Below are 45,431 nucleotides of genomic sequence, written 5' to 3'. Positions count from 1 at the left end.
TGGCCACCGCCGTCGCCGAGGGGCGGCTCGCCCCCGGAGACAAGATCGCCTTCGTGGGGCTGGCGGGCGGGGTCAGCCTCGGCGGGCCCCGATGGCCTCGATGATGCGGGGGCGCAGTTCCGCGGCGCGGATGACGGCGTCCACGGAGCCGACCTCGACGGCGCGGCGGATGTCGTGCACGCGGTCGAACTCCGAGGCGACCTCGCCGAGCTTCTCGGCGCGGACCGACGAGCGGAGCTCGTCGAGTTCGGCGATCAGCGCGGCGCGGTCGGCGCCGGAGGCCGCCGCGAGGCGGGCCTCCAGGTCCCGGACGCGCGGGTCGGCCGCGGTGCGGGCGTTGACGTCGCCGGCGAAGACCACCGCGGCGGCGGGGGCGCCGCCGAGCACCGAGGCGAACGAGCCCTCCAGGGCGAGCACCGTCATGTTCGGGTTCAGCGCCTTGGAGAACACCACGAACGCGCCGCCGTGGTACCGCGAGATGACGCAGAACACGATGGGGCCGCGGAAGTTCACGATCGCGCGGCCGATCTCGGCGCCGTACTCCAGCTGCAGGCTGCGCATCGACTCCGGCGAGCCGTCGAAGCCCGACAGGTTCGCCAGCACCACCAGCGGCCGGTTGCCGCTGGCCGCGTTGATCGCGCGCGCCGCCTTCTTCGACGAGCGCGGGAACAGGGTGCCCGCGGTGTAGGTGTCCGGGCCGTCGGTGGGCGGGAAGCCGCGCCGCGGCACCGAGCGGGACTCGATGCCGAGCAGGCACACCGGGATGCCGTCCAGGTGCACGTCCTGCACGACCGCGGTCTCCGCGTCGGCCATGCCCGCCCAGCGCTCCAGCACCGGGTGGTCCTGGTCGGCCAGGGCCCGCATCACGGTCCGGATGTCGAACGGCTTCTTGCGGTCCGGGTTGGCCTCGGCGGAGAAGATCTCGCCGACGGTGGCGAAGTCGCTGCCCTCCACGGTGTGCGGGAAGTCCGAGACGTCGCGGTCGGCGGGGTCGGTGGTCGTCGCCCGTCGCGGCCCGTCCTCGCCCGGAGCCACGTAGGAGTGGGCGTAGTGCGACATCAGGATGTCCCGCGCGGCGGTCAGGTCGGGCGCCCAGTACTGCGCCTGCCCGTTGGGGCCCATCACCCGGTCGTAGCCGCCGATGCCGAAGTTGTCCTCGGCCGACACGCCGCCGGAGAAGTCCAGCGACTGCTTGCCGGTGAGCACCATCGCCGAGTCCGGCGTCATCACCAGGATGCCCTTGGTGTGCATGAGCATCGTCGCCTCGGCGTTCCAGTACGGCTGCGCGCCGACGTTGATGCCCGCGACCACGATGTTGATCTCGCCGCCGTCCTGGGTGAACTCGACGATCCGCTTGAGCGCCGCGGCCACCCAGTCCATGTTCTCGGTGCCCGACTCCATGGAGATCCGGGCGCCGGAGGACAACGCGTACCACTCCAGCGGCACCCGCATCCGCTCGGCCAGGTCCAGCGCCGCGATCACGCGGCGGCACTCCGGCTCCGACAGCGCGCCGAGCGACTTCGTCGGGTCGCCGAGCAACACCACCCGGGTGACGCCCTGCGGGTGCAGCGTGGTCGGCGTGGAGACCACGCCCGCGACGATCGCCGCGGTGTTCCCGCCCCTCGGACGGTCGACCGGCACCAGCGCGTGGTCGGAGTCCAGGTCGTACTCGGTGAAGTCGCCGAGCAGGCCGGTCAGCTCGTACGGGTAGACGGTGTTGCGGCCGGCGGCGCGCAGCACCTTCAGCCGGTAGGCGTCGAGGGGCTCGACCGGCTCGGTCGGCGGCTCGCCGAAGGTCACCTCGACGCCGCCGGCGGCGCCGAAGGAGATCCGCATGGAGATCTTCTCGAGCTCACCGGTCTGCGGGTCGCGCTCCCGCGCGATGAACAGGATCTCCTCGACGCCGGCGCCCGCGGCCCTCGGCAGGATCCGCTCGGCGAGCATCCCCAGCTCGTCGCGGGTCAGGTCGCTCGGCGGCCAGACGTAGACCACGACCCGGTTGGTGCTGAAGCGCGTCTTGGACGGCCGCCGCGACTGGGCGCGGCGGATCGAGTCGAGGCAGGCGGCGACGGAGTACTCGGCGGTCGGCAGCGACAGCAGCCTGCCGTCCTGCTCGCGCAGCGCGGTCAGGTCCCGCACCTGCGCGAACGCGATGAGGCGGTCGTCGGAGGGGTTCTCCCGCGCCACGCCCCGGAAGAGGTAGACCTCCTCGTCCAGCGACGGCAGCCGGGTGAGGTCGAAGCCGCGCAGCCGCTCCAGCTGCATGCGCTGCGCGATGTGCGGGTGCAGGCCGCGGATCAGCCGCTCCTCGGCCATGCCGGCGGTCGAGGGACGGAACGTGAAGTGGTGGTGCATCACGGCGCCGTGGCTGCCCGCGACGGTGGTGGTGAGCCTGCGGACCTGCCCGGGCAGCGGGTGCGCGCTGACGACCTCCTGCAGCGCGGCCGCCATCGCGTCGAAGTCCTCGGGCTGGTTCTCCCAGGCGAGGTAGACGTCGGCGTCGATGGAGTTCTCGCCGCCCGCCAGTTCCGCGAGGCCGCGCAGCGCGCCGCCCAGCGTCTCGAAGCGCACCGCGGCGGAGACCAGGTGCGAGCCCTCGCGTTCGGCGATCGTGAACGAGCAGCCCTCGGCCTCGCGGGTGCGGACGCCGGTGAGGCCCTTGTTGCCGTAGTACCGCCGGGTCAGCACCTCCAGCATGACGGAGTCGCCGGGCCTGCCGGAGTCGTCGCGGACGATGCGCTGCCCGAGCAGCCGTACCAGCGGCTCGGTGCTGCGCACCATCTCGTCGATGCGCTCGGCCCGGTCGGACGCGTCGGGGTTGGCGTCCAGGTGGCGCAGGTGCCTGCGGACGTCGGCGTAGACGCGGGCGCGGTTGCGGCGCAGCAGCGGCTGGCCGAACCAGGTGAACATCACGCCGCGCGCCAGGTCGGCGATCGCGGGGAAGCGGACCTGGGTGGCGGTCACCAGCCGCTCCAGCGCGAGGCCCGCGGGCTCGCGCAGCAGCGCGTCCGGCGCGGGCTCCTGCAGCCACGCGCGCAGCAGCGCCGTGACGACCGCGGCGTCGGCGGCCGCGCGCTGCTGGGCGAGGAAGATCCGGAAGACCGCGGCCTCGAGCTCGGGGGAGCGCTCCAGCTCGGTGACGGAGTAGTGCCCGAGCGCCTTGGAGAGCTTGGCCTGGAACGCCTCCGGAAGCCCGGCCCGCTCGACGTCGAGGCTCTGCAGGTAGGTGTGGAAGTACTCGCGGGCGCTGTGCAGGTGGCCGTCGCCGCCGTCCTCGCCCGTCTGCCGGTTGCGGCTCAGCTCGGCGAGGTCGGCGAACACCTCGACGAGTTCGAGCTCTCCGGCCAGCGTCCGGTGGCCGTCCTCGGCGGCCGCACCGCGCGTGGCGAGGTAGCCGTCGAGGACCCGGCGCTCGTCGTGCGGGTCGACGTCGAAGCCCAGCAGCAGGCTGTGCAGGTCCTCCAGGCCGCGCTCGGCGCGCTCCCGCGCCGGGATCGTCCCGGACTCGACGGGAAGGTCCAGCTCGACCGTCGCGACGGCGGCGGCCGGGCCGGCCTCGGCCTCGTCGGCGATCGGCTCCAGCCGCAGCAGCGGCGCCCCGGTCTCCACCTGGCTGCCCACGGACACGGCGCATTCCTTCAGCCGCGCCTTGAACGGCGCCCGCAGCACCGTCTCCATCTTCATGCTCTCCAGCACCAGCACCGGCGCGCCCGCCTCGACCTCGGCGCCGACCTCCAGCGGGGTGGCGACGACCAGAGCGGGCGCGGGGGAGCGGACGACGCCGCCCTCGTCGCGGCTGACCCGGTGCGTCACGCCGTCCACCTCGACCAGGTGGACCGGCCCGTGCGTGCCGGTGAGCAGGCGGTACCGGGTGCCGTTGACGACGATCCGCCCGGTGTGCTGGTCGAAGCGCTCGAGCTCGACGTCGGCGGTGCGGACGTCGTCGCCCGCCTCGACGCCGACGCGGAACCGGTGCGGGCCGACCCGCGCGACGCGCACGCGGTAGCCGGCGCCGCGCAGCTTGAGGTCCAGCGGCCGCCCGCTCTCGTGCTGCACCTGGGGGCGCCCGCCGAACGCCGTCGACAGCAGCCGCTGCCGCTCGACGCGCTCCTCCTCCTCGTACGCCTCGATGGCGGCGGCCGCCAGCGCGACGGCGGAGTGCCGGTGGGAGACGAGCCGGCCCTCGTCGCGGACGCGGTCGATCCAGCCGGTGTCGGCGCTGGCGTCGATCACCTCGGGCTGGTCGAGCAGGTCGAGCACGAAGCTCTTGTTCGTGGTGCCGCCCTCGATGACCACGGTGGTCTCGGTCATCGCGCGGCGCAGCCTGCCGAGCGCCTCCTCGCGGTCGCGGCCGTAGGCGATGATCTTCGCGATCATCGAGTCGAAGTCGGCGGGGATGGTGTCGCCCTCGCCGACGCCGGTGTCCACGCGGATGCCGGGCCCGGCGGGCAGGTCCAGCCGCGCGATGCGGCCGGGGGAGGGCGCGAAGTCGCGGTCGGGGTCCTCGGCGTTCAGCCGGGCCTCGACGGCGTGGCCGCGCTCCACCGGCGGCTCGCCCTCGAGCCTGCCGCCGGACGCCACGTGCAGCTGCGCCTTGACCAGGTCGAAACCGGTGGTGGACTCGGTGATCGGGTGTTCGACCTGCAGACGGGTGTTGACCTCGAGGAACGCGAACAGCCGATCGCCCGGGTGGTAGAGGAACTCGACGGTCGCCGCGCCGCGGTAGCCGACCGCGACGGCCAGCCGCTCGGCGGACGCCTTGAGCTCGGCGGTCTGCTCGGCGCTGAGCACCGGCGACGCCGACTCCTCGATGACCTTCTGGTTGCGCCGCTGCACCGAGCAGTCGCGGACGCCGAGCGCCCACGCGGTGGCGCCGTCGGCGATCACCTGGACCTCGACGTGCCGGGCGCCGGTGACCAGGCGCTCCAGGAACACCACGCCGCTGCCGAACGCCCGCGCGGCCTCCTGGCTGGTGCGCTCGTAGGCGTCGGCGAGGTCGGCCTCGTTCGTGACCACGCGGATGCCGCGCCCGCCGCCGCCCGCGGTCGCCTTCAGCATCAGCGGGTAGCCGACCTCGGCCGCCGAGGCCAGGGCGGCCTCCAGGGTCTCGACCGCGCCCCGGCTCCACGGCGCGACCGGCACGCCGACCTCCTCGGCGATCAGCTTGGCGCCGATCTTGTCGCCGAGCTTGCGCATGGCGTCCGGGCTCGGCCCGACGAAGGCGACCCCGATCTCCTCGCACAGCTCCGCGAACGCCGGGTCCTCGGCGACGAAGCCCCAGCCGACCCAGGCGGCGTCGGCCCCGGTCTCCTTCAGCGCGCGCTCCAGGACCTTCAGGTCGAGGTACGGGCGCGCGGAGGCCGGCCCGAGGTCGTAGGAGAGGTCGGCTTCGCGGACGAAAGCGGCCGAACGGTCGACGTCGGTGTACAGGGCGACGGTCTCGATCCGTGTCCCGGTCTCCGCGGCAATGTCCCGTGCGGCATGGATGAGCCGCATGGCGGCCTCACCACGGTTGACAATGGCGATGCGACTGAACACCCGACCAAGCCCTTCTGCAGACAACGAGGTACGCGCCGCGGCACGGAGATCGCCCGGCAGTGTTCACCTTCCCCCCTACCGGCCGGTCGCGCCATGCCGGAGACAGCGCACCCTGTGGGGCTCCAGTTGTAGAAACCATCCAAAGCCGACGGCCGCCAGGGCCCGATCGTGAGACGCGAAAACGGACTAACGGTGCACTTTTCTCCACCTGGTCGAAACGGGGCCGCCGTTCAGGAGGCGTAGGTCAGGAAGCCGCGGACGGCGTCCGTGAAGGCCTCCGGCTCGTCGGACAGCACGCTGTGCCCGCTGTGCTCGAAGATCCGCAGGTCCGCGCCGGGGATGCCGCGCGCGATCTCGGCGGAGAACTCCGGAGCGCAGATCCAGTCGTGGCGGCCGCCGATCACCAGCGTCGGCGCGGTGATCCGGTGCAGGTCGCCGGTGACGTCATAGGTGCGCAGGAAGCCCCCGAATCCCTCGTTGAGGGCGTCGGGGTTGAGGATGCGGCGCCGCTCGCGGCTCTTCTCCAGGTCGAAGGTGCGCGAGTACAGGGGGCCGAGCACCTCGAAGTACTCGCGGAGCTGGTCCTCGCTCTCGAAGGCGCCCGACCACAGCGGTTCGGCCGCGGCCCGCTGTTCGGGGGTGCCCCGCTCGGCGAGGATCTCCCGCGCCCGGGGGAGGAAGCGGTGGCTGGGCGTCGTCGCCACGGCGATCAGGTGGGACAGGTGTCGGCCGTAGCGGGCCGCGTAGGAGAGGGCGACCATGCCGCCGTAGGAGACGCCCAGCAGCCCGATCTCGTCCAGGCCCAGGTGCAGGCGCATCGCCTCCAGATCCTCGACGTTGTTCTCGAGCGTGTAGGTCTCTTGAGGGCCACGGGCGGACCGCCCGCTGCCCCGGTGGTCCAGGTAGACGATCTGCGCCTTGTCCGCGAGCGCCGAGAGCACCGGCTTGAAGGCGCTGTGCTCGCTTCCCGGCCCGCCGTGCAGCGCGAACAGGACGGGCTGGTCGCGCATCTCGCCCTTGTAGTGGACGAGGCCTGGGCCCTCGACGTCGAAGTACAGGCTGGTGCCGCGGACTTTCGCGTACATCCCGGTATCCCTTCGCGTTCTGATGGTCATCAGTTGTCTACCGCACGATCGCCCGGGACCGGGGCTCGTGAGGGCGGGAGCCGCTGGGGTACGGTCCGTGACCGGGCCGGGCTCCGTCCGCGCACCGCCGACGAGGGAGGCACGGCCGCATGGCGAACAGCGTCACACCGAGCGACTGGGGGGGGCTCGCCTCCCGCGGGGTGGCGACCAACGGGGTCGAGCTGCACGTCGTCGAGCACGGTGAAGGCCCGCTCGTCGTGCTGTGCCACGGCTTTCCGGAGCTGGGGTTCTCCTGGCGGCACCAGGTGTTCGCGCTGGCCGAGGCCGGCTACCGGACGCTGACGCCCGACCTGCGGGGATACGGCGCGAGTTCCCGTCCCGGGGACGCCGGCGCCTACGACGTCCTGACGCTCTGCGCCGACCTGGCGGGCCTGCTGGACGAGGCGGGCGCCGCGGACGCGATCTTCGTGGGGCACGACTGGGGCGCCTCGCTCGTCTGGCAGATGGCCCTGCTGCATCCCGAGCGCGTCCGCGCGGTGGCCGGACTGAGCGTGCCGGCCTCCCCGCGGGCTCCGGCGCCCCCGATCTCGATCCTGCGCAGGCGGCTGGGCGACGACTTCTACATGTGCTGGTTCCAGGAGCCGGACGTCGCCGACGCCGTCCTGGCCCGGGACGTTCGCCGCACCCTGCTGGCCGACGCCATCGACGCCTCCTCATGGAGCGAGAGCCCCGCCGGACCGCTTCCGGCACGTCCCTGGCAGAGCGAGGAGGACCTGGCGGTCTTCGTCGAGGCGTTCGAGAGGACGGGCTTCACGGGAGGCCTGAACTACTACCGCAACATCGACCGCAACTGGTCGCTCACCGGGCATCTGGCGGGCCGCTCCATCGACCGGCCGTCCCTGTTCGTCACCGGATCCGAGGATCCGGTGGCCGGGTTCATGACCGCGGGCAGGCTGGAGTCCGTGCTGACCGACCTGCGCGGCGTCGTCGTCCTGGACGGCGCGGGCCACTGGATCCAGCAGGAGCGCCCCGACGACGTCACCGCGGCCCTCCTGCGGTTCTTCGCCACCCTGGACTAGCGGGACGCCGGGGTGACCGGGCGGACAGGGAGCCGTCTTCTGTGCATGCGCATGCATGAAAGGGTGTGCGTTAAAGTCGGGTGCGGGTCGGTGCCCGGCCCGGCGGTCCACGCCGGCGCGTGACGGGGCTTCCTGAAGAAAGGCCGGGCCATGGCGGAACAGCCGATCCCGCGGAAGCGGGCGCAGGGGCGGCTCCCCTCGAAGGGCGGGCCCGTCACCAGTTACGACGTCGCGCGGCTGGCGGGCGTCACCCAGCCGACGGTCTCCCGGGCCATGCGCGGCGACCGCGTCGCCGAGATCACCCGGCTGCGCGTGCTGGCCGCGGCCGAGCAGCTCGGCTACGTGCCCAGCGACGCCGGCCGCAGCCTCGCCACCCGCCGCACCAACCGCATCGGCGTGGTCGTGGCCGACCTGCGCAACCACTTCTACCTCGAGGTGCTCACCGCCTTCGAACGGCGGCTGGCCGAGGCCGGGTTCCAGGTGACGCTGTTCCGCCAGACCGACGACGAGGACGCCCTCCTCTCGCAGCTGTCGGCCGGGGGCGTCGACGGCGTCGCGCTGACCTCGCTCACGCTCGACTCCCGCCTTCCCCGGGCCCTGCGCGAACGCCGCCTCCCCGGCGTGCTGCTGAACCGCGAGACCGGCCGGCTCGACGTCGACGTCTGCGTCTCCGACAACGTCGCCGGATCCCGCCTGGTGGCGGAGCGGCTGCTGGAGCTCGGGCACCGGAAGGTGGGAGCCGTCTTCGGCCCCGCCGACACCAGCACCGGCCGCGACCGGGCGCTGGGCTTCCGCGAGGCGCTGGCGGAGGCGGGGGTGGCCCTGCACCCGGCCGCTTGTAGAGAGGTCGAGTACACGCATGCCTCAGGCCATGACGCGCTGCTGGGGATAGTCGACTCGCCGCACCGGCCCACCGCGGTCTTCTGCGCCAACGACGTGCTGGCCATCGGGGCCGTCAACGCGGCGAAGAGCCGCGGGATCTCCCTGCCCGAGGACCTGACGATCATCGGATACGACGACATGGAGATGTCGGCGTGGGAGGTGTTCGACCTGACCACCGTCCGGCAGGGCACGGAGACCATGGCCGCCACCGCGGCCGAACTCCTCCTGCGCCGGGTGGAGGACCCCGATGCCGAGGTGCGCCGGGTGGTCGTGCGGCCCGAACTGGTGATCCGCTCCACGGACGGCCCCCCGCGGCCGTGACCTGACAGGCCCCGGCCGCGGGCGGCGCCCCCGACGCGTCCTCCGCCCGGCCCCTGGTGTCCTCGTCAGGGTGCCGCCGGACGTCAGGCGATCATTCCGGCCGACAGGTCGATGTCGGCGCCGCACATCCCGGGGATCTGCAGCATCGCGACGAGCCCGGCTCCCACCTCGTCCTCCTCGACCAGCCGCTCCAGCGCGGCGCGGGAGACGAAGGCGCGTTCGGCGTCCTCGACGGTGCCGCCCGTCGCCTGAGCCTCCAGGCGGAAGTTCCGTGCCATGCGCTCGCCCCGCACCGGGCCGGGAGAGAGCGAGTTGACCCGGACGCCGCGCGGGCCGGCCTCGAAGGCCAGGGTGCGGGTCAGGCCGAGGACCGCCATCTTGCTGGCGGCGTAAGGGGTGCGGCGGATGAGCGGCCGCTTGCCGGTGACCGAGGCGAGGTTGACGACGTCGCCGTCGCCCCGCTCGTACATCGGGGGGAGGAACGCCCGGCACATGAGGTAGATGCTGCGGACGTTGGAGGAGAACACCGCGTCCCAGTCCTCGGGCTCGATGTCGGTGATCGGGGCGACGGGGCCGCCGACGCCCGCGTTGTTGACCAGGATCGAGACCGTCTCGCCGGCGAGTTCGTCGCGGAGGGCGGAGACCGACTCGGGGTCGGCCACGTCGCACACGGCCGTCCGGATCTCCAGGCCCAGCCCGCCGAACTCCTTCGCCACCGAGGCGAGTTTGGCGGTGTCGCGCCCGACCGCGATGACGCGGCATCCGGCCAGTCCCAGGTGGCGGGCCATGGCGCGGCCCAGGCCGCTGCCGCCTCCGGTGACCAGCGCGGTCCGTCCGGCCAGCGCCGGAACCGCGTTCACAGCGCCTCGCCCGAGGGGAGTTCGACGCCGATCTCGCGCAGCCACGCCGGGGTGCCGTCGAGGCGGGCGGCGCGGATGTCGCCGGAGCGGGCGTGCCCTTCGAACAGCTCGACGCGGGAGGCTCGGCCGCAGACCCGGCCGAGCTCCGCGCTCGTCCGAGGGTTCAGGACCTCCTGGTAGGTGACCGTCTTCAGGTACTTGCCGACCCACAGGCCGCCCGTGTAGTTCGCGGCGCCCCGGGTGGGCAGGACGTGGTTCGTGCCGATCACCTTGTCGCCGTAGGACACGCAGGTGCCCGCGCCGAGGAAGAGCGCGCCGTAGTTGCGCATCTCGGTGAGCGCGTCCCTCGGCTCGGCCGTCAGGACCTGGACGTGCTCGGAGGCGAAGGAGTCGGCGATCCGCCACGCCTCGGCGAGGTCCGCCGCGACGATCACCTGGCCGTGGTCGCGCCAGGCCGGTCCGGCCAGGTCGCGGGTGGGCATGCCCGGCAGGATGCGGTCGACCAGGTCGATCACCTCGCGGCCGAGCGCCTCGGAGGTGGTGACCAGGATCGCGGGGGAGTCCGGCCCGTGCTCGGCCTGGCTCAGCAGGTCCACCGCCACGGTCACCGGGTCGGCCGTCTCGTCCGCGACGATGAGGATCTCCGTCGGGCCGGCGATCAGGTCGATGCCGACGGCGCCGAACAGCTGGCGCTTGGCCTCGGCGACGTAGGCGTTGCCCGGCCCGGCGATCAGGTCGACCCGCGGAATCGTCTCGGTGCCCAGCGCCAGCGCGGCGACCGCCTGGATGCCGCCCAGCAGGTGGATCTCGTCCGCCCCGGCCAGTGCCATCGCCGCGACCGTCTCGCGGGGGACCTCGCCGCGGATCGGCGGCGTACAGGCCGCGACGCGCTCCACGCCCGCGACCTTCGCCGTCACGATCGTCATGTGGGCCGACGCCACGAGCGGGTAGCGCCCGCCCGGCACGTACGCGCCCGCCGCGCCGACCGGTATGTTCCGGTGCCCGAGGATCACCCCGGGCAGCGTCTCGACCTCCACGTCGGTGATCGCCGCGCGCTGGGCCTCGGCGAAACCGCGCACCTGGGCCTGCACGAACCGGATGTCCTCGATCACCTGCGGATCGACGCCCGCGACGATCTCCTCGACCCGTTCGGCCGACAGCCGGAACGACTCGGGAGACCACCCGTCGAACTTCTCCGAGTACCGGCGGACCGCCTCGTCGCCGTTCGCCCGGATGTCGGCGAGGACCTCGGCCACCGCGTCCCGCACCCGCGTGTCGGTCTCCGCGACACCCGCCGGGGCGCGAGACGCCCCCTTCAACTCGATCGGCATGCGGTTCCCTTCGACTTCTTCCACGGCGGCTTCCCGCGGGCGGCTTCTCCCACGGTGCCCGCAGCATGTTCTGCATGCGCATGCAAAGTCAAGTGGCCGCAGGTCTCCTCGGCACCGCGATGGGGCTGTCGGCCTCGTGCCGCCCGCTCACTTCAGCTGATCTACAATGTAAAGGCGGCGGGCTTCAAGTGCGGGACGCGGCAGGACGCCGAGTTCGCCTCCGCCAGGCCGGCGCACCGTATGCAGGTGATGAAACGAGAGCGAGAGGCCCCCGTGTGAGTACGCCGTCTCCGAGGCGCCGCTGCCCGAGTACGTGAAAGGCGCCGGTCAGCCCCGGTCGACGGCGAGGGAGGCCTGCTCCAGCAGGGTCTGCACCGGCTGGTCCCGGGGAAGGTCGACGCCGAGGGACCGGGCGTGGCCTTCCAGGAGGTACCAGACCGAGTCGCTCAGGGAGCTCACGAGCACGGAGGCCGGGGGACGGTCCTCGCCGAGGACCAGCCAGCGGCGGACGGCACTGAAGACCGCGCCCACGAGGCCGAAGGCCAGCGGGTCGATCATCGCGCGCTCGTCGTCGCTCAGAGGGGCGCCGAGCGTGTCGAGGGCGGTGACGACCACGCTCATGACCTGCTCGGAGATGCGTTCCAGACCGCGCTGCAGGGGGCCGGCCGTGCGGGTGGCGGGATCGGACTCGGCGAGGCGGTGCAGGGAGGGGTGGGCGAGCGCCCAGTTCACGTAGCGGGAGACGACCCGCTCGATGATGTCGGGGATGGTGCCGTCGAGGGCGACCGCGGGCAGCAGCTCGTCGGACAGGCCGTCGACGACCGCAGTCCGCACCGCCCGGTCGAGGTCGGCGCGGTCGGCGAAGTGCCGGTAGATCACGCTGCGGGTCAGCCCGGCCCGGTCGGCGATCCGCTGGAGGTGGACGTGGGCTCCGGGCTCGTTCTCCTCGATCACGGCGATGGCGGCGTCGACGATGTGCTGCTGCCGTTCGTGGTTGTGCCGGTCCCAGCGGGCCTGGCGTCCGTCGGGCCGCTCCACCGCGCGATCCGGCACCGACATCGTGTTGACTCCGTCCTCGACTCCTCAGCGTGTGCTGCCGCCAGCGTAGCGGCCCGCACGCCGGTCGCGGGCGGCCACCCGTTCGAGCTCGGCGATGTCGACGATCTTCCGGCGGGGCCGTCCGGCGGACGCGCCGCGCCGCCGCTCCTCCTCGTCGACGGCCCGCCACCCCGCCAGGTCGACCACGGGCACGCCGCGCGAGCGGAGCAGGTCCTCGAGCGGCCGCGGGTCGCGCGGGCCGCGGCCGAGCAGGCCCGCGTCGAGGTCGTCGAGGAGGCTCCCGACCGTCTCCCGGGCGCAGGTCTTGTTGCTGCCGATGAAGCCGGTGGGGCCGCGCTTGGCCCAGCCCGCGACGTACACGCCCGGGCGGACCCTGCCGCCGGCGTTGCGCACCGTCCCGGTGTCCGGGTCGTGGGGCAGGTCGCGGACGGGGACGCCGCGGTAGCCGACCGAGCGCAGGACCATTCCCGCGTCGAGTCGCTCGACCCGGTCGGTGAGCCGGGCGCGGAGGACGCCGTGCTCGTCGGGGACCAGCTCGGTGCGGGCCACCCGGAGCCCGGTCACCCGCTCGGGGCCGAGCACCTCGACGGGCGCCGCGCCGAAGCGCAGGACCATCGTGCGCAGCGCCGGATCCACCGGGCGGCGGGCCAGTTCCGCCAGTGCCGAGAGCCGCGGGTCGTCGCCCGCGAGGTCCTCCGGCGTCGCCTCGACCAGTACGTTGACGACGTCCCGGAGAGCCGCGAGCCCCACGAGCTCGGGGAGGGTGAACGCCGCCTGCGCCGGGCCCCGGCGGCCGAGGACCACCACCTCGCGGACCCGGCTCGCCGCCAGCGCCGCCAGGGCGTGGTCGGCGATGTCGGTCGAGGCCAGCCGGGCGGGATCGGCGGTGAGGATCCGCGCGACGTCGAGGGCGACGTTGCCGTTGCCGACCACGACCACCCGCTCGTGGTCCAGGCGCACGTCCAGGTTCCGGTGGTCGGGGTGGCCGTTGTACCAGCCGACCAGCTCGGTGGCCGAGAGGGAGCCCGGGAGGTCCTCCCCGGGGACGTCGAGCGGACGGTCGGCGGAGGCGCCGACGGCGTACACCACCGCGTGGTGGTGGCGCGTCAGCTCCTGGAGGGTCACGTCCTCGCCGACCTCCACCCCCAGCCGGTAGCGGAAGCCGGGCTGGTCCTCGACGGCCCGGAACAGCTGCTCGGCGCGCTTGGTGTCCTGGTGGTCCGGCGCGACCCCGGCGCGGAGCAGGCCGTACGGCGTGGGGAGCCGGTCGTAGACGTCGACGCTCACCTCGGGGTGCTTGAGGAGTTCGTCGGCGACGTACAGCCCGGCCGGGCCCGCCCCGACCACCGCGACGCGCACCGGGGCGGGGTCGAGGAGGCGGCGCTGCCGGGGCACCAGGGCCAGCGGCGTGCGGTCGGCGTGCGGGTTGCTCCGGTAGTAGGCGGCGTTGATCTCGAGGAAGGGCAGCTCGTGGGGCTGCAGCTTCGTGTGCGGGACGATCGCGCCCACGGGGCAGGCGGTGACGCAGGCGCCGCAGTCGACGCACGCGGCGGGGTCGACGTGCAGCATCTCCGCCTCGGCGAACCCGGGGTCGCCCGGAGCCGGATGGATGCAGTTGACGGGGCAGGCGACGACGCAGGAGGCGTCGTTGCAGCACGACCGCGTCACGACGTACGGCATGTGGTGACTCTTTCGTTCAGGACGCGGCCGAGGCCGGCTCGCTGCGGAACCGGGACGGGCGGCCGTCGATGCGGCACATCCGCCACAGCACCCGGGAGGCCGGATTCATCAGGTCCAGGGACTCGGCGAGCATCCGGACGTCGGCGAAGAAGTCGCGCAGGGTCTTGCGGGACTCGGGGTCGCGCCACCAGACCTCGCGCGCCACCGACCGGGGGATGCCCATCCCGCGGCGGGCCTCGCGCCCGGGAACCATGATCACGTCGCACAGCCATCGCATGATCAGCGGGAAGAGCAGGGAGAGCAGGGCCCGCCGCACCCGGTTGAGCCGCGGCACGTGGTGCTGGAGGAACCGGTGCGCGAAGCCGATGTGGCGCGCCTCCTCCGCGACGTGGATCTGCATGATCCGCTGCAGCAGCGGGTGCGCCTGCGCTCCGGAGCGCAGAACGGCCTTCTGCAGGTGGTCGATGGGCTCCTCGCCGGCCAGGACGCCGATGAAGAACGCGGCGGGCACCCACGCGGCGGCCAGCGGGATGAACGGGAAGGCCAGGCGGAAGAGGCGCGGCGCGCCGGGCACGTCGACGCCCGAGCGGTTCACGAACTCCTGGAACATCTGCGTGTGGTGGCACTCCTCGGTCGCCTCGTGCGTGGAGTACCGGAACTCGGGGTCGCCGTTGCGCAGCCGGAACGCGTGCTGCATCAGACCGGCGATCAGGACCTGCTCGAACTGCAGGCCCACCTTGTTGATGTTGGCCTGCCGGTAGAGCCCGATCCGGACCTGCTCCTCCTTCGGGAGCGCGAGGTACCAGGGGTGCCGACCGAGCACGTCCTCCCGCGGGAGGATCCACCGCTCGTCGTCGGCGCGCACCGCGTACGCGGGGTCGTCCCACGGGATGTCGAGGAACGCGTCGAAGTGCCGGTGCACGGACGCCTCCGACAGGGTCTTCAGCGTCTCGTGGTAGTCCGTGCGGCGGCCGTCCGGGCGCGGCCCGGCCGGCTCCGTCCCGACCATGGTGGTCGTGACCTGCTTCGTGGCGCTCATCTCGTCACCCTCCTCGCCTCGGGTCCGTCCCCCCGAGATTAGTGCGACATCGCGTCGCAAGTAAAGGGTTAGTGCGACGCGATGTCGCACGAACTGTCACGGCCTTCGCGCGACCTCCCCGATCGTGAAGATCGTTGCGGAATGGACTCGCGTTAAAGGAGGACTTGTGGCTGTAACACGGGGTCGTCAGGATTTGCGCGACAAGCGGTTAATCGGAGGGAGAAGCGATGAGACGGGGCGGATCGGTCACCGCGGCGGTGCTGACGGCGGCTCTGGCGTTCGCGCCTGCGGTGCAGGCGGGGGAGAGGTTCACGCCGGGGGCGGCGGGGGGCGGGGACCCGTACTTCCCGGAGAACGGGAACGGGGGATACGACGTCCAGGACTACGACCTGGCGTTCGAGTTCGAGCCCTCGAGCGGGGCGATCGTCGCGACCGCGCGGATCCGGGCCAGGGCGACGCAGAACCTGTCGTCGTTCAACCTCGACTTCCTCGGGCCGCTGGAGATCGACGACGTCAAGGTGAACGGGCCGGCGTCCTGGAAGAGGGAAGGGGCGCAGGAGCTGGTCGTCACCCCGCGCAAGGGTCTCAAGCGGGGCGCGACGTTCGTGGCGACGGTGAAGTACCACGGCGTCCCGCAGCGCATCGACGACGATGCTCTCGGCACGTCCGGCTGGATGGCCACGGACGACGGCGCGGTCGCCCTCAACCAGCCGTTCGGCGCCGCCACCTATTACCCCGTCAACGACACGCCCCGGGACAAGGCCACCTACAGCGTCACGGTGACGGCGCCGTCCGGCCTCACGGCTCTGTCGAACGGCGAGAAGGTGAAGGAGACCTCGCGCGGCGGCCGCACCACCGTCACATGGAGGATGAGGCACCCGATGGCCAGTGAACTGGCCATGCTCGCGATCGGCAAGTTCAACGTGACGAAGGGCAGGACCCCCTCGGGCATCCCGTCGATCACCGCGATCGACACGGCGCTCGACACCGCGCCGGACCAGTCGGCCACGTTCTTCGCCACGACGAACACGGTGACCGACTGGATGCAGAAGACCTGGGGCCGCTACCCGTTCACCTCCACCGGCGGCATCGTCGACCGCATCGGCGTCGGCTACGCCCTGGAGACCCAGGGCCGCTCGGTCTACGACGTGAGCCAGCCGGGCCGCCAGCCGAACACCGGCACGATCGCGCACGAGCTGGCCCACCAGTGGTTCGGCGACAGCGTCACGCCGTCCCTCTGGAAGGACATCTGGCTCAACGAGGGCTGGGCGACCTACAACGACTGGCTGTACGCCGAGGCCACCGGCGGCCGCACCGCCCAGGCCGCGTTCGACGCCGCCTACGCCCGCGCCGAGACCAACCCGGCCTGGCAGACCGTCATGGGCGACCCCGGCCGCGACGGCATCTACGACTGGTCGTCCTACACGCGCGGCGCGATGACCCTCCACGTCCTGCGCACCACGATCGGCGACGAGAAGTTCTACAAGCTCGGCCGCACCTGGTCCGCGAAGTACAAGGACGCCAACGTCACGACGGCCGACTTCCGGGCCCTCGCCGAGAAGGTCTCGGGCCGCGACCTCGGCGCCCTGTTCACCGCCTGGGTCTACACCCCGGGCAAGCCCTCCCTGTGACCTGCGGGAGCGGGACGTCCCGGGACGTCCCGCTCCCGCAGGTCACCCGGATACGCCGGTCCCGTCGAGCTCGCGGATCGCCACGGTGGTCTCGACGCCGTCGTCGTGCAGCAGCTGGCGCATACGGGAGATGTCGGCGTAGGCGGCGTCAAGAGGGTGCGTGAGCAGGCGTGAGAGCGCGGTGCCGTACTTGGCCATCGAACTCCTGCCCGGAATGAATATCGACAGCTCGTCCCGGGCCTCGAAGGTCTGCACCTCGACGTCATCGGGCAGGGCCGCGAGGGCCCTCTCGTCCGCCGTGACGGGGACCTTCACCAGCCAGTGCGGCCCCTCGGCGGTGAGGCTCCGCCTCTTCTGGTCCGGAGTCTCACCGGCCCAGGCCCGCCAAGGGGTTCCCGACACGACGGCTCCGCACGACTCCACGATCCCGACCAGGTCCTGAACGGCGGCGGTGACGGAGGAGTCGTCTTCGTCCCAGCCGTGCCCGGCCGACGTGCCGGGCACCGGCTTCGACACCACGATCGTCTCGGGCGCGTGACGCAGGCGGACCTCCGGCCGCGAGCCGAGGAGCGCGTGCGCGTCGCTGATCGCCTCGTCCTGGGCACGCCGCCGACGCCGTACTTCCGCCTCATGCCGCCGCAGCAGAGCCGGCGCCGCGTCCGGCTCGTCCAGAGCGCGCCGGACGAGTTCGACGCTCATTCCCGTGCCGCGCAGGACGGTGACGAGCGTGGCCTGTTCGACCTGGTCGAAGGTGTAGGAGCGGTAGCCGGTCCGCTCGTCCACCTCGGCCGGGACGAGCAGCCCCTCGGAGTGGTAGAACCGCAGCGTCTGCGGCGTCAGCCGGCACATCTCGCTGAACTCGCTGATGGACAACATGGCACCAGGTTCGCCCCTCCTGTAACCATAAGGTCAAGCGCCGGAGACACATTCCGGCGGCACGGCGGTGCCGGCGCGGAACCGGATCGCCGGTTTCTTCGCCGAGAGCGCGTAAACGGGCGTGGGGCGGGCAGCGATCCGGGTGGAGGATCCACGGAGGGGGAGACGTGAGCGGAGCGGAACCGAGCAGGATCATCGAGCTGTCCTCGCAGGAATGCCTTGACCTGCTCGGAAAGGAGGGCGTCGGCAGGGTCGCCTTCACCGACTCCTCCGGGCCCGCCGTGGTCCCCGTCAACTACACCCTCGAGGACGGCACCGTGGTCTTCCGGATGGCCTCCGGAAACTGGCTGGACCAGGCGCTCACCACGTCCATCGTCGGGGCCGACGTCCGCATCGCCTTCCAGGCGGACCATATCGAGCCCGGCACGCGAACCGGCTGGAGCGTCCTCATCCGGGGCGCCGCCCACCACTTCACCCCCGACGCTTCGGAGAATCCGCCCGTCACTCCCTGGGCGGGCGGCGACCGCCGCTCCTACATCCGCCTCCTTCCCCGCGAGATCACCGGAGTCCGCCTGATCGGTTGACCGGGCGGACTCCGGCGGCGTTCGGCGCGTCGCGGAACAGCCGGGGAGTCCGCCTTCGCGGAGCGGAAGCCCGCCGTCCGGCAGGGTGCGCCGCCCGCGGGGGTCAGAGGTCCAGGGGGTGCTCCCGGTTCACGGAGGTGAAGTCCGGGCGGCGCTTCTCGCGGTGGGAGGCGAGCCCTTCGGCGACCTCGTGGCCGCCGAATCCGAGGAACTCCAGACCGAGGGAGGTCTCGAAGATGGGGGAGGCGACGCGGTACCAGTGGTTGAGGGAGCGTTTGGTCCAGCTGATGGCGGCGGCGGGCCCGGCGGCGAGTGAGGTGGCGACGCGCAGGGCCTCGTCCTGGACCTCGTCGTCCTCGACGCATTTGGAGACGAGGCCGATGCGCTCGGCCTCCTCGCCGGTGAGGGTCTCGCAGGTGAGGAGGTAGTACTTGGCCTTGGCCATGCCGCACAGGAGGGGCCAGCAGATGGCGGCGTGGTCTCCGGCGGCGACGCCGAGGCGGGTGTGGCCGTCGACGATCTTGGCGGAGCGGGCGGCGATGGAGATGTCGGCGAGGGTGCCGATGACGAGGCCCGCGCCGACCGCGGGGCCGTGCAGGGCGGAGACGACGGGTTTGGAGCAGTTGATGACGCCGTAGACCATGTCGCGGGCCTCGCGCATCACCCGGGTGCGGGCCGTGTAGTCCGCCGCGAGCTGTTCGATGAGGTCGAAGGTGCCGCCGGCGGAGAACGCCTTGCCCGCTCCGCGTACCAGCACGGCGCGGGTGGTCTCGTCGCGGTCGATCACGTGCCAGACGTCGGCGAGTTCCCGGTGCATCCGGGGGTCGACGGCGTTGAGGTTGGGGGCGTCGAACGTGATCCGCAGGACGCCGTCGGCGGGACGGTCGAACTTCAGGGCGGTGAACGCCGCGTAGGGGTCGGTCATGGGGCTCCTTCTTCATGGCGGATAGGGGTAAGTGAATCCTTGCTCATGGTGCGTCCCCCGGATGTCCCCGGGCCGTGATGCCAGATCATTCTCTTCATTGAGAAGAACGTTCTTGTGTGCTGGAGTGGTCGGGCCGCAGCCGATCGAGGAGTCGCAGATGAGCCCGACCTTCCACCTCTTCCTCCCGCAGATGCGCATGTCGCACGAGACCATCGTGGAGCGCGCGCTCGTCGCCGAGTCCGCGGGATTCGAGGGCATGGCGTTCATGGACCACCTCGCGCCCCCGCTCGCCTACGAGCACGAGATGTGGGAGGCGATGTCGATCGCCTCCTGGGTCCTCGCCCGGACCACCGTGCTCCAGGTCGGGCACCTCGTCCTGTGCGACGCGTTCCGGCACCCCGCGATGCTCGCCCGTCAGGCCGTGTCGCTCGACCACGCGTCCGGCGGCCGGTTCGAGGTCGGCATCGGCTGGGGCAGCGTGCCCGCGGAACTGAGCACGTTCGGGGTGGGCTCCACGGAGCCGCGCGAGCGCGTCGGGCGGCTGGCCGAGTCGCTCGAGATCATGCGCGGCCTGTGGACCGGTGAGGCGTTCGACTACCACGGCGAGCACTTCACCCTGCGGGGCGCGCTGCAGCGCCCGGTCCCGACCCGCCGCATCCCCGTCACCGTCGGCGGCGTCGGCGAACGCACGCTCGCCCTCGTCCGGGCCCACGCGGACTGGTGGAACGTCCCGATCCACGCCCTGGACAGGATCGGCGAGCTCCGTGACCGGGCGGGAGGGGCGCGCGTGTCGATGCAGTCGATGATCGCCCTGGTCTCCTCCGAACGGGAGCGGGAGGAGGCGACGGCACTGGTCCGGCGCCGCTACGGCGGCGCGAGGTTCCTCGAGAACATCGTCGTGGGCACCGCGCCCGAGCTCACCGAGCACTTCATCCGGCTGCGGGCCGAGGGCGTCGAGCGCTTTTACACCTGGTTCACCGACTTCGCCCGGGTCGAGACGCTGCACCGTTTCGCCGAGGTGATCGAGGACGTCGCCGCGGCAGGGGAAAAATAACTGACAGGTCAGGCATAAACTGCGACACTGCGGAGTTTGGGCTTTTTCAGGGTTCGGCGCAGGTCGTGCCGTCACCGACCAGCCCGCCGAACAGAGAAAGGCCCGCACCGCAGTGGAATCCATTTCCGATACCGTCAAGCCCGCTCCTTCGCCCCCGGAGGACGAGCAGGCGATGCCGCGCCACGTCAAGATCGCCATCGGGCTGCCGATCCTCGCCGCGTTCGTGATGATCCTCAACGAGACCGTCATGAGCGTGGCGCTGCCCCGGCTCATGACCGAGTTCTCCGTCGGGGCCGCGACGGCGCAGTGGCTGACCACCGGGTACCTGCTGACGATGGCCGTGATCATCCCGACCACCGGCCTGATCCTCCAGCGGTTCACCACCCGGTCGGTGTTCGTCGCGGCGACGTCCCTGTTCGCCGCGGGCACGCTGCTGGCGGGGCTGGCGCCGCACTTCGGCGTGCTGCTGGCCGCCCGGGTGATCCAGGCGTCGGGGACGGCGATGACGCTGCCGCTGCTGATGACCACGATCCTCACGCTCGTCCCGGCCGCGCGCCGCGGCGGCACGATGGGGTTCGTCGCGATCGTGATCTCGGTCGCACCGGCCGTCGGACCCACCTTCTCCGGACTGATCCTGTCCTCACTGAGCTGGCGCTGGCTGTTCCTGGCCGTCCTCCCGATCGCCGTCCTGACGGTCGCCGTCGGGATCGCGCTGGTCAAGAACGCGGGCACCCCCAAGCCCGTACGCTTCGACCTGCCGTCCTTCGCGCTGTCCGCCATCGGCTTCGGCGGCCTGGTCTACGGCCTGAGCAGCATCGGCGAGGCCGTCGGCGGCCACGCACCCGTCCCGCCCGCCGTCCCGCTCGCGGTCGGGGCGGCAGCGCTCGCGCTGTTCACCGTCAGGCAGATCCGCCTGCAGCGCGGTGACGCGGCGCTGCTCGACCTGCGGCCCTTTCGGACGCGCGCGTTCGCCGTCGGCATCGTCCTGCTGCTGGTCTCCATGGGCGCCCTGTTCGGCGCGCTGATCCTGCTGCCGATCTACCTGCAGAACGTCCGCGACCTGACCACCCTGGAGACCGGCCTCCTGCTGCTGCCCGGCGGTCTGGCCATGGGACTGGTCTCGCCGCTGGTCGGGCGCCTGTCCGACCGGTTCGGGCCGCGCCCCCTCGTCATCCCCGGCACCTTCGCCCTGGCCCTCTCCCTGGCGCTGATGAGCCTGCTCGACCAGACGTCCCCCGTCTGGTTCGTGGTCCTGGCCCACGTGCTGACGAGCCTGGGCATCGGCTTCGCCATGACCCCGCTGATGACCTCGGCCCTGGGGTCCCTGGACGAGTCGCTGTACTCGCACGGCAGCGCCATCCTCAACACGCTTCAGCAGCTCGGCGGAGCCGCCGGCACCGCCCTCTTCGTGGCGATCATGACGATGGGCGCCGACACCGCGGTGAAGGGCGGCATGACTCCCGTCTCGGCCCAGGCCGCGGGCATCCACGACGCGTTCCTCTGGGGGGCCGGTCTCGGCCTGGCCGCCGCCTTCCTGTCCTTCGCGGTCCGGCGCCAGGAGAGCGGATCCGCCGAAGGCGGTCTCGTCCCGCACTGACCCCGGTGCCGCCCGGTCTTCCCACGTGGGACGGCCTCTTCCCATTAATGACACTAGGTGCCACCATATGGCCCAGTCGTTTCGCCGAGAAGAGGATTCCATGGGACGTTTGACGGGCAAAGTCGCCTTCATCACCGGTGCCGCACGGGGCCAGGGCCGGGCGGAGGCCGTCCGGCTCGCCGCCGAGGGCGCGGACATCATCGCGGTCGACATCGTCGAGTCGGCCAGCCGGTACGTCAGGTACGAGCCCGCCACGCAGGCCGAGCTGGACGAGACCGTCAAGCTCGTGGAGGAGCAGGGCCGGCGGATCGTGGCCCGCAAGGCCGACGTGCGCGACCTGGGCGCGCTCGAGGCGGCGGTGCAGGAGGGCGTCGCGGCGTTCGGCCGGCTGGACGTCGTGGTGGCCAACGCGGGGATCGTGAACTACGGCCGCACCTGGGAGCTGACCGAAGAGCAGTGGCAGGACGTGATCGACGTCAACCTCACCGGAGTGTGGAAGACGGTCAAGGCCACCGTGCCGACGCTCATCGAGCAGGGGCAGGGCGGTTCGGTCATCCTCATCAGCTCGGTCGCGGGCCTGAAGGGGCTGCCCTTCCTCGCCCACTACGCCGGCTCCAAGCACGGCGTCGTCGGCCTGGCCAAGGTCCTCGCCAATGAGCTGGGCGAGCACGACATCCGGGTCAACACGATCCACCCGCACGGCGTGAGGTCGGGCATGGTCGACACCTCGATGACGGAGTACATCGAGAAGTCCCCGCTCCTCGGCCCCGTCTTCATGCCGACGCTGCCCTACCAGATGGTCGAGCCGGAGGACATCGCCAACATGGTCGCCTTCCTGGCCTCCGACGAGAGCAAGTACATCACCGGCGCCCAGCTGCCCGTGGACCTCGGCGCGCTCAACCGCTGACACCGGACACGAGGACGTTACTTCCGCGCCCTTCCTTTCGGCACTCGATGCATTTAGTATTCCCGACATCCGCCGGTGTGAAGCACCTCTCACCGGCGGCAGCCCCCGATGAGAAGGAGACCCCCATGGGTGAGACCCACGCCCTCCCCGTTTCCGGCGACCAGGCCGAGGACGCCGTCGTCGAGTCGCTGATCGAAGAGGTCTCGATCGACGGCATGTGCGGCGTCTACTAAGCGATGTCGACTCTCGACCTGGACCGCGCCTGGGACCTGCACCCGCAGGTCTCGGTGCGGCCCGAGCCCTTCGGGGCGCTGCTGTACCACTTCGGCACCCGCAAGCTGTCGTTCCTCAAGGACCGGATGCTGCTGGAGGTCGTGAGCTCCCTGCGCGACGCGCCCTCGGCCAGGGAGGCCTGCGCGGCCGCCGGAGTCCCCGACGCGGACCTGCCCCGCTACAACGCCGCGCTGGCCGCGCTCGTCCAGTCGTCCATGGTCGTCGAAAGGACCGCCCCATGACCATCGCGCCCGACCGGCCCCCCGCCACGGGGACCAGGCTGGTCGACCTGTTCGAGCACGGCCTGAACTCCCCGATCTGCCTGACCTGGGAACTCACCTACGCCTGCAACCTGGCGTGCGAGCACTGCCTGTCCAGCTCGGGGCGGCGCGACCCGCGCGAGCTGAGCACCGACGAGTGCAAGGCCGTCATCGACGAGCTGCAGCGGATGCAGGTCTTCTACGTCAACATCGGCGGCGGCGAGCCGACGGTCCGCCCGGACTTCTGGGAGCTGCTGGACTACGCCACCAGCCACGACGTGGGCGTGAAGTTCTCCACCAACGGCGTGCGCATCAACCCCGAGGCCGCCCGGCGCCTGGCCGCCAACGACTACGTCGACGTCCAGATCTCCCTGGACGGCGCCACCCCCGAGGTCAACGACGCGGTCCGGGGCCCCGGCTCCTACGCCACCGCCGTCCGCGCCATGCAGAACCTGCACGACGCCGGGATGAAGAACTTCAAGCTGTCGGTGGTGTGCACCCGCCACAACATCCCGCAGATGGACGAGTTCAAGGCCATCGCCGATCGCTACGGCGCCCAGCTGCGCCTGACCCGGCTGCGCCCCTCCGGCCGCGGCGCCGACGTCTGGGACGAGCTGCACCCGCTGCCGGGCCAGCAGCGCGAGCTGTACGACTGGCTGATCGCCAACGGGGACCAGGTCCTGACCGGCGACTCCTTCTTCCACCTGTCGGCCTACGGGCAGGCCCTCCCGGGCCTGAACCTGTGCGGAGCCGGGCGCGTCGTGTGCCTCATCGACCCCGTCGGCGACGTCTACGCCTGCCCGTTCGCCATCCACGACGAGTTCCTCGCCGGCAACGTCCGCGACTCCGGGGGCTTCGCCCGGGTGTGGCGCGAATCCGACCTCTTCCTCGGCCTGCGCGAGCCGCAGACGGGCGGGGCGTGCTCCTCCTGCTCGTTCTACGACACGTGCAAGGGCGGGTGCATGGCCGCGAAGTTCTTCACCGGGATCCCCCTGGACGGCCCCGACCCCGAATGCGTCCAGGGCTACGGCGAGGCCCTCCTGGCCCAGCGCCCCGAAGACCGCGCGAGCATCCCCAAGCCGTCGGCCGACCACTCCCGCCGCACCGCCCGCAAGCCGCGGCCGGTCCCCGTCAAGATCGGCACCCGCCGTCCCGACCCCGACCGGCCCCCGGTGAGCGCCTGCGCCGAGGACCCCCTGGCGGGCCTGCGGCTGAACTGAGAACGACACCCCGCCTTTCACCATCCCCCAGGGAGCACCGGGCCGGCCGGTCCGGTGCTTCCTCGCAAGGAGACGAGCATGAGCAGGAACCCCTGGTTCGAGACGGTCGCCGAGGCCCAGCGCAGGGCGAAGAAGCGCCTGCCCGCCATGGTCTACGGCGCGCTGGTCGCCGGATCCGAGCGCGGCCGCACCATCGACGACAACATGGACGCCTTCGCTCGGCTCGGCTTCGCCCCGCGCGTGGTCGGCCACCAGGCCCAGCGCGACCTGTCCACCACGATCATGGGCGTGGAGTCCTCCTTCCCGGTCCTCATCTCGCCGACCGGCGTGCAGGCCGTGGACCCCGAAGGGGAGGTCGCGGTGGCCCGGGCCGCCGCCAACCGGGGTGTGATCATGGGGCTGAGCTCGTTCGCGAGCAAGTCCGTGGAGGACGTCTGCGCCGCCAACTCCAACGTCTTCTTCCAGATGTACTGGAGCGGGGACCGCGACGCGATGGTGCAGCGCATGGACCGGGCGAAGAAGGCCGGAGCCAAGGCCCTCATCGCGACCCTGGACTGGTCGTTCTCCAACGGCCGCGACTGGGGCAGCCCCGCCATCCCCGAGAAGATCGACCTCAAGACCGCGATCAAGCTCGCCCCCGGCGTCCTGCCCCGACCCGGCTGGCTGTGGCGGTTCGGGAAGACCGGCCGCATCCCCGACCTGACCGCCCCCAACCTCCAGCCCCCCGGCGGGCAGGCCCCCACCTTCTTCGGCGCCTACGGCGAGTGGATGCAGACCCCGCCCCCCACCTGGGAGGACGTGAAGTGGCTGAGTGAGGAGTGGGGCGGGCCGTTCATGCTCAAGGGCGTCACCCGCGTCGACGACGCCAAGAGGGCCGTCGACATCGGGGTCACCGCCCTGTCGGTGTCCAACCACGGCGGCAACAACCTCGACACCACCCCCGCCACCATCCGCCTCCTGCCCGCCATCGCCGAGGCCGTCGGCGACCAGGTGGAGGTCCTCCTGGACGGCGGCGTGCGCCGCGGCGGCGACGTCGCCAAGGCCCTCGCCCTGGGCGCCCGCGCCGTGCTCATCGGGCGCGCCTACCTGTGGGGCCTGGCCGCCAACGGGCAGGCCGGCGTGGAGAACGTCCTGGACATCATGCGCGGCGGCCTCGACTCCGCCGTCCTGGGCCTGGGCCACTCCAGCGTCCACGAGCTCTCCCCGAACGACCTCCACATCCCGGCCGACTTCCCGGTGGTCCTGGGAGGGGCCGACCCGGCTTCGCCGACGGGCTGACGTGTCCGAGGACGAAGGGGGCCGTGCGGCCGCCGGTGATCTGGGGCGGGCGGTCTGGCCGTCCGTCCCCGAGCGCGCCCTCGTCCTGGTGCCCCTGGGGTCGACCGAGCAGCACGGGCCGCATCTGCCGCTGTCCACGGACACCGTGATCGCCCGGGCCGTCGCCGAGCGTGCGGCCGGGATCCTGGCCGCGGAGGCGGCCGGGCCGGTGCTGGTCGCCCCCGCGATCGAGTACGGGGCCAGCGGCGAGCACGCGGGCTTCCCGGGCACGGTCTCGATCGGGCACGAGGCGCTGCGCGCGCTGCTCGTCGAGACGGTGCGCTCCCTCGCGCTCTGGGCCGGACGGATCGTCTTCGTCAACGGGCACGGCGGCAACGTCCCCACACTCGACGCCGCCCTCGGGCAGATGCGCGGTGAAGGCCACGACGCCGCCTGGGCCGGCTGCGGCGTCCCAGGCGGCGACGCCCACGCGGGGCTCACCGAGACGTCCGTGATGCTGCACCTGGTTCCCGGACTGGTGCGGATGGCCGACGCGGCCCCCGGCGACACCCGACCCCTCGCAGAAGTGCTGCCGGAGATGATCGCGCGGGGCGTCCGTGCCGTCTCACCGTCCGGAGTGCTCGGGGACCCGTCCGGAGCGACGCCGGAACAGGGCCAGGACATCCTCGACAAGATGGTGGCCGCCGTCGTCCGCCGGATCGGGGAGTGGTCCGCCGACGGCCGGGGCAGGCTCCTCGATCCGGGCGTCCCGTCACCGTGAACGCTGGAACGTACCGCTGGGAGAACTTTTCTTGACGCCGGAGCCACCGCGATCGCCTGCGGGAGAACAGAAGCGCCCTCCGGCCGTCTCCACGCCGCCTGAAGGCGCCCGCATCGCCCTCGACCGGGGGACGGCGCTCTGGTCGGGAGGGGGCGCGGCCACCGGGGGAGCGCCGTGGAAGGTGCTGCGCCTGGGACAGGCCGCCAAGCCCCACATCCTCGCCCTGCGCGCGGCCGGAGAACGGGGCCTGGCGCCGCGTTCGGCGATCGAGCGGGCCCTGGCCCGGCAGCTGCTCGACCACGGTCTGGCCCATCCGGTGCCGCGTTCCCGGCCGGGACCGCACGAGGTGACACTGGTCGTCCCCGCCTACGGGCGGGCCGACGACCTGGAGCGCACGCTGGCGGCGGTCAAGGGCCTGCCGGTCATCGTCGTGGACGACGCCTCTCCCGACCCCGGGCCGGTGAGCCGGACCGCCGCCGCGTACGGGGCGCACATCATGCGGCACGAGGTCAACCGGGGCCCGGCCGCCGCGCGCAACACCGGCCTCAGGGCGGCCGACACTCCTTTCGTGGCGTTCGTGGACTCCGACTGCCGCCCGGAGGCCGGATGGCTCGACGCGCTGATGCCCTACTTCGACGACCCCAAGGTCGCGGCGGTGGCCCCGCGCGTCGTCCCGGAGAGCGCGGACGACAGGCTGCTCACCCGGTATGAGGCCGTCCGCTCCGCGCTGGACATGGGAAGACGCGCCGCCCTGGTGCGTCCGGGGGCGAAGCTGGGTTTCGTGCCGACCGCGACGCTCGTCGTCCGCAAGGAGGCGGTAAGCGATCCGGCCTTCGACGAGGAACTGCGGCTGGGGGAGGACGTCGACTTCGTCTGGCGGCTCGCCGATCTCGGCTGGCATGTCCGCTACCAGCCGGAGGTCCGCGTGGCGCACACCCCGCGGCCCGACCTGCCGTCCTGGGCGAGGCGCCGCCACGAGTACGGGACGTCGGCCGCGGACCTGTCAGAACGGCACCCCGGACGGCTCGCCCCGGCCCGCCCGTCCGCCTGGAACCTCGCCACCCTGGCCTTCCTCGCCTTCGGCCGCCCCCTTCCTGCGGCTGCCTGCGCCGCGGCGAGCGCCGCGTTGCTGCACCGCGCCCTGGCGGGAACCTCCGAGAACCCGGCGCTCAGCGCGACGATCGTCGCGAAGGGCACGGCCGCCGACGCCGCCGCGCTGGGCCACGCACTCCGCCGCGAATGGTGGCCCCTGGGCCTCCTCTGCCTGGCCACGACCCCTTTCAGCCGCGTGTCCCGCGCCACCGCCCTGGCGATGCTCGCCCCCATCGCCCTGGAATGGGTCACCGGGCGACCCGCCGTGGACCCTCTTCGCTACACGGCCCTGCGCCTCCTGGAAGACCTCGCCTACGGCTCCGGCGTCACCTCCGCCGCCCGTGGAAGCCGCACCCTCGCCCCCCTGCTGCCGCGCGTCGGCTCCCCGTTCCCCAAGCGGCGCCGCCGGAAGTGAGGTCGCGGCCCGCGCCCCTGCCGCGCCCCTGCCGCGTCGAAGGGTCGGCGAACGCGGGCTTTTCCGACTTCGGGAGGCGGCAGGGACCTTGATCACGGTAGCCTCCTCCTGACTCGGGGTTAATGAGACGTAAGGGGACAACTGGTGCTGAAGAAGTTGACCGCGACCGCCCTCGCCGCATCGATGGTCACCGTGGTTCCGGTGGGCGAGGCGGAGGCCAAGGCCAAGCCCAAGGCGCCTTCGGGGGTGTCCGCCACCTCCGCGATCCTCTTCGACTCCACGAAGAAGAAGGTGCTCTGGAAGCGGAACGCGAACAAGCGCATGCCGGTCGGCAGCATGAACAAGGTCGCCCTGGCCATGGTGGTCATCAAGAAGGGCAAGCTCAACTCGAAGATCAAGATCAAGCAGAAGTACAAGGACTGGGTGGATAATTGGGGGGCCAGCAACAGCCACCTCGTCCCCGGCGACGTGCTCACGGCCCGGCAGCTCCTGGAGGCGATGCTCGTCGAGTCGGGCAGCGACGCCGCCTACGCCCTCGCCGAGGCCTACGGCGGCACCGGCGGCCACATCGGCGCCCAGGCCAAGATGAACGCCCTGGCCAAGCGGCTCGGAATGAAGAACACCCGCTACACCTCGTTCGACGGCCAGCCCGCCAAGGGCGACCGCACCACCGCCGCGGACCAGCTCAAGCTCGCCCGCTACGCGATGAAGAGCAAGACCTTCTCCTCGATCGTCAGGACCGTGAAGAAGGACATCGTCTCGACGACCGGCCGCAGGTACCCGCTGCGCACCCACAACCTCCTCCTGCGCGGGAGCGGGATCAACGAGAACAACACCGGCTACCCCGGCCTCTACGGCATCAAGACCGGCACCACCGGCACCGCCGGCTCCTGCTTCATGTTCGTCGCCCGCCGCAAGCAGCGCACCGTCTACGGCATCGTCCTGAAGAGCTCCTCCGGCACGGCCCGCTTCCTGGACTCGGTCAAGATGCTCGACTGGACCTACGGCACCAGGACCAGCGTCACCCTCGAGCCGGCCGCGCCGCGCCACCGGGGCTGACGACCTTCACGCCCGGCCGTCCGCGGCCGGGCGCCGAACGGGGTCCGCGCCGTCAGGGGCGGATGCGGCAGTCGATCATCTCGTGCAGCCGGGCGCGGAAGTAGTCGAGGGTGGGCCCGTGGTCCGCCCGCCGGCGGTGGCCCTCCTCGTAGGGGAGGCCGGTGCCGGTGAAGCCCATGACCATCCAGATCATGGTCCAGGAGAGGAACCGGAGGTCGACGTCCTGGCGCAGGCCCTCCCAGGGGGAGGAGGTGATCACCGATTCCAGCGCGGGAACGAACCGCTCGGGGAAGTCGAGGTCGATGGCGTCCTTGAGCGCCCGGTGCTCCCAGACGGCGTTCACCTCCGGGTAGTCGATCGCGAAGTCGAGGGAGGCGTCCGCGAGCCGGTGCATGCCCTCGGCGTCATGGGTCATCTCTTCGGCGACGGCCTTGAAATAGCTCTCCTCCAGTCCTCGGAAACGTTCGAAGACGGCACGGTAGAGGCCCGCTTTGCCCTCTCGTAGAAGTTTCGACCGCGACGCCTCCGGCCCCGCGGCACTGATGATCATGTCCAGGTCCGTCGCGTCGTAGCCCAGTTCCGCGAAGAGCCTGGCGGACGTCTCCAGGACCCGCTCGTCGGCATCGGCGACTCGATCTTTCAACACCGCTTACCCCCTTTACGGTAGAACGCGGGTCGCGTTCTTTCTCGTCCGCTGTGGGGAAAACAGTGGGTGTCAACCGGGTCACGGCTTCCCCAGGAAGGGGGGCCCGGGCTCAGAAGTCCGAGCCGCCGTCCGCGTTCACGACGGCTCCGGTCACGTATCCGTTGCGGCGGGAGACGAGGTAGGCGGTCAGGGAGGCGACCTCTTCGGGGAGGCCCGCGCGGCCGATGGCGGACGTCTCGTGGAACGTCCTGCCGATCCAGGTCATCACGCTCACCGGATCGCCGGCGTCCAGGCCCTCGGCCGCCATGACGGGCCGGAGCGCCTCGGTGAAGCTCGCCGTCACGATGGTGCCGGGGCAGACGCAGTTGACCAGGATCCCCTCCGGCGCGAGGCTCTTGGCCAGGTTCTTGGTGACGCTCGCCGTGGCGGCCTTCGCGGCGGTGTAGGCGATGGTCCGGGCGTTCGGCCGTCTGATCGACATGGCGCCGAAAGTGCAGACGCGGGCCCATTCGGCGCGGCGGAGCAGGGGCAGGGCGGCCCGCACGGCACGGACGGCGGACATCGTCCCGCGGTTGAACGCGTCGTCCCAGCCCTCGTCGTCCAGAGATTCGAACGTGCCGGCGCCCGGCCCGACGGTGTGGACGAGGACGTTCAGCGCGTTCCAGCGCCGGTCGATCTCGGCGAACGCCTCGGTGATCGACGCGGCGTCTGCGAAGTCCGCGGATATCCCGAACGCCTCGCGGCAGCCGGAGCGGCGCAGCGACTCGACCGTCTCGTCGAGGGCGGCCCGCCCGCGCGCCATGACGGCGACCCGCGCGCCCTCCGAGGCGAGCGCCTCCGCCACGGCGCGGCCCATGCCCTTCGTGCCCCCCGTGACCACGGCGGTGGCGCCATCGAGTCCGAGATCCACCCTTTACTCCGATCTGTAGAGAGCTGTATTACTAATCTTAGGTAAGAAAGGCGGTCGCGAATGTCGCTGCCGAACGAAGCCCATGACCCCCTGCGGGCCGCGCTGCGCGACTTCCTCGCGCGGCACCGCGAATCGCCGACCGCCCCGGAGGACTTCCGCCAGTGGTGGAAGGCGCTCGCCGGACTCGGGGTGTTCTCGCTCGCGGTCCCCGCCGAGCAGGACGGGCTGGGCCTCGGCGTCGAGGCGTCGGCGCTCGCCTTCGAGGAACTGGGCCGCGCCCTGAGCCCGGGCCCCCTGGTCTGGGCGCAGCTCGCGGCGCTCGCGGTCCCCAGCTTGGCGGACGGGCACCTCATCGCCACCGGAACCGACCTGACCGCACGGCCCGAGGGAGATCCCGTGCTGGTCGAGCACCTGGCCGTCGCCGACAAGATCCTGGTACTGGACGGCGGCCGCGTGCTCCTCTGCGACAAGAACGCCCTTGAGTACACCGAACTCGCCCGGCCGCTGGACCCCGCCACCCCCGTCGCCCGGCTCGACGGTCCGATCAGGGGAGAGCCCGTGGGCGGAGCCGAGATGGCGGAGCGCCTCCGCCGCACCGGGACGCTGCTGTCCGCCGCGCTCCTCCTGGGCATCAGCGAAGCGGCGCTGCAAACGGCGACCGAGTACGCCAAACGGCGGGAGCAGTTCGACCGGCCGATCGGGAGCTTCCAGGCGGTCAAGCACCTGCTCGCCGACTGCTACGTCCGGACCGGCCTGGCGCGCGCCGCCCTCTACGCCGCGGCAGAACTCGAGACGGCGGCCTCCGCCGGGCGGGGAGCGGACCTCTCGGTGGCCAAGCTGCTCTGCGGCCGCGCCGCCGACGGCAACGCGCGCACCGCCGTCCAGGTGCTCGGAGGCATGGGCTTCACCTGGGAGACGACGCCGCATCTGCTGCTCAAACGGGCATGGGTGCTCGAGAACTCCTTCGGAACCGGCGAAGAGCACGCGCTCCTCGTCGGCCGCGACCTGGAGGCGATCGCGTGAGCACCGACGATCCGGCCGCCGCCTCCCCGGCGATCCACCACGACGTCCGCGACGGCGTGCTGACGCTGCGGATCCAGCGCGAGGACAAGCGCAACGCGCTCGACCAGGCGTCGACCGCCCGGCTGATCGACCTGCTCGAAGCGGCGGCGCTCGACGAGTCGCTCCGGGTCGTCCACATCACCGCCGCGGGAGACGACTTCTGCTCGGGATCCGACTGGGTCTCCTCGAATGGAGAAGGGACGGGCAGGCCCCGGCCGGCGAGCCTCGTCCGGCGACTGCCGCTGCAGAGCCACCGGCTGATCGAACTGCTCCTGACCGTCCAGCTCCCGGTGGTCGCCACGGTACGGGGCTGGGCGGCGGGCCTGGGCTGCCAGCTCGCGCTCGCCGCGGACTTCGCCGTCGCGGCCGAGGACGCGACGTTCTGGGAGCCGTTCGTCCGCCGCGGCTTCACCCCGGACACCGGAGCCTCCTGGCTACTGCCGCGGCTCGTGGGAGCCGCCCGGGCCCGGCGCATGCTCCTGCTCGGCGAGAAGGTGAGCGGGACCCGGGCCGCAGAATGGGGACTGATCCACGAAGCCGTCCCCCCGGCGGAACTGGACGCCCGCGCGCAGTCGCTGGTCGCGTCGCTGGCGCAGGGGCCGACCGTCACCCTGGGGCTGACGAAGCAGCTGCTCCTGCGCTCGGCGGAGGTCCCGCTCGCCCGTGCCCTGGTCGACGAGTCATACGGCCTCGAACTGGCCTCCCGGACCGCCGACTTCCGAGAGGCCCTCGCCGCGTTCAAGGACCGCCGCGACCCGACCTTCACCGGGAGATGACCGCCTCAGCCGCCGTCGACGAGGAGATCCGCCGATGACCCGCCCCGACCAGCCGCCGCCCGACTCCTACGAGACGATCCTGTACGACGTGTCGGACCGCGTCGCGACCGTCACGCTGAATCGGCCCGAGGTCCTGAACGCGATCAGCCCGCTCATGGCCCGCGAGCTGAAGCACGCCTACGCCGCCGCCGAAGCCGACCCCGAGGTGTGGATCGTGGTCGTCACCGGCACCGGACGCGCGTTCACCTCGGGCGCCGACGTCAGCGAGATCCCCGGCACCGGCGAGGTCCTCTACGCCGAGCCGTACCTGTCGACCCACGAGCAGTGGGACGCGCCCCAGGAGGCGACCCCGCCGTTCCGCACGATGACCAAGCCGGTCCTCGCGGCGATCAACGGGCTGTGCTGCGGCGCGGGCCTCGACCTGGTCACCACGGCCGACATCGTCATCGCCGCGGACACGGCCGAGTTCCTCGACCCGCACGTTTCGATCGGCCTCGTGTCGGCGCGGGAGTCCGTCCGCCTGGCGCGCGTCCTCCCGCCGGGAATCGCCATGCGGATGGCGCTGACCGGCAGGCACGAGCGACTCGGCGCGCAGCGGGCCTACGACCTCGGCCTCGTCAGCGAACTCGTCCCCGCCGACCGGCTGGGGGAGCGGGCGCGGGAGCTCGCCGGCCTGGTCAACCGCAACGCCCCCCTCGCGGTGAGGGGCACCCGGATGGCCGTCCGCAAGGGCCTGGGCCTTCCCCTGTACGAGGCGGAACTGCTCGCCGAGGCCTACCGCGAGCGCGTGACCCGGACCGAGGACGCGTTGGAGGGCCCAGCGGCGTTCCTGGAGCGGCGGGCCCCGAAATGGCAGTGCCGGTGAACGCGGCCGGCCCTCCCTACGAGACGATCCTGTTCGAGGTGGACGAGCGGGCCAAGGTCGCGACGGTCACGCTCAACCGGCCCGAGCGGCTCAACGCCTTCAACCGGCTGATGTGCCACGAGGTCGCCGACGTCTGGCGCAGGATCAAACACGACGAGTCGGTGAACGCGGTCGTCCTCCGTGCGGCCGGAAAGCGCGCCTTCAGCGCGGGCCTCGACGTCCGCGAACCCTACGGGCAGCCCGACGACGTCTGGAACCACGAGGACCCCGGCGAGCTGCTGAGCCCCAAGTGGCAGAAGCTCTGGAAACCGGTGGTCTGTGCGGTCCAGGGGATGTGCACGGCAGGGGCCTTCTACTTCGTCAACGAGGCCGACATCGTCCTGTGCTCCGAGGACGCCACGTTCTTCGACTCGCACGTCACGTTCGGCATGGTCTCGGCGATCGAGCCGGTCGGCCTCATGCGGCGGGTCGGGCTGGGCGAGACGCTCCGCATGGCGCTGCGCGGGAACGACGAGCGGGTCTGCGCGCGGACCGCGCTGCGCATCGGCCTCGTCACCGAGGTCGTCCCGGCCGGGACACTCTGGGCGCGGGCCGACGAGATCGCCCGCGGCATCGCGGAGAAGCCCTCGGCCGCCACGCAGGGCACCGTGCGGGCGATCTGGGAGTCGCTGGACAAGCCCTACCGGGCCGCGATGGAGCAGGGCCTCGCCTACACCAGGATCGGCAACCCGATCGGCATGAGCCAGGTCGAGCGGGGAAAGGCGGCCCCGACGGGCGTGACGATCCGTTGACGGCGGCCACCCGGTCCGGGCTCGCGCGACGGCTCGGCGAGATCCTGGCCCTGGGCCGCGACACGCCCGCCGTCGAGTTCGAGGAAGCCTGGTGGAGCTGGGGACGGCTGGCGGAGATCGCCGAGACGGTCGCCGCGTCCGTTCCGGAGCCGGGAGCACCCTTCGGCGTGATCCTGCGCAACACACCCCTGCACGTCGCCGCGCTCCTGGGCGTCCTGCTCGCCGACGGCTGCGTGGTGACGATCAACCCGGGCCTCGGACGCGAGCGCACCCGATCCGACCTCGCCGCCCTCGACCTGACGGGCCTGGTGGGCACCACCGCCGACCTGGAGGAGTTCGTGCACGGCACGGACCTCGCCGTGCGCGTGGCGCTGGACGGCGGCGCGCACGTCATTCACTCCGATGAGGCGTCCCGAGCCGCCACCAGGCCGGGCGTGGCGGTACGGATGCTGACGAGCGGGACGACGGGCCCGCCCAAGCGGGTCGACCTCGGCGCGGACATGCTGATGCGGACGATGGAAGGCGCCAAGCACTACGAGTCGCGACGAGATCCCGCACCGGCCCTGCGGCGGGGCGTCGCCATCGTCAACGCGCCGCTGGTCCACCTCGGCGGCCTGTTCCGTGTCGTGCAGTGCGTGCTCGACGGGCGCTCCTTCGTCCTCCTTCCCCGCTTCGAGGTCGGGAGCTGGGCGGCGGCGGTACGCCGGCACCGGCCGAAGACCGCCAGCCTGGTCCCGGCCGCCCTGCGCATGGTGCTGGACTCCGACCTCACCCGCGAGGACCTCTCCGGCCTGCTCTCCGTCATGTCGGGAACGGCGCCGCTGGACCCCGCGGACGCCGAGGCGTTCACCGAGCGGTTCGGCGTGCCGGTGCTGACGTCCTATGCGGCCACCGAGTTCGGCGGCGGCGTCGCCGGGTGGAACCTCGCCGACCACCGCGCGTACGCTGCGGCCAAACGCGGCAGCGTGGGCCGGGCCCATTCCGGCTGCGAGCTGCGCGTCGTCACCGAGAAGGGCGAAGAGCTTCCCCCGAACGAGACGGGCCTGCTCGAAGTGCGGCCCGCCCAGTTCGGCGCGGGCGCCCCGTGGATCCGCACCACCGACCTGGCCCGCCTGGACGCCGACGGATTCCTGTGGATCGTCGGCCGGGCCGACCAGACGATCATCCGAGGCGGCTTCAAGGTGCACCCCGACCACGTTCGTTCGGTCCTGGAACGGCACCCATCGGTAGGGGCCGCAGCGGTCCTGGGCGTCCCCGACCCGAGGCTGGGTGCCGTACCGGCCGCGGTGATCGAACTCCGCCCGGGCCACGACCTCGACCGAGACACCCTGCTCGCCCACGCCGGACGGTACCTGGCCCGCTACGAACTACCGGTCCACGTGCGGTTCGTCGCGGCGCTGCCCCGCACCGCGTCCCGGAAGGTGGACCTGCCTGCGACACGCGCGTTGCTCGACCTCACAGAGGAGGGCTCCGAATGAGGTTCCCGGTGTTCGGGTCGACTGAAGCGTTCAGGGCCGGGCTTCACGACTGGCCGACGGACGTGATGTCCGGTCCGGGAGTTCTGCCGGAGGAGGGTGCTGCATGACGTTCCTCGCGTCCGAGGCGGACGAGGCGTTCCGGGACGAGTTGCGCGGCTGGCTGGCGGAGGCGTTGGTCGAGCAGGGCGCCCCGCCTTCCGAGCATGACTGGGCGGCTCGGCGGGCCTATGACGCGTCGTGGCAGCGGCGGCTGTTCGACGCGGGTTATGCCGGTATGGGATGGCCTGTGGAGTTCGGCGGCCGAGGTGCGTCGCTGGGCGAGCAGCTGGTGTACCTGGAGGAGTACGCCCGTGCCGGGGCGCCTCCTCCGGGGACGATGTTCGTCGGGACCCGACACGCCGGGCCGACGCTCATCGCGGAGGGGAGCGACGGGCAGCAGGGCTTTCACCTGCCGAGGATCCTGCGCGGTGAGGACGTGTGGTGCCAGGGGTTCTCCGAGCCCGAGGCGGGCTCCGACCTCGCCTCGCTGCGGACCAGGGCGATCCGCGACGGCGACGACTTCGTCGTCACCGGGCACAAGATCTGGAGCACCCGCGCGCAGGTCGCCGACTTCTGCGAGCTGCTGGTCCGGACCGACTCGCGGGCCTCCAAGCACGCGGGCATCAGCTGGCTGATCCTCGACATGCGCTCGCCCGGCGTCGAGGTGCGGCCGCTGCGGACGATCGACGACGACAACCACTTCTGCGAGATCCACCTCGACGAGGTGAGGGTCCCCGCGGCGAACCTCGTCGGCGCGGAGAACGACGGGTGGCGGGTCACGAACGTCACCCTCCGGTTCGAGCGCGGCACGGCGTTCGCCTCCCACATCGTGGAGCTGCGCCGGACGCTGCGGTCCCTGGTCGGCCTGGCGCGGATGCGAAGGTCGGGCTCCGGCACCGCCTGGGACGACGCGGGCCTGCGCCGCGAGGCCGGGGTGATGTCCGCCGAGGTCACAGCCTTGTGGCGGATGACCCAGCTGTCGATCGCGGAGAGCGCCCGCACGGGAGTCCCGTCGGCGTACGGCTCGGCGGTGAAGCTGCGCTACAGCGAACTGGCGCAGTCGATCAGCGACCTCTTCGTGCGCGTCGCGGGCCGTCCCGCGATCGGCGGCGAGACCGTCGGCGGGTTCGACACCGGGCAGATCGTGCACGACTACCTCTGGTCGCTGCACACCACGATCGCGGCGGGCACGTCGCAGATCCAGCGCAACGTCATCGCCGAGCGCGTCCTCGGCCTGCCGAAGGGGAACTGATGGAACCGTGGACCTTCGGCGAGCGGGCACTGCCCGAACAGGAACGCTTCGCCTGGGAGGTCCGGGAACTGTGCTCCGCCGTGCTCGGCCTCGAACGCCCCGAACCGGAGCTGGACGACCTCACCGAGCTCCTGCGGAGGGCCCGCCACCGGCTCGTCCGGAACGTCCCCTCCGGGCCGGGGCCACGCGTGGGCGCCCTGGCCGACGGAGACGGCCGCGTCTACCTCGACCACGGTCGGGACGTGGGGGAGTTCAACCCGATGTTCCCGCTGTACCGCATCAGCGTCGACGGACCGGAGCACGCCACCGGGACAGTGCGGTTCCCCGTCTGCTACGAGGGGCCGCCGGGCTGCGTCCACGGAGGATTCCTCGCCGTGTTCGCCGATTCCGTCGTCCAGCACCACAACTGCGCGGTCGGCCTGACCGGCAAGACGCGCGGTCTCGAGATCCGCTACCGCCGTCCGGCCCCCGTGTCCGCCGACCTCGACTTCGAGATCGACAGGGAGGTCGCCGAAGGGTCGGTGACGTCGCAGGTGCGGTTGACGTCCGCCGGAGAGCTCCTCTGCCGGGCATCGATCGGCGCGGTGGCGAGCGACCGTACGAACCTGCCCGCGTTCTCCGCCCGGAGGTGAACCATCGCCGCACTGAAGAGGGAACACGCACGCACCGCGGGGGAGGTGCTCCGCCTGCGGGCATCGGAAGACGGTGACCACGTTTTTCTGGTGTGCGACGACGAGCGGCTCACCTACAGGGACGCTTCGGAAGCGTCGCGGAGCCTCGCCAAGGGGCTGATCTCGGCGGGCGCGGGCCGTGGAACCCATGTGGGCCTGCTGATGCCGAACGGGGCGGACTTCGCGGTCGCGGCCCTGGCGGCGGCACGGATCGGTGCCGTGGCGATCCCGATGAGCACCATGTCGACCGCAACGGAGCTGCGGACCCTGATCGACCGGTCCGACACCGAGTTCCTGCTGGCCGCCGCGTCCCACCGGTCGAGCGACTTCGGCGCCCTGCTCCGGGAAGCGGTCGGCCTCGACCCGCACGCGCCGCCACCGCTCGAATCGCTGAGCGCCCCGACGCTCCGCCGGGTCTTCTTCACCGGCGGCGAGGACATGGACCACGGGTGGACCATGCCGGATCTGGTCCGATCCGGTGAGGCGGTGGACGACGGGCTACTGGCCGCGATCGAAGCCGATGTCTCGCCCTCCGACGACCTGGTGATCGTGCACACCTCCGGCTCGACGAGCACGCCGAAGGGCGTCGTGCACACGCACGGCGCGCTGCTCGACCACCTGCGCGTGCTGAACGGGCTGCGCGACCACCGGCCGGAGGAGATCCTCTTCTCGAACTCGCCGTTCTTCTGGATCGGCGGCTTCGCCTACACGTTCCTCGGCACCATGCTCGCCGGAGCGACACTCGTCTGCTCACGGGCCGCCGACCCGGCCCGAGTGCTGGACGTCATCGAGCGCGAACGGCCCACGATGGTGAACGGCTACGCCTCGTCGATCGCGGCCCTGGCCGCAGATCCGACCTTTCCCCGCCGAGACCTGTCGTCCATCAGGCGGGGCAACCTCTACCCGATCATGCCCGAGGACGTCCGCCCGGCCGATCCCGGACTGCGACCGGGGATGCTCGGGATGACCGAGGGCGGAAGCGTGGTGCTCGCCGCCGACCACGAGAACGACCTGCCGGAGGCCAGGCGGGGCTCGTTCGGCAGCCCGGTCCCCGGCTACGAGGCACGCGTGGTCGACCGCGACGGCGCCGACCGCCCGGCCGGGGAGCCGGGTGAGCTGTGGCTGCGCGGCCCCGCCCTCATGCGCGGCTACTACGGCGTCGAACGCTTCGCGGCCTTCGACGAGGAAGGCTGGTTCCATACCGGCGACCGGGCGCGGGTAGACGAGGACGGGCACTGGTACTTCCTCGGACGCGACGACGACCTGATCAAGACGGCGGGCGCGAACGTCTCCCCGGCCGAGGTCCAGGACGCGATCCTCACCGCGACGGGCCTGCCCTCCTACGTCCTCGGCCTGCCGGACCCCGAGCGCGGCCAGATCGTTGCGGCCGTCCTCATCGCGGACGGGGACGCCCCGACGCCCGACGCGGCCGGACTCCGCACGGCACTCGCCCCCGTCCTGTCGCCGTACAAGATCCCCCGGGCGGTCCGCGCGGTCCCCGGCTCCGCGCTGCCGCTGCGCTCCAGCGGCAAGGCCGACCTGGGAAGACTGAGGGAGCTGTTCGATGAAGGCTGATCCGACGGTTCCGGGGCAGAAGCTCTGGGAGGACGTACCTGCGTCGCTGCCGGCCGCGTTGACGAGGCTCATCCAGGACTGCCCGGACCGCGAGGCCCTGGTGACCGGCACCGAGCGGATCACCTGGGCCGGGCTCGACCGGGCGAGCCGTGACCTCGCGGCCGTTCTGGTCGCGAGGGGCGTCAACCGCCGGACCCGCGTCGGCCTGCTCATGGGAAACGGCATCGACTGGGCGGTCTGCGCCTTCGCCGTCATGCGCCTGGGCGCCGTCCTCGTCCCGCTCAGCACCCTGCTGCGCGCACCCGAACTCGAACAGCAGCTGCGCGTCGCCGCCGTCGAACGGCTGGTGCTGGTCGACGGGTTCCGCGGCCGCGACCTCATGGAGGAGTTCGCCGATCTGCTGCCCCTGGACGAACAGGACGGACGCACGCCCCGGCTGCCCGCGCTGAAGTCGGCCTGGCGCTGGGATGACCTGAGATCCGAGGCCCGCCCCGCTTCCACCGCCCTCGCCGACGCCCTGGAGATCCGAGTACGCCCCGCCGACGACCTGGCGATCATGTTCACGTCCGGGAGCCGGGGAGCACCCAAGGGCGTCGTCCACACCCACGGCAACGCGACACGGGCCGTGGCGTCCGGACTCCGGGTCCGCTGCGTCGGCCCGGGGGAGCGCCTGTACATCCCGATGCCGTTCTTCTGGATGGGCGGCTTCGGCGGCGGTCTGCTCACCGTCCTCATGGCGGGCGCCACACTGCTGACCGAGCCCACCGACTCCACCCCGACCCCCGAGCAGACGCTCGACCTGCTGAGCCGCGAACGGGCGACGCTGTTCCGGGGCTGGCCCGACCAGGCCGCCCGGCTCGCGGCCCACCCCCGCACCGCCGAGACGGACCTGTCGTCCCTGCGCCCGGGCAGCCTGGAGGCGATCCTGCCGCCGCACCTGCGCGGCCGTCCGGGTTCCAAGGCGAACCTTTTCGGCATGACGGAGACCTTCGGGCCGTACTGCGGAGACCCGCTGGACCACGACATGCCACCCCAGGCATGGGGTAGCTGCGGCACCCCCTTCCCCGGGACGAGCATCCGCATCTCCGACCCGGAGACCGCCGAGCCCGTCGGACCGGGCGAGCACGGCGAGATCCGGGTCCGCGGCCCGAACCTCATGCGCGGCGTCTGCGGCCGCTCCCGCGAGGAGGTCTTCACCCCCGACGGCTGGTACCGCACCGGAGACCTCGGCCACCTCGACGCCGACGGCCGCCTCTGGTGCCACGGCCGCCTCGACGACATGCTCAAGATCCGAGGCGCGACCGTCTACCCCACGGAAGTGGAGGCCGCCCTGCTGACCATCCCGGGCGTCCGGCAGGCGTTCGTCACCGACATCCCCGACACGACCCGCGCCGCGCGCATCGCGGCGGCCATAGTCCCCGAAGGCGACGCGCCGTTGCACGAGGCCGAGGTACTGGCGGCCGCCCGCACCCGCCTGAGCGCCTTCAAGGTGCCCGACATCCTGCGCGTGCTGCCGTCCGGCACCGACGTCCCCCGCACCGCGAGCGGAAAGGTCGACAAGACGGCCCTCCAACGGCTGCTGACCCGCTGAGCGGATCCGAACACGTCCGCTCAGCCGGAAGAGCTCGCGTACTTACTGTCTCCCGCGCCTGCAGGGAGCCATCGAGAGATGACCAAGTACCTCATCTCCTTCCCGAGCGAAGCCACGGTGCTCTCGGAAGAGGAGTTCCCGATCGTCGCCGCCGAATCCCACGCCGTGATCGAAGAGGCCAAGGCCGCCGGCGTCTACGTGTTCGGCGGCGGGATCGAGGAGAAGGTCGACCCGGTGCTGATCTCCGCCGACGGGTCGGTGACCACCGAGACCTACCCCGGCACCGAGATCAAGGGCGGGTTCACCATCCTCGAACTGCCGGACCGCGAAACCGCCGAGGAATGGGCCGGAAAGATCGCAGCCGCCTGCCGCTGCTCACAGGAACTGCGGGAGTTCATGTACGACCCGGAGAGCTAGAGGACGTCCGGCACGATCACCTCGGCCATGCCCCGCGCTTTGGACCTGACCACCGGCAGGTTCTACCACCGTATCCGCGGCCGCGAACGGTGGCGGGGTTCCTGTCCTTCCTCGCGGCCGGTTCCCCGATCCGATCATGGAGCGGTCACCCGGCAGAGGTCGCGTGACGCGCCCCTAGCGGAAGATCAAGGGGAAACGACCTCTGGCCTCCTTCGGGGGCGCAGGGATCAGGACGAAATGGGCGTGCTGCGGGTCGGTGAGGATGATCGCGGGACCGTAAATCGGGTCGTGGAGCTGCTTGATGCGGACCGCTCCCATCGCCTCGGCGCGCTCCGCCGCCTCCCACACGTCGGTGGCCGCGAAGTGCACGACCCAGGCCGACAGGGCCTCGGCGGGAGCCTCCGGCGAAAGCGGCAGCATGCCCCCGACGATCTGGCCCTCGGCCGTCCAGCGCACCCGGTCGCCCTCCCGGGACCTGCCCCAGCCGAAGACCCGCGGGTAGAAATCCTCCGCACGTTCGGGATCACGCGTGAACAGCTCGGTCCACCCCCAACACCCCGGCCTCCCGAGCAGCTCGGTGCAGCCCCAGTTCGCCGACTTCCACAACATGAAGAAGACGCCCTCGGGGTCGAGGCAGCCCGCGAGCGTGCCCTGCCCGTCCAGCTCCCGAGGCTCCACCACCACCTGCCCGCCCGCGTCCCGCACCAGGTCCACGCTGGCCTCGACGTCCTCGACGGTGAAGTAGACGGTCCAGCTCGCCGCGGCGCCCGACGTCTCCTCCGGCCACAGCCCGGCCGCGATCTTTCCGTCGAGCAGAAAACGGCCGTACCCCTCGTACTCCTCGTGCTCCAGCCGCCAGCCGAAGAGCGCGCCGTAGAAGCGCGCCGCCTCTCCGGGATCCCCGGAGGACAGCTCCACCCAGCAGGGCGTGCCCGGCGGCGGCACGTCATGTCGTGGCATGCCTTCATCGTTGCCCCGCGCCCGCGTGAGTGAACTCGCCCAGGGCAGACCTTTACCCCACCGCGCCTCAACAGGCAGCTCTCCCAGGTCACCCGGCCCTTCCTGATGATCGAGTCGGGATGGAGACCGGCAGGAGCCGTGTCCAGCGGCTCTGCCTCGCTCTGCCCGCTCACGGCTGCTTCGGCTGACAGCGGCGACACTCGGCTACAAGGGCCCCGACCAGGCACTCGGCATCGAAGTACCAGGTCCGGTTTATGTATCCGTCTATATCAGAGTGCCCGCAGCCATTTTAGCGTGTCCGTCATCGCCCGATTTGGCCAAAGGCCGCGAAGAGGACCACCGACCGGCTGTGCACCGCCTCCCGAACCCCCCGTCCTGAGGAGAAGCCGGATGTACCGACGGATCGCCTCCACAGCCTTGCGCCCCATCCCGGTCGTGCTGGTCCATGCCACCTATTCCAACATGGGATCGAACTGGGCGACCTTGGCACCGACACTCGCCAACGCCGGCCACTGCGTCTACGCCTTCAACTACGGCCATGGAGGGGCTGATGAACTTCGGGCGGAACCTCAACGTGCTCGGCTTCGTCAACGACACCCTGACCCACGTCGGCCTACCGGCCCTGGTGCAGCAGGAGGAGGGCTCGGACTTCCAGAAGGCCCTGTTCGCTGACGGCGACACCGTGCCCGGCCCGCGGTACACCGTCATCGTGACCACCGAGGACACCACCGTCACCCCCTACACCAACTCGTTCCTTGACGGGCCCGACGTCCACGGCATCACGATCCAGGACCAGTGCCCGGACGACCCGGCCAGAACGTCCTCAACGCCCTCGGCCCCGAAGACATGGCCTTAGAGGTCCTAACAAAGTGCGGGCGAGGCGTCTCCAGCAGATCAGCGCCGCGGCCAGGAGCAGGAAGGCCTCGTGGATGTCGTCGCGGATCTCCCAGCGGATGCGCAGGCGGCGGAACCAGTGCAGCAGGCCGATCGTGCGCTCCACGACGTAGCGCTGGGCGCCCAGCCCGGAGCCGTGCGGGGTGCCGCGACGGGCGATGACGGGCTTGATGCCGCGCCGCCACAGCAGCCGCCGGTACTTGTCGTGGTCATAGCCTCGGTCGGCCAATAGCCTGTCCGGCCTGCGGCGGGGCCGTCCCACCCGGCCGCGCACCGGCCGCACCCGGTCCAGCAGCGGGAGCAGCTGAGTGACGTCATTGCGGTTGCCGCCGGTCAGCGACACAGCGAGCGGGATGCCGCTCCCGTCGGTCAGGACGTGGTGCTTGGAGCCCGATCGGCCTCGGTCGACCAGGCTCCGGCCGGTTTTGGGCCGCCCTTGAGCGCCCGCACATGACTGCTGTCGATCACCGCCCGCGACCAGTCCAACTGCTTCGCGGTGTGCAGCTCCACCAGCAACGCCTGGTGCAGGGCGTCCCACACGCCGGCCTCGTGCCAGTCCCGCAACCGGCGCCAGCACGTCATTCCCGAGCCGAAGCCCAGCTCACGAGGGAGGAACTCCCAACGGATCCCCGTGTGCAGCACGAACAGGATCCCGCACAACACCTTGCGGTCGTCCAACCGCCGCCGACCAGGGTGACACCTGCGCCGCTCAACCTTCGGCAGCAGCGGCTCGATCCGCTCCCACAATCCATCGGAGACGATCCACGGGGGTTGCTCGCCCTTCTTCACGAGCCCACCACACAGCAGGCTGTCACCTGTTGTCGCGAGATAGAAGCATTTTGTTATGAGCTCTTACTGAGCGCTACCAGGATCTGGGCGATAAGACCAGGGTCGATCTGCCGGCGTTGCTTGCCGCGGATCGTGATACGTCGTTCCTCTGCCATGCCATGGGTCCTCCTACTGGCTGTTGATAAAGGGGAGGTGACCCGGCCGCCGTAACGGCCGGGCGGAGTGTAGCTACGCGAACCACACTTGCCTGAGTTATGCGTGACGCGAAGGCCAAGATCAAGACGCGGAATTTACAACGCCGGGCAGCCCGGCAACCCCTGCCAGTCACTACCAACCGCTGCCGAATCGAACGCGGAGCGTGCCTTTTTCTACAACAGCCGCCACAGCTCAGCTGCGCGGCCCGAACGTCGCGTCATGCCTTCGTGTCGAAGCACCTGGCCGCCACCCACGGCACGGGTGGCGGCCAGCGCTGCTATGCGTCCTTCACGGCTTCGTTGGTGCGCTCGCCGGGCTGGTCGGCCTGCTCCACGAGCCACAGCACGCGCAGCTCACGCTCCAGCGCGTCCAGCTCGTCGTTGATGCGCTCCAGCTCACGAGCGATGCGCTTCCGGCTTTCGTCCGAGGGGTAGTTCTTCCGGGGCACACATGTTCCCTCCTTGGGTTGTGGGCGGATACTTCCGAGGGGGGCGGGCGCCGGCCTATCCGGCACCCCGCCCCATGGATGAGCGGATCAGTGGAGCTCCCGCCGGTCGTCGCGGCGGACCTCCCAGCGCTGCAACCGACCGCTCCGCCGGATGGCCCAGACCGTGATGACGAGCGCCGCCACCGGCACGGTGATGACCCAGAACTTGGCGGCCACGAAGAGCACCAGGCCGACCAGGAAGAGGAAGCCAAGGAGCTGCTTGGCCCGGAAGGCCTGTTCCTTGAGCCGGCGGTCGAGCTCCTCCTGGGTGCGGGGCGTGAAGTTGGACATGCGGACCTATCTCCTTCCTGAGACGAGAATCCAGATGAGCAGGGCGAGGATGGTCGCGGCCCCGAGTGGGCCAATGGCCGGCGAGACGAGGGCGTAGAGGTACGCCCAGCTGTCAGTGAGTGCCGCCAGGAAGACGGGTGGCAGGAGCGGGGTGAGGATTGACCCCACGAGCTTGATGACGATCCCCACCAGGACCAGGCCGGCAATGGCCGTGATGGTCCGGGTGAGAAGTCCGCTGGAGGAGCCGCGCATTACGCGGGGAACTCCTTGTCGAGGCCGAGTTCTTCGTCGAGCTCCCGGCGCTCGGCGATGAGGCGAGCGATGCGCCGCTGCTGGCGCTTCACAAGGGTGTTGGCGCTGCGAGTGCCGTACGTAGCTCCGAGGACGGCCCCGAGGCTGAAGAAGGTCACTGCGGTGGCGGTGAGGGTGATGAGTGCGTTCATGCGAACGCCTCGGTGGGGGTAATGAGCATCTGGATTTTCCCTTCGATCGTGGGCGAACTCGGCTGTTTGCCCACGACCTAGAGTCTGCCAATTTCGGCCACCCGAAATCTTTTAGAAAAGTCTCCGAAAACTACCCGAAGATCCAAGGAAAAGTACCTGAAAGCCCTATCACCAGCTATTTCTTTGATCCGATGGCGGTTCGGCATGCTCCCTGTCATGCTGCTCCCATGACCGACCCTGAAGAGGTCTCCCCTGAAGCAGCAGCCATCGTGACGGAGCTTGGACTTTGTCGCCAGCGGGGCCTTGGTGATCTTGATCTTAAGTCGAAAAAACAAGCGCCCGTATCGGCCGAAAAACTTACCGCACTGGCAAACGAATATTGCACAGCTAAGCACATAGAGCTATTTGGGCGAGATGCACGCATTGAACGCCTAATCGCAGATGGTCTCAACGCCTACAAAGAGCGCGGAAATCAGCAAAAATCTACACTGATT

Annotated in this window: 43 protein-coding genes and 1 pseudogene; 27 read left to right on the top strand and 17 right to left on the bottom strand. The window is 71.4% G+C overall.

All coding sequences use genetic code 11. From position 1 onward, the window contains the following. Positions 1-72: 72 nt before the first annotated feature. Both ABD327_RS31360 and ABD327_RS31355 read right to left on the bottom strand, forming a co-directional pair. Positions 73-5,538, bottom strand: a complete 5,466-nt coding sequence (locus ABD327_RS31360; protein WP_344455965.1) for an ATP-binding protein — start codon at positions 5,536-5,538, stop codon at positions 73-75. 230 nt (positions 5,539-5,768) lie between these two features. Then, positions 5,769-6,623, bottom strand: a complete 855-nt coding sequence (locus ABD327_RS31355; protein ID WP_344455963.1) for an alpha/beta fold hydrolase — start codon at positions 6,621-6,623, stop codon at positions 5,769-5,771. Between the two features lie 149 nt (positions 6,624-6,772). Between ABD327_RS31355 and ABD327_RS31350 the strand changes: the two genes are divergently transcribed. Together ABD327_RS31350 and ABD327_RS31345 are read left to right on the top strand one after the other, a co-directional pair. Next, positions 6,773-7,702: an alpha/beta fold hydrolase gene (locus tag ABD327_RS31350; RefSeq protein WP_344455961.1), complete on the top strand. Its 930-nt coding sequence runs from the start codon at positions 6,773-6,775 to the stop codon at positions 7,700-7,702. A gap of 150 nt (positions 7,703-7,852) precedes the next feature. Next, the gene (locus tag ABD327_RS31345; protein WP_344455959.1) at positions 7,853-8,905 is read left to right on the top strand and encodes a LacI family DNA-binding transcriptional regulator; all 1,053 of its coding nucleotides are present in this window, start codon (positions 7,853-7,855) and stop codon (positions 8,903-8,905) included. Positions 8,906-8,988: 83 nt separating this feature from the next. On the opposite strand, the gene ABD327_RS31340 is transcribed toward ABD327_RS31345, so the two are convergent. The 5 genes from ABD327_RS31340 to ABD327_RS31320 form a co-directional block, all read right to left on the bottom strand. Continuing rightward, a complete protein-coding gene (locus ABD327_RS31340; RefSeq protein ID WP_344455957.1) occupies positions 8,989-9,765 on the bottom strand; it encodes an SDR family NAD(P)-dependent oxidoreductase in 777 nt (258 codons plus the stop codon). Continuing rightward, positions 9,762-11,096, bottom strand: a complete 1,335-nt coding sequence (gene hisD / locus ABD327_RS31335; protein WP_344455955.1) for a histidinol dehydrogenase — start codon at positions 11,094-11,096, stop codon at positions 9,762-9,764. Before hisD ends, ABD327_RS31340 begins: the two co-directional genes overlap by 4 nt. A 327-nt stretch (positions 11,097-11,423) precedes the next feature. Next, positions 11,424-12,155, bottom strand: a complete 732-nt coding sequence (locus ABD327_RS31330) for a TetR/AcrR family transcriptional regulator (protein WP_344455953.1) — start codon at positions 12,153-12,155, stop codon at positions 11,424-11,426. A 24-nt stretch (positions 12,156-12,179) separates the two neighbouring features. Beyond that, positions 12,180-13,835 (bottom strand): FAD-dependent oxidoreductase, encoded by a 1,656-nt coding sequence (locus ABD327_RS31325; protein WP_344455951.1) that lies wholly within the window; start codon positions 13,833-13,835, stop codon positions 12,180-12,182. A gap of 16 nt (positions 13,836-13,851) precedes the next feature. Continuing rightward, entirely contained in the window at positions 13,852-14,874 is a 1,023-nt protein-coding gene (locus tag ABD327_RS31320) for an AurF N-oxygenase family protein (protein WP_344455949.1), read from the bottom strand. Between the two features lie 227 nt (positions 14,875-15,101). Between ABD327_RS31320 and ABD327_RS31315 the strand changes: the two genes are divergently transcribed. After that, positions 15,102-16,505 carry a M1 family metallopeptidase gene (locus tag ABD327_RS31315; RefSeq protein WP_344455947.1) on the top strand — a complete coding sequence of 468 codons (1,404 nt, stop codon included), beginning with the start codon at positions 15,102-15,104 and terminating at the stop codon, positions 16,503-16,505. Positions 16,506-16,547: 42 nt separating this feature from the next. On the opposite strand, the gene ABD327_RS31310 is transcribed toward ABD327_RS31315, so the two are convergent. Beyond that, positions 16,548-17,381 carry a MerR family transcriptional regulator gene (locus tag ABD327_RS31310; RefSeq protein WP_344455945.1) on the bottom strand — a complete coding sequence of 278 codons (834 nt, stop codon included), beginning with the start codon at positions 17,379-17,381 and terminating at the stop codon, positions 16,548-16,550. 167 nt (positions 17,382-17,548) lie between these two features. Here ABD327_RS31310 and ABD327_RS31305 point away from each other — a divergent pair, with 167 nt between their 5' ends. Next, on the top strand, positions 17,549-17,965 hold the full coding sequence (locus ABD327_RS31305; protein ID WP_344455943.1) for a pyridoxamine 5'-phosphate oxidase family protein: 417 nt from the start codon (positions 17,549-17,551) through the stop codon (positions 17,963-17,965). Between the two features lie 103 nt (positions 17,966-18,068). Here ABD327_RS31305 and ABD327_RS31300 read toward each other — a convergent pair whose 3' ends face one another. Beyond that, on the bottom strand, positions 18,069-18,890 hold the full coding sequence (locus ABD327_RS31300) for an enoyl-CoA hydratase/isomerase family protein (RefSeq protein WP_344455941.1): 822 nt from the start codon (positions 18,888-18,890) through the stop codon (positions 18,069-18,071). A gap of 157 nt (positions 18,891-19,047) precedes the next feature. Here ABD327_RS31300 and ABD327_RS31295 point away from each other — a divergent pair, with 157 nt between their 5' ends. The 10 genes from ABD327_RS31295 (at position 19,048) to ABD327_RS31250 (ending at position 28,805) form a co-directional block, all read left to right on the top strand. Next, complete coding sequence (locus tag ABD327_RS31295) at positions 19,048-19,944, top strand: LLM class flavin-dependent oxidoreductase (protein ID WP_344455939.1); 897 nt, start codon at positions 19,048-19,050, stop codon at positions 19,942-19,944. A gap of 112 nt (positions 19,945-20,056) precedes the next feature. Beyond that, positions 20,057-21,541: an MDR family MFS transporter gene (locus tag ABD327_RS31290; protein ID WP_344455937.1), complete on the top strand. Its 1,485-nt coding sequence runs from the start codon at positions 20,057-20,059 to the stop codon at positions 21,539-21,541. Positions 21,542-21,641: 100 nt separating this feature from the next. After that, a complete protein-coding gene (locus ABD327_RS31285) occupies positions 21,642-22,448 on the top strand; it encodes a mycofactocin-coupled SDR family oxidoreductase (protein ID WP_344455934.1) in 807 nt (268 codons plus the stop codon). A gap of 125 nt (positions 22,449-22,573) precedes the next feature. Then, a complete protein-coding gene (gene mftA, locus ABD327_RS31280; protein ID WP_344455932.1) occupies positions 22,574-22,681 on the top strand; it encodes a mycofactocin precursor MftA in 108 nt (35 codons plus the stop codon). Positions 22,682-22,684: 3 nt separating this feature from the next. Then, positions 22,685-22,963, top strand: coding sequence for a mycofactocin biosynthesis chaperone MftB (mftB, locus tag ABD327_RS31275; RefSeq protein WP_344455930.1), 279 nt, complete (start codon positions 22,685-22,687; stop codon positions 22,961-22,963). Continuing rightward, positions 22,960-24,201 carry a mycofactocin radical SAM maturase gene (gene mftC, locus ABD327_RS31270; RefSeq protein ID WP_344455927.1) on the top strand — a complete coding sequence of 414 codons (1,242 nt, stop codon included), beginning with the start codon at positions 22,960-22,962 and terminating at the stop codon, positions 24,199-24,201. The genes mftB and mftC overlap by 4 nt, the downstream gene beginning before the upstream one ends. Positions 24,202-24,279: 78 nt before the next feature. Then, the gene (gene mftD / locus ABD327_RS31265) at positions 24,280-25,479 is read left to right on the top strand and encodes a pre-mycofactocin synthase MftD (RefSeq protein WP_344455924.1); all 1,200 of its coding nucleotides are present in this window, start codon (positions 24,280-24,282) and stop codon (positions 25,477-25,479) included. Position 25,480: 1 nt separating this feature from the next. Then, positions 25,481-26,239 carry a mycofactocin biosynthesis peptidyl-dipeptidase MftE gene (mftE, locus tag ABD327_RS31260; protein WP_344455922.1) on the top strand — a complete coding sequence of 253 codons (759 nt, stop codon included), beginning with the start codon at positions 25,481-25,483 and terminating at the stop codon, positions 26,237-26,239. 31 nt (positions 26,240-26,270) lie between these two features. Next, complete coding sequence (gene mftF / locus ABD327_RS31255) at positions 26,271-27,746, top strand: mycofactocin biosynthesis glycosyltransferase MftF (protein WP_344455920.1); 1,476 nt, start codon at positions 26,271-26,273, stop codon at positions 27,744-27,746. A gap of 144 nt (positions 27,747-27,890) precedes the next feature. Then, complete coding sequence (locus ABD327_RS31250; protein WP_344455918.1) at positions 27,891-28,805, top strand: D-alanyl-D-alanine carboxypeptidase family protein; 915 nt, start codon at positions 27,891-27,893, stop codon at positions 28,803-28,805. Between the two features lie 52 nt (positions 28,806-28,857). Here the strand turns inward: ABD327_RS31250 and ABD327_RS31245 are convergent, their stop codons facing one another. Together ABD327_RS31245 and ABD327_RS31240 are read right to left on the bottom strand one after the other, a co-directional pair. Beyond that, positions 28,858-29,451, bottom strand: coding sequence for a TetR/AcrR family transcriptional regulator (locus tag ABD327_RS31245; RefSeq protein WP_344455916.1), 594 nt, complete (start codon positions 29,449-29,451; stop codon positions 28,858-28,860). A 109-nt stretch (positions 29,452-29,560) separates the two neighbouring features. Beyond that, entirely contained in the window at positions 29,561-30,361 is an 801-nt protein-coding gene (locus tag ABD327_RS31240) for an SDR family NAD(P)-dependent oxidoreductase (protein WP_344455914.1), read from the bottom strand. 60 nt (positions 30,362-30,421) lie between these two features. On the opposite strand from ABD327_RS31240, the gene ABD327_RS31235 reads away from it, so the two are divergent. From ABD327_RS31235 to ABD327_RS31190, 10 genes are all read left to right on the top strand, one after another. Continuing rightward, complete coding sequence (locus ABD327_RS31235; protein WP_344455911.1) at positions 30,422-31,384, top strand: acyl-CoA dehydrogenase family protein; 963 nt, start codon at positions 30,422-30,424, stop codon at positions 31,382-31,384. Then, positions 31,381-32,199 (top strand): enoyl-CoA hydratase/isomerase family protein, encoded by an 819-nt coding sequence (locus ABD327_RS31230; protein ID WP_344455909.1) that lies wholly within the window; start codon positions 31,381-31,383, stop codon positions 32,197-32,199. The genes ABD327_RS31235 and ABD327_RS31230 overlap by 4 nt, the downstream gene beginning before the upstream one ends. 34 nt (positions 32,200-32,233) lie before the next feature. Further along, complete coding sequence (locus tag ABD327_RS31225) at positions 32,234-33,064, top strand: enoyl-CoA hydratase/isomerase family protein (protein WP_344455906.1); 831 nt, start codon at positions 32,234-32,236, stop codon at positions 33,062-33,064. Beyond that, complete coding sequence (locus tag ABD327_RS31220; protein WP_344455904.1) at positions 33,049-33,855, top strand: enoyl-CoA hydratase/isomerase family protein; 807 nt, start codon at positions 33,049-33,051, stop codon at positions 33,853-33,855. The genes ABD327_RS31225 and ABD327_RS31220 overlap by 16 nt, the downstream gene beginning before the upstream one ends. Further along, on the top strand, positions 33,852-35,333 hold the full coding sequence (locus tag ABD327_RS31215; protein ID WP_344455902.1) for a class I adenylate-forming enzyme family protein: 1,482 nt from the start codon (positions 33,852-33,854) through the stop codon (positions 35,331-35,333). Before ABD327_RS31220 ends, ABD327_RS31215 begins: the two co-directional genes overlap by 4 nt. A 103-nt stretch (positions 35,334-35,436) precedes the next feature. Beyond that, on the top strand, positions 35,437-36,624 hold the full coding sequence (locus tag ABD327_RS31210) for an acyl-CoA dehydrogenase family protein (RefSeq protein ID WP_344455900.1): 1,188 nt from the start codon (positions 35,437-35,439) through the stop codon (positions 36,622-36,624). Then, entirely contained in the window at positions 36,624-37,256 is a 633-nt protein-coding gene (locus tag ABD327_RS31205) for a PaaI family thioesterase (protein WP_344455898.1), read from the top strand. Before ABD327_RS31210 ends, ABD327_RS31205 begins: the two co-directional genes overlap by 1 nt. 45 nt (positions 37,257-37,301) lie before the next feature. Continuing rightward, positions 37,302-38,870, top strand: a complete 1,569-nt coding sequence (locus ABD327_RS31200) for a class I adenylate-forming enzyme family protein (RefSeq protein WP_344455895.1) — start codon at positions 37,302-37,304, stop codon at positions 38,868-38,870. Further along, entirely contained in the window at positions 38,860-40,461 is a 1,602-nt protein-coding gene (locus ABD327_RS31195) for a class I adenylate-forming enzyme family protein (protein ID WP_344455892.1), read from the top strand. Before ABD327_RS31200 ends, ABD327_RS31195 begins: the two co-directional genes overlap by 11 nt. Before the next feature lie 78 nt (positions 40,462-40,539). Beyond that, positions 40,540-40,878, top strand: a complete 339-nt coding sequence (locus tag ABD327_RS31190) for a YciI family protein (RefSeq protein WP_344455890.1) — start codon at positions 40,540-40,542, stop codon at positions 40,876-40,878. Positions 40,879-41,052: 174 nt separating this feature from the next. On the opposite strand, the gene ABD327_RS31185 is transcribed toward ABD327_RS31190, so the two are convergent. Beyond that, positions 41,053-41,838, bottom strand: a complete 786-nt coding sequence (locus ABD327_RS31185; RefSeq protein ID WP_344455888.1) for a VOC family protein — start codon at positions 41,836-41,838, stop codon at positions 41,053-41,055. 105 nt (positions 41,839-41,943) lie between these two features. On the opposite strand from ABD327_RS31185, the pseudogene ABD327_RS37535 reads away from it, so the two are divergent. Next, a pseudogene (locus ABD327_RS37535) lies at positions 41,944-42,330 on the top strand (hypothetical protein); the annotation flags it as partial. 58 nt (positions 42,331-42,388) lie between these two features. Further along, the gene (locus ABD327_RS31180) at positions 42,389-42,694 is read left to right on the top strand and encodes a hypothetical protein (RefSeq protein WP_344455886.1); all 306 of its coding nucleotides are present in this window, start codon (positions 42,389-42,391) and stop codon (positions 42,692-42,694) included. Here the strand turns inward: ABD327_RS31180 and ABD327_RS31175 are convergent. The 5 genes from ABD327_RS31175 to ABD327_RS31155 form a co-directional block, all read right to left on the bottom strand. After that, positions 42,662-43,494, bottom strand: a protein-coding gene (locus ABD327_RS31175) for an IS5 family transposase (protein WP_344456224.1) whose coding sequence is annotated in 2 segments (ribosomal slippage) — positions 42,662-43,161 and positions 43,161-43,494 — 834 coding nt in all. Because the reading frame shifts where the segments join, the coding sequence is not laid out codon by codon here. The two genes, ABD327_RS31180 and ABD327_RS31175, sit on opposite strands and share 33 nt — an antisense overlap. A 499-nt stretch (positions 43,495-43,993) precedes the next feature. Further along, a complete protein-coding gene (locus ABD327_RS31170) occupies positions 43,994-44,164 on the bottom strand; it encodes a hypothetical protein (protein ID WP_344455883.1) in 171 nt (56 codons plus the stop codon). Positions 44,165-44,251: 87 nt separating this feature from the next. Beyond that, positions 44,252-44,494: a hypothetical protein gene (locus ABD327_RS31165; RefSeq protein WP_344455880.1), complete on the bottom strand. Its 243-nt coding sequence runs from the start codon at positions 44,492-44,494 to the stop codon at positions 44,252-44,254. Between the two features lie 6 nt (positions 44,495-44,500). Then, a complete protein-coding gene (locus ABD327_RS31160) occupies positions 44,501-44,746 on the bottom strand; it encodes a hypothetical protein (protein ID WP_344455878.1) in 246 nt (81 codons plus the stop codon). Further along, a complete protein-coding gene (locus tag ABD327_RS31155) occupies positions 44,746-44,937 on the bottom strand; it encodes a hypothetical protein (protein ID WP_344455875.1) in 192 nt (63 codons plus the stop codon). Before ABD327_RS31155 ends, ABD327_RS31160 begins: the two co-directional genes overlap by 1 nt. Before the next feature lie 227 nt (positions 44,938-45,164). Here ABD327_RS31155 and ABD327_RS31150 point away from each other — a divergent pair. After that, a partial coding sequence (locus tag ABD327_RS31150) for a hypothetical protein (RefSeq protein WP_344455873.1) occupies positions 45,165-45,431 on the top strand: 267 nt, incomplete at its 3' end.

Source organism: Actinocorallia aurantiaca, from assembly GCF_039533685.1.
Lineage (GTDB): Bacteria > Actinomycetota > Actinomycetes > Streptosporangiales > Streptosporangiaceae > Actinocorallia > Actinocorallia aurantiaca.
The sequence above is the reverse complement of the archived record's forward strand: the minus strand, read 5'-3'. Positions and strand labels throughout refer to the sequence as shown.

What these genes read in the sequence shown, in the direction of transcription:
- ABD327_RS31355 (WP_344455963.1), bottom strand. Translation starts at nt 6,623, where the DNA reads ATGTACGCGAAAGTCCGCGGCACCAGCCTGTACTTCGACGTCGAGGGC.
- ABD327_RS31350 (WP_344455961.1), top strand. Translation starts at nt 6,773, where the DNA reads ATGGCGAACAGCGTCACACCGAGCGACTGGGGGGGGCTCGCCTCCCGC.
- ABD327_RS31345 (WP_344455959.1), top strand. Translation starts at nt 7,853, where the DNA reads ATGGCGGAACAGCCGATCCCGCGGAAGCGGGCGCAGGGGCGGCTCCCC.
- hisD (WP_344455955.1), bottom strand. Translation starts at nt 11,096, where the DNA reads ATGCCGATCGAGTTGAAGGGGGCGTCTCGCGCCCCGGCGGGTGTCGCG.
- ABD327_RS31330 (WP_344455953.1), bottom strand. Translation starts at nt 12,155, where the DNA reads ATGTCGGTGCCGGATCGCGCGGTGGAGCGGCCCGACGGACGCCAGGCC.
- ABD327_RS31325 (WP_344455951.1), bottom strand. Translation starts at nt 13,835, where the DNA reads ATGCCGTACGTCGTGACGCGGTCGTGCTGCAACGACGCCTCCTGCGTC.
- ABD327_RS31320 (WP_344455949.1), bottom strand. Translation starts at nt 14,874, where the DNA reads ATGAGCGCCACGAAGCAGGTCACGACCACCATGGTCGGGACGGAGCCG.
- ABD327_RS31315 (WP_344455947.1), top strand. Translation starts at nt 15,102, where the DNA reads ATGAGACGGGGCGGATCGGTCACCGCGGCGGTGCTGACGGCGGCTCTG.
- ABD327_RS31310 (WP_344455945.1), bottom strand. Translation starts at nt 17,381, where the DNA reads ATGTTGTCCATCAGCGAGTTCAGCGAGATGTGCCGGCTGACGCCGCAG.
- ABD327_RS31300 (WP_344455941.1), bottom strand. Translation starts at nt 18,890, where the DNA reads ATGACCGACCCCTACGCGGCGTTCACCGCCCTGAAGTTCGACCGTCCC.
- ABD327_RS31295 (WP_344455939.1), top strand. Translation starts at nt 19,048, where the DNA reads ATGAGCCCGACCTTCCACCTCTTCCTCCCGCAGATGCGCATGTCGCAC.
- ABD327_RS31285 (WP_344455934.1), top strand. Translation starts at nt 21,642, where the DNA reads ATGGGACGTTTGACGGGCAAAGTCGCCTTCATCACCGGTGCCGCACGG.
- mftA (WP_344455932.1), top strand. Translation starts at nt 22,574, where the DNA reads ATGGGTGAGACCCACGCCCTCCCCGTTTCCGGCGACCAGGCCGAGGAC.
- mftB (WP_344455930.1), top strand. Translation starts at nt 22,685, where the DNA reads ATGTCGACTCTCGACCTGGACCGCGCCTGGGACCTGCACCCGCAGGTC.
- mftC (WP_344455927.1), top strand. Translation starts at nt 22,960, where the DNA reads ATGACCATCGCGCCCGACCGGCCCCCCGCCACGGGGACCAGGCTGGTC.
- mftD (WP_344455924.1), top strand. Translation starts at nt 24,280, where the DNA reads ATGAGCAGGAACCCCTGGTTCGAGACGGTCGCCGAGGCCCAGCGCAGG.
- ABD327_RS31235 (WP_344455911.1), top strand. Translation starts at nt 30,422, where the DNA reads ATGTCGCTGCCGAACGAAGCCCATGACCCCCTGCGGGCCGCGCTGCGC.
- ABD327_RS31225 (WP_344455906.1), top strand. Translation starts at nt 32,234, where the DNA reads ATGACCCGCCCCGACCAGCCGCCGCCCGACTCCTACGAGACGATCCTG.
- ABD327_RS31220 (WP_344455904.1), top strand. Translation starts at nt 33,049, where the DNA reads ATGGCAGTGCCGGTGAACGCGGCCGGCCCTCCCTACGAGACGATCCTG.
- ABD327_RS31210 (WP_344455900.1), top strand. Translation starts at nt 35,437, where the DNA reads ATGACGTTCCTCGCGTCCGAGGCGGACGAGGCGTTCCGGGACGAGTTG.
- ABD327_RS31205 (WP_344455898.1), top strand. Translation starts at nt 36,624, where the DNA reads ATGGAACCGTGGACCTTCGGCGAGCGGGCACTGCCCGAACAGGAACGC.
- ABD327_RS31195 (WP_344455892.1), top strand. Translation starts at nt 38,860, where the DNA reads ATGAAGGCTGATCCGACGGTTCCGGGGCAGAAGCTCTGGGAGGACGTA.
- ABD327_RS31190 (WP_344455890.1), top strand. Translation starts at nt 40,540, where the DNA reads ATGACCAAGTACCTCATCTCCTTCCCGAGCGAAGCCACGGTGCTCTCG.
- ABD327_RS31185 (WP_344455888.1), bottom strand. Translation starts at nt 41,838, where the DNA reads ATGCCACGACATGACGTGCCGCCGCCGGGCACGCCCTGCTGGGTGGAG.
- ABD327_RS31180 (WP_344455886.1), top strand. Translation starts at nt 42,389, where the DNA reads ATGAACTTCGGGCGGAACCTCAACGTGCTCGGCTTCGTCAACGACACC.
- ABD327_RS31165 (WP_344455880.1), bottom strand. Translation starts at nt 44,494, where the DNA reads ATGTCCAACTTCACGCCCCGCACCCAGGAGGAGCTCGACCGCCGGCTC.
- ABD327_RS31160 (WP_344455878.1), bottom strand. Translation starts at nt 44,746, where the DNA reads ATGCGCGGCTCCTCCAGCGGACTTCTCACCCGGACCATCACGGCCATT.
- ABD327_RS31155 (WP_344455875.1), bottom strand. Translation starts at nt 44,937, where the DNA reads ATGAACGCACTCATCACCCTCACCGCCACCGCAGTGACCTTCTTCAGC.